This window comes from Bacteroidales bacterium (genome assembly GCA_031275285.1).
GTDB lineage: Bacteria > Bacteroidota > Bacteroidia > Bacteroidales > UBA4181 > JAIRLS01.
The window spans coordinates 57,672-102,495 of sequence record JAISOY010000082.1; the positions used below are offsets into that span (position 1 = coordinate 57,672).

The 44,824-nt window shown below is 40.3% G+C and carries 32 protein-coding genes (1 of these 32 running past the window's edge); 23 read left to right on the forward strand and 9 right to left on the reverse strand.

The window, feature by feature from the left end; translation table 11 throughout:
* Positions 1-964, forward strand: partial view of an AI-2E family transporter gene (locus LBQ60_08590; GenBank protein MDR2037967.1) — the 3' portion only. Its footprint begins 89 nt before the window's first position; 964 of the gene's 1,053 nt are visible here — the last part of the coding sequence; the start codon falls outside the window, past its left edge; it ends in the stop codon at positions 962-964.
* A 3-nt stretch (positions 965-967) separates the two neighbouring features.
* Here the strand turns inward: LBQ60_08590 and LBQ60_08595 are convergent, their stop codons facing one another.
* Positions 968-3,628 carry a tetratricopeptide repeat protein gene (locus tag LBQ60_08595; GenBank protein ID MDR2037968.1) on the reverse strand — a complete coding sequence of 887 codons (2,661 nt, stop codon included), beginning with the start codon at positions 3,626-3,628 and terminating at the stop codon, positions 968-970.
* Positions 3,629-3,777: 149 nt separating this feature from the next.
* Positions 3,778-5,163, reverse strand: a complete 1,386-nt coding sequence (gene glmM, locus LBQ60_08600) for a phosphoglucosamine mutase (protein ID MDR2037969.1) — start codon at positions 5,161-5,163, stop codon at positions 3,778-3,780.
* A 101-nt stretch (positions 5,164-5,264) separates the two neighbouring features.
* Between glmM and LBQ60_08605 the strand changes: the two genes are divergently transcribed.
* The 8 genes from LBQ60_08605 (at position 5,265) to LBQ60_08640 (ending at position 13,137) form a co-directional block, all read left to right on the forward strand.
* Positions 5,265-5,882, forward strand: coding sequence for an ATP-binding protein (locus LBQ60_08605; protein MDR2037970.1), 618 nt, complete (start codon positions 5,265-5,267; stop codon positions 5,880-5,882).
* A 25-nt stretch (positions 5,883-5,907) separates the two neighbouring features.
* Positions 5,908-6,618 carry a DNA alkylation repair protein gene (locus LBQ60_08610; GenBank protein MDR2037971.1) on the forward strand — a complete coding sequence of 237 codons (711 nt, stop codon included), beginning with the start codon at positions 5,908-5,910 and terminating at the stop codon, positions 6,616-6,618.
* A 379-nt stretch (positions 6,619-6,997) separates the two neighbouring features.
* The gene (locus LBQ60_08615) at positions 6,998-7,660 is read left to right on the forward strand and encodes a porin family protein (GenBank protein ID MDR2037972.1); all 663 of its coding nucleotides are present in this window, start codon (positions 6,998-7,000) and stop codon (positions 7,658-7,660) included.
* Positions 7,661-7,781: 121 nt separating this feature from the next.
* Positions 7,782-9,158 carry an alpha-L-fucosidase gene (locus LBQ60_08620; GenBank protein ID MDR2037973.1) on the forward strand — a complete coding sequence of 459 codons (1,377 nt, stop codon included), beginning with the start codon at positions 7,782-7,784 and terminating at the stop codon, positions 9,156-9,158.
* A complete protein-coding gene (locus LBQ60_08625) occupies positions 9,124-9,789 on the forward strand; it encodes an ATP-binding cassette domain-containing protein (protein MDR2037974.1) in 666 nt (221 codons plus the stop codon). Before LBQ60_08620 ends, LBQ60_08625 begins: the two co-directional genes overlap by 35 nt.
* A 9-nt stretch (positions 9,790-9,798) precedes the next feature.
* Positions 9,799-10,974, forward strand: coding sequence for an FtsX-like permease family protein (locus tag LBQ60_08630; protein ID MDR2037975.1), 1,176 nt, complete (start codon positions 9,799-9,801; stop codon positions 10,972-10,974).
* 11 nt (positions 10,975-10,985) lie between these two features.
* Positions 10,986-11,441 carry a hypothetical protein gene (locus tag LBQ60_08635; protein ID MDR2037976.1) on the forward strand — a complete coding sequence of 152 codons (456 nt, stop codon included), beginning with the start codon at positions 10,986-10,988 and terminating at the stop codon, positions 11,439-11,441.
* 133 nt (positions 11,442-11,574) lie between these two features.
* Positions 11,575-13,137: a DUF3843 family protein gene (locus LBQ60_08640; GenBank protein MDR2037977.1), complete on the forward strand. Its 1,563-nt coding sequence runs from the start codon at positions 11,575-11,577 to the stop codon at positions 13,135-13,137.
* Between the two features lie 7 nt (positions 13,138-13,144).
* Here LBQ60_08640 and LBQ60_08645 read toward each other — a convergent pair whose 3' ends face one another.
* Positions 13,145-14,368, reverse strand: coding sequence for an acyloxyacyl hydrolase (locus LBQ60_08645; GenBank protein ID MDR2037978.1), 1,224 nt, complete (start codon positions 14,366-14,368; stop codon positions 13,145-13,147).
* Between the two features lie 233 nt (positions 14,369-14,601).
* Between LBQ60_08645 and LBQ60_08650 the strand changes: the two genes are divergently transcribed.
* Positions 14,602-15,108: a sigma-70 family RNA polymerase sigma factor gene (locus LBQ60_08650; GenBank protein ID MDR2037979.1), complete on the forward strand. Its 507-nt coding sequence runs from the start codon at positions 14,602-14,604 to the stop codon at positions 15,106-15,108.
* A 5-nt stretch (positions 15,109-15,113) separates the two neighbouring features.
* Here the strand turns inward: LBQ60_08650 and LBQ60_08655 are convergent, their stop codons facing one another.
* The 6 genes from LBQ60_08655 to LBQ60_08680 form a co-directional block, all read right to left on the reverse strand.
* On the reverse strand, positions 15,114-15,740 hold the full coding sequence (locus LBQ60_08655; protein MDR2037980.1) for a cytidylate kinase-like family protein: 627 nt from the start codon (positions 15,738-15,740) through the stop codon (positions 15,114-15,116).
* Complete coding sequence (locus LBQ60_08660; protein MDR2037981.1) at positions 15,737-17,122, reverse strand: MATE family efflux transporter; 1,386 nt, start codon at positions 17,120-17,122, stop codon at positions 15,737-15,739. The genes LBQ60_08655 and LBQ60_08660 overlap by 4 nt, the downstream gene beginning before the upstream one ends.
* Before the next feature lie 632 nt (positions 17,123-17,754).
* Positions 17,755-19,776: a helix-hairpin-helix domain-containing protein gene (locus LBQ60_08665; protein MDR2037982.1), complete on the reverse strand. Its 2,022-nt coding sequence runs from the start codon at positions 19,774-19,776 to the stop codon at positions 17,755-17,757.
* 33 nt (positions 19,777-19,809) lie between these two features.
* Entirely contained in the window at positions 19,810-20,649 is an 840-nt protein-coding gene (locus LBQ60_08670; protein MDR2037983.1) for a hypothetical protein, read from the reverse strand.
* A gap of 202 nt (positions 20,650-20,851) precedes the next feature.
* The gene (locus LBQ60_08675) at positions 20,852-23,701 is read right to left on the reverse strand and encodes a fibronectin type III domain-containing protein (protein ID MDR2037984.1); all 2,850 of its coding nucleotides are present in this window, start codon (positions 23,699-23,701) and stop codon (positions 20,852-20,854) included.
* Between the two features lie 345 nt (positions 23,702-24,046).
* Positions 24,047-25,270 carry an ROK family protein gene (locus LBQ60_08680; protein MDR2037985.1) on the reverse strand — a complete coding sequence of 408 codons (1,224 nt, stop codon included), beginning with the start codon at positions 25,268-25,270 and terminating at the stop codon, positions 24,047-24,049.
* Between the two features lie 231 nt (positions 25,271-25,501).
* Between LBQ60_08680 and LBQ60_08685 the strand changes: the two genes are divergently transcribed.
* From LBQ60_08685 to LBQ60_08745, 13 genes are all read left to right on the forward strand, one after another.
* Positions 25,502-26,710 (forward strand): AGE family epimerase/isomerase, encoded by a 1,209-nt coding sequence (locus LBQ60_08685; protein MDR2037986.1) that lies wholly within the window; start codon positions 25,502-25,504, stop codon positions 26,708-26,710.
* Positions 26,711-26,734: 24 nt separating this feature from the next.
* Complete coding sequence (locus LBQ60_08690) at positions 26,735-29,821, forward strand: TonB-dependent receptor (protein ID MDR2037987.1); 3,087 nt, start codon at positions 26,735-26,737, stop codon at positions 29,819-29,821.
* A gap of 11 nt (positions 29,822-29,832) precedes the next feature.
* Positions 29,833-31,719: a RagB/SusD family nutrient uptake outer membrane protein gene (locus LBQ60_08695; GenBank protein MDR2037988.1), complete on the forward strand. Its 1,887-nt coding sequence runs from the start codon at positions 29,833-29,835 to the stop codon at positions 31,717-31,719.
* A 24-nt stretch (positions 31,720-31,743) separates the two neighbouring features.
* Entirely contained in the window at positions 31,744-33,120 is a 1,377-nt protein-coding gene (locus LBQ60_08700; protein ID MDR2037989.1) for a DUF1735 domain-containing protein, read from the forward strand.
* A gap of 104 nt (positions 33,121-33,224) precedes the next feature.
* Positions 33,225-35,138: a DUF5018 domain-containing protein gene (locus LBQ60_08705; GenBank protein ID MDR2037990.1), complete on the forward strand. Its 1,914-nt coding sequence runs from the start codon at positions 33,225-33,227 to the stop codon at positions 35,136-35,138.
* A 102-nt stretch (positions 35,139-35,240) separates the two neighbouring features.
* Positions 35,241-36,548: a family 10 glycosylhydrolase gene (locus LBQ60_08710; GenBank protein MDR2037991.1), complete on the forward strand. Its 1,308-nt coding sequence runs from the start codon at positions 35,241-35,243 to the stop codon at positions 36,546-36,548.
* 4 nt (positions 36,549-36,552) lie between these two features.
* On the forward strand, positions 36,553-37,881 hold the full coding sequence (locus tag LBQ60_08715; protein MDR2037992.1) for a phosphodiester glycosidase family protein: 1,329 nt from the start codon (positions 36,553-36,555) through the stop codon (positions 37,879-37,881).
* Positions 37,871-39,013 (forward strand): DUF4855 domain-containing protein, encoded by a 1,143-nt coding sequence (locus LBQ60_08720; protein ID MDR2037993.1) that lies wholly within the window; start codon positions 37,871-37,873, stop codon positions 39,011-39,013. The genes LBQ60_08715 and LBQ60_08720 overlap by 11 nt, the downstream gene beginning before the upstream one ends.
* A complete protein-coding gene (locus LBQ60_08725) occupies positions 39,010-40,503 on the forward strand; it encodes a calcineurin-like phosphoesterase family protein (GenBank protein ID MDR2037994.1) in 1,494 nt (497 codons plus the stop codon). Before LBQ60_08720 ends, LBQ60_08725 begins: the two co-directional genes overlap by 4 nt.
* Before the next feature lie 153 nt (positions 40,504-40,656).
* Entirely contained in the window at positions 40,657-41,442 is a 786-nt protein-coding gene (locus LBQ60_08730) for a hypothetical protein (protein MDR2037995.1), read from the forward strand.
* A gap of 45 nt (positions 41,443-41,487) precedes the next feature.
* Positions 41,488-42,996, forward strand: a complete 1,509-nt coding sequence (locus LBQ60_08735; protein MDR2037996.1) for an ADP-ribosylglycohydrolase family protein — start codon at positions 41,488-41,490, stop codon at positions 42,994-42,996.
* Positions 42,997-43,035: 39 nt separating this feature from the next.
* On the forward strand, positions 43,036-44,112 hold the full coding sequence (locus LBQ60_08740; GenBank protein MDR2037997.1) for a DUF4434 domain-containing protein: 1,077 nt from the start codon (positions 43,036-43,038) through the stop codon (positions 44,110-44,112).
* A gap of 8 nt (positions 44,113-44,120) precedes the next feature.
* The coding region (locus LBQ60_08745; protein MDR2037998.1) for an FAD-dependent oxidoreductase at positions 44,121-44,824 on the forward strand (704 nt) is incomplete at its 3' end.

A 44,824-nucleotide genomic window follows, 5' to 3' on the forward strand; every position in this document is an offset into this window, starting at 1 on the left:
GGAGTTACGTTTTTTTCTGGGGGGTGCTTTGGGGGCACTTACGTTTTACGTGATACTGCGTAATCCGTTTTTATTCCTGGTCGAGAAGCGTAAATGGAATAAAAGTATCGCCTCATTAGCGCTTATTTTATTACTGGTGATTTTTTTAATGCTGTTCGGTGCCGGAGCCATTGATATGGTCATGTCCAGAATTTCAGAATTTGATAATAAGCGGGTGATGGATGGCATTAATGTGATCAATGATAAGATCAAGCAGGCAACCGGATTTGATATTTATTCCAGCAAATTCTTTGAGCAAACAAAAGATACATTATTGCGCATTACCTCGGAAGTATTGAATTCAGCGTATGGTTTTGCAGCAAATATGGTGATGATGATATTCATTTTGTATTTCATGTTGGTGAACAATACAAAAATGGAAACCAATGCAGTCAAGATTATTCCGTTCCGGGGAAAAGCGTTGTCTCAGGTACTTCAGGAAGTAAAAGGCATGATAATTTCCAATGCAGTAGGGATCCCGTCCATTATGATCATACAAGGAATGATTGCGACATTAGGGTACTGGATTTTTGGTATTAAGGATCCATGGTTTTGGGGTGTGATTACTGGATTCTTCAGCATCATACCAATCGTCGGAACAGTTGCCGTATGGGGACTACTGTGTATCTATTTACTGGGTTCCGGACAAATATGGCAAGGTATCGGGCTTTTGCTTTATTGTGCCGTTCTTGTATCATCTATGGATAATATCGTCCGCATTGTGTTGGGTAAATATATGGTCAATACGCATCCCCTGATCACGATCCTGGGAGTAATTATGGGAATAAGCCTGTTCGGGTTTTGGGGTATTATCTTCGGACCTATATTGATAGATCTGTTTTTACTTCTGTTTAAAATATACCGTACAGAATATATGCATGAAAACGAACGGCCTTCTGATTCCTCAAAAGCGGTTGTTTCCTGATGTTCATCGATCCTCCTGAGTATCCAGATGCTTTTTTACAGTAAAGAAAAAAGTACTTCCTTCACCGAGTTTGGACTCTACCCATATACGTCCTCCCATTTGTCCGATCAGTCCTTTTGAGATAGATAGTCCCAGGCCGGTACCTCCATATTTAGGTTTAAGTTCAATTTCTGTTCCCTGCCGGAAATATTCAAAGATAACTTCTTGTTGATCTTCCGGAATACCAATGCCGGTATCTTCCACAAAAAATAATAATTCGGAAGGATCATCCGTCTCTTTGTAACCAAACCGGATATAGCCTTTTTCAGTGTATTTAATAGCGTTTTCTACAAGATTATATAAAACTTGCCGTATTCGTGTACGATCATTTTTGACGGTATCATCTTTCAGGAAATGGCGATCATCGAGATGAAAGAAGAGGGCCGTATTCTCTCCCAGCTGGAGTATGAACAGGTTTTCGATCTCTTTCATCAGTTCATTTAGTTCAAATTCGGCAGGAAAGATTTTGATTTGCTGGATTTCCAGTTTGGAGATATCGATGATGTTTTCAACCAGTTGTAATAATTGGGAAACACTATTGTGGATGGTTGAAATATATATTTTACGTTTATCCGGGGAAAGCCTTTCATTTTCGACAAAACCAATGAATCCCATGATCGCATTCATGGGTGTACGGATCTCGTGAGACATATTTGCCAAAAATACTGATTTTAAACGATCGGCCTCTTCGGCTTTTTCTTTGGCTATATTTAAGGATTGTTCCACTTCTTTTTGTTTGGTAATATCAATCACTAATCCATCCCAGACAACATTCTTTTTGTCATCGATATGCGGAAATTCATGATTGTATAACCATATTGACTTACCATTTTGTGTAAGATGGAATTCATGCCTGAAGGGTTGTAACTTGATGGCATATTCCCGTTCTTTTTTCTTGATAGCTTCGGATCCTCCTTCATCTAAGTACGAAAACAGGTCACGATGACCATTCATAAGAAGTTCAGGAGAAATGCCGAATAATTTTTCTACATTACTACTGATATAAGACAGGTGCTCTTTTCCATCCTCACTGATGATCTTTCTGTATATGAATCCTCCGGAGAGATTATTGCTCATGCTGTACAGCTGCATGTCCTTTTCGGCCTGTTCAGCTGTTTTCTTCTGGACCATATCTTCAAGATAATCCTTGTACATGTTCAACTCATTGTTGGACAGGCGTAACTGTTCCTGTATCTGTAACATTTCTTCATGGCTTTCCTGTAGTAATGAATTTTTTTTCTTGATTTGCCGATAGTTGGCAATTAATTTGGTCAACAAAATAGCCATCAATGCCAAAGCTATCAGGGAAAGGACAATGATTTTACGACGACGGATAATACTTTGATTCTGCTGCTCAGCCTGCATTTGCCATTCCAACTCCTTTTGTTCCTGAATTTCTTTTAGCTCATATTGTATCTGTAATATGTCTAAACGTCTTTTACTTTCGACGGAGACCAATGAATCATGTAGGTGAACCGATAATCGTTTTACTTTGAATGCTTTTTCAGGATTTCCTTTTTTCAGGTATATATCGCTTAATTTGTTTAATATCTGGACCTCTACAGATGCGGTGCCGGTTTCACGGTTGTATTTCTGGGCTGTCAGGAAAGATCGTTCTGCTTTATCCAGTTGTCCTGATTCCAGGGCATCTGTTCCTACCCACATATATATATGGGCTATGGTAGAAGGAAGTTCAGAGGATAAAGCTTTTTGCAGGGCCTTGTTTTGGTAATAAACAGTACTGTCCTTCTTTCCGGATCTCTTGTATATATCGCTGATTCCCTGATACGTATAAGCCAAGGCGAAATTATTGGGGTTGATCTGCTCATATAATGAACTAGCTTCAGATAATAGCTCCAACGTTTTTTGGGGATCTGTTTTTGCAGTAATATTAAAAGCATAATCGCGGAGAACGGTTGCTTCCATTTGGTAATTATCTATCCGTTGGAAGTATTCTATAGCCGTCTCATAAAGTTGTATGCTGGTAGCCGTATCATTCAGGGCCAGATAAGGGGCAGCCAGGTTATAACTGATAGATGCTGCAGACAAAGTATCTCCGATGCTCCAGGCTATATCCAATGCATCTTTCCCGTATTCAATCGAGAGCTCATTTTCTGAAATGTCCTTATAGATCTGAGACATCAATCTTTTGATGTCCAACATCCATTCCTGGTCATCTACCTGAAACAATGATGAGGCAATGTTCAGGTATTCCAATGCTTGTATATATTTTTCCTGGGCCCGGTAGGTATAACCGATATTATACATGGCTGCAGCTTTTTCATAGGCAGAGCCAAGCTGTGACGCTTTTTCATAAGATTCCTCAAAATAATGAATGGCTTCATCATGTCTTCCGGCATAGTAATAAATAGCTCCCATGGTCCGGGTTATTTCAATTTCCCCTTTCAGGAAATCAATGTTCTGGGAAAGAACCAATCCGCTGTCTGCATAATAATATGCCGTATCATAATATTGTTGTTCTCCCTGGTAAACATTCACATATGCAGAAGTCGAGATTTCACGGGCAATTTTATTGTAAAGCATGATACGTCCCGTATCAGTTTTTTCTTTATGCAACATCACCCGCAGACTATCTATTTTTGATGTCTGAGCGATAGAAGTCATAACTAAGCAGAAGCACGCAATAAAAATGCACCAGGATCTATTCATGCATGATAGCTATTCGTATTTAACAAGCCCTGTAACCAAATTAAATACAGTATTGGAAATATCTTGATATGAAACATACTCATCTGTCACGATAATCATGGCTTTTAAATTTCCGCTATTTCCTTCATGATTTTTTGAGCCAGTACATCTGCCCGTTCCTTAGTTTTACTTTCTGTATAGATACGGATGATCGGTTCAGTATTCGACTTGCGCAAATGTACCCATTCATCTGCAAAATCAATCTTCACTCCGTCAATGTCGTTTATCTGTTCATTGGCGTAATGTTTTTTTATTTGTGCCAGTATGGCATCTACGTCTACAGATGGGTTTAACTCAATTTTATTTTTCGACATGTAATATTCGGGATATTGGGCCCGTAATTCGGAAGTTTTTTTATTGGATTTGGCCAATTGTGTCAGGAATAAAGCAATTCCTACCAGGGCATCCCGACCGTAATGCAGTGCAGGATAAATGATTCCTCCGTTTCCTTCACCTCCAATGATCGCCTGGTTAGCTTTCATGGCAGTGACTACATTTACTTCCCCGACAGCAGCAGCCACATATTTTCCACCCTGTGCCAAAGTCACGTCCCTTAAAGCTCTTGATGAAGAGAGATTAGATGACGTGTTCCCTCCTCCCGGTGTATTCTGAAGCACATAATCGGCTACAGATACCAGCGTATACTCTTCTCCGAACATGCTTCCGTCTTCGTTGATAATAGCCAGCCTGTCTACGTCAGGATCCACGACAAAACCTATATCTGCACCTTGTTCTTTGGTGATTTTGGATATTTCTGTAAGGTGTTCGGGTAAAGGCTCCGGATTGTGTGGGAACTGGCCATTGGGCTCACAATATAACTCAACAATATCATTCACACCAAGAGCCTTTAATAATTGTGGAATGATGATGCCTCCCACTGAATTGACACAATCGATAGATACTTTAAAATTTTTAGCCTTTATCTCTTTCTTATCTACTAAAGGCAAAGCAAGGACCTGATCAATGTGGTATTGCGTATAGTCCTTACGAGTTACTTTTCCCAGGTCGTCTACCTGTGCGAAAGAAAAATCTTCTTTATCTGCAATAGCCAGCACCGCTTTTCCATCAGCATCGCTTAGGAATTCGCCTTTATCATTCAGTAATTTCAAAGCATTCCATTGTTTCGGATTATGGCTGGCTGTTAAAATCAATCCACCTTGAGCTTTTTCAGCAGTTACTGCCATTTCAACCGTAGGCGTTGTGGCCAGGTCGATATCCACTACATCGGCACCCATTCCGACTAAAGTTCCGATAACGATTTGTTTGACCATCGGACCGGATATGCGGGCATCACGGCCCAGCACTATTTTTATTTTTCCTGTATTTGCCTGCTTTTTTGCCCAGACAGTATACGCCGCTGTAAATTTTACTACATCCAACGGTGTTAGACCATCACCCGGTTGTCCACCGATAGTTCCCCTGATACCGGAAATTGATTTGATCAGTGTCATGTTGATTGTTTATTCTAAGATTAATTTACAAAAATAACATAAATTTGTCATTTATTCTTTTTCTTTTGACGGCTGTGGCACATTACATTCAAACACTGATTGTGCAAGGAGAACATCAACACCTTGATTTTAAGTTCGAGATCAATGATGCCCGGAAAATAGCCAGGTCATTTGTTGCATTTGCCAATTCAGAGGGCGGGAAGCTACTTATTGGAGTGAAAGATAATGGAAGTGTTGCCGGTGTCCGTACCGAAGAAGAACATTACATGATTGAAGCGGCGGCTTCCTATTATTGTCTTCCACCGGTTCCTTACAGTGTCCGGAAATGGGAACTGGAGGGGAAAACCGTGCTGGAAGTGGATATTCCTGAAGGCAAAGACAAACCCTATCTGGTCAAGTTGAAAGAGGAGACACCTAAAGCCTATGTCCGTATTGCTGATGAAAACATCAGGGCATCCCATATACAGGTCATGGCATGGAAAAAACAAAAATATCCTTCAGGTCTTTTAATCGACGATGCAGAAAACCAAAGCAGGTTGCTGCATTATATGGAGACCCTTCAGCCTGTTTCCCTTAATATGGTTTGTAAAACATTAATGTTGACCCGGAAAAAAGCTGAACATCTTTTGGCGGATATGGTATACCTGAATGTATTGGATATCTTATATCAGGATGATAAAGTTTTGTTCCGGATCAAAAATAAACCGGATGTTTTTTGAACAGTTTAAAAATATATAAAGGCTCATGATGGATCAGATAGTAAAAGATGTTCGTAAATCATTGAAAGAAAGTGCCGATGATAAGACGCTTTCTACCGGTCAGCGTTTTTTCAAAGAACAGATCCAATTCTATGGGGTAAGGATACCGTTGGTAAACCAGATCAGCAAACAGTTTTTCGATACGATAAAGCAACGTGAAAAAAGTGAGATTTTTGCCTTATGTGAAGAATTGTGGAAGTCCGGATACAGTGAAGAGTCATATGTTGCCTGTAACTGGTCATATTATATCCATGAACGGTATACCCCGGAAGATTTCAGTGTTTTTGACAGGTGGGTTGATCTATATGTCAGTAATTGGGCTTCCTGCGATACATTATGTAATCATTCCGTAGGGACATTTGTTGAAATGTATCCGGAATATGTAAACAGGTTGAAGGAGTGGGCAAAATCAGATAACCGTTGGCTCCGGAGGGCAGCGGCCGTCACCCTGATCATTCCTGCACGGAAGGGACAGTTCTTAAATGATATCTTCGACATTGCAAATATCCTGCTTGAGGACGGCGATGATCTCGTCCAAAAAGGATACGGATGGATGCTTAAAGCAGCCAGTGAGGCCCACCGGAAAGAGGTTTTTGATTTTGTGGTATCAAAAAAGGCAGTAATGCCCCGTACCGCATTGCGCTATGCCATAGAAAAAATGCCTGTGGATCTGAGGGCTTTGGCCATGAAAAAATAACTTTGGACCTGGTTGAGAAAACCCGGAAAGATTGCTGGCAAAATCACTGTTGATGTTTTTCATCAATGTGGATCAAAATACTCATTATTGGTCAAATCTTTTAATCCTGGGAAAATCGTACCGATCGTCCGGAAGTCCGGTGAATGTGCATTGTTGATACAACATATTGCGTTGATTTATCCAATGAAAGATCAAGCTTGTCAAAAAAATATAGTTGTAAAATGTGCTTTGAAATAAAAAGATATATCTTTGCGTCGGTTAAATAATTGTTATGACAAAGATGTTATGTTTTAAATCAATTCCTGCATTTTTGTTGAATAATAAGTAATTAAATCTAATACCTTTTGGGAATTGAAGGTTAAATCTTAAATTGTTAAACATGAAAAAAATCTTTATCACGTTTGCTGTATTGTTAACAGTGGTATTTGTGAGTAATGCTCAGCTATTTGTGGGAGGATCATTGGGATTGTCAACTACCGGAGGAAAAGAAAAGACAGGATCAAACTCGGTAGATAAAGAATCAACTTTTGGTTTTGAGATCTCTCCTAAAGTAGGTTATTATTTGAGTGATAAATTTGCTATTGGTGGAGAAGTTACCCTTGGCTTCGAATCTGAAAAAACACCTGATGCCAATGGTGGCGATGATCAAAAAGATAACTTTTTCAGTTGGGGCATAGCGCCTTTTGCCCGTTATAGTGTGGCTGAATTCGGTAAATTCAGCGTGTTGCTGGAAGGAGGAGTAGGTATTTTCGGAGGTACAAGTAAGACCAAACTAGGATCACAGTCATTTGACGGACCTTCATTATTCGGCTTTGGCGTTAATGTGACCCCATTATTGTCATACAGCCTGTCTGATAGGTTCAATCTGGAAATGGGGCTTAACTTTTTGAATTTTGGCTTCAACACATGGACAATAAAAACAGATGGAAATCCTGACGATACCAAAGACAGAACCACTAATTTCGGATTTGGAGTAGATACAGATAATGTATTTCAGGCAGACCTCGGAGCCGTTACTATCGGCTTTATTTACAAGTTCTAAATTTATGAGACCTATATAATATGCCAAGCCCGGGAATTTCTCCCGGGTTTTTTATTACCTTTAACTGCTTTTCAATTACTAAAAATAATTACATTTGTACACCAACCAAATAATTCCGGTGATGCAAAAATCAATTTGTGTATTTTTTAGTTTGATATTGTCTTTTGGAGGGATGTTCGCCCAGCAAAAGTATACTGACTCATGGGAATCCATTGACAATAGACCTGTTCCGAAATGGTTTACCGATGCTAAATTCGGTATTTTTATCCATTGGGGGCTGTACAGTGTTCCAGCATGGGGACCTTTACCCAAAGATGGAACCAAAGGCGTGTATGAATCTTACTCGGAACATTATCTATCCCGTCTGGAAAGTAAACATCCCCTGTTCACCCGTTTCCATGAAACGACTTACGGAAAGCAGAAAACATATCAGGATTTTGTGACTGATTTTAAGTGTGAAATGTTCGATCCTGATGAATGGGCGAAATTATTTCAGGATGCCGGAGCCAGGTATGTGGTGCTTACCTCCAAGCATCATGACGGTTTTGCCTTGTGGCCAAGTCTATATTCATGGAACTGGAATGCATCGGATGTAGGACCTCACCGTGATCTATTGGGAGATTTAACCGCCGCCGTAAAAAAAACGGGTTTGCATATGGGATATTATTATTCGCTTTTGGAATGGTTAAATCCTTTGTACAAAGATATCGACAAATATGTGACAGATCATATGATCCCTCAGATGAAGGAGCTGGTGACCCGCTATGAACCTGATATTTTCTGGCCTGACGGAGAATGGGATTATCCTTCTGATCGTCTTAAAAGCACACAATTCCTGGCTTGGCTGTACAATGAATCACCTGTAAGGGAGACCGTGGTCGTTAATGACCGGTGGGGAAAAGAAACGCGGAGTAAACACGGCGGATTTTATACTACGGAATATGACCTGATACACAGTGGAAATGTAAAAGGAACAAGAATTCACCATCCGTGGGAAGAATGCCGTGGGATCGGCCATTCTTTCGGGTATAACAGGAATGAGAGTCTGGATGATTACAGTACTTCCGCGGAGCTGGTCCACCTGTTGGTAGAAAAAGTAGCCCTGGGAGGAAACCTGCTGTTGAATATAGGTCCTACTGCTGATGGCCGTATTCCTGTAATTATGCAGCAACGTCTTACCGATATAGGACAATGGTTAAAAATAAACGGCGAGGCGATTTATGAGACGACGGCATGGGATGATGCGGTGAATCAGGCGGGTATTTTTTATACCACGAAAGGAAAAGATTTGTATGTAATATGTACCCAATATCCTGTACAGCCGGTTGTGGTTAAGAATGTCGGGAAAAAACCTTCATCTGTGGGTATGCTGGGAAGCGGTACAAAGGTAAAATATAGTCATGCAGGAAAAGATGTAACCATTACTCCTCCGGTGTTGACTCCTGCTACCATACCTTGTGACCATGCCTGGGTGTTTAAATTATCCGGATGTTTGTAACCAGATGCTTTCAACCAGTCATATTGAATTTGCGTATGACGCAACCAACCGGTTTCGTTTTCCCGATATAAATTGCCGTAAGGGGGAGCAATGCCTGATTATGGGACCATCGGGTTGTGGAAAAACCACATTGTTGCATCTGATGGCCGGATTGCTGCATCCCGATAACGGACAGGTATGTATTAATGATGTCGATATAACCCAAACAACACCCACTCAAACAGACCGGATCAGAGGAAAAGAGATTGGGATTATTTTTCAGAAAGCACATTTTATCCAATCGCTTTCAGTTATGGAAAATGTCCTTATTGTAAGATACCTGAACAGGATGAAAGAGGATGTTGAGGAGGTGATCCAGTTGCTGGATCAATTGAATATTGCACATAAAGCAAGGTCGAGACCGAACGAATTAAGTCAGGGGGAGTTACAGCGGTTGTCTATTGCCAGGGCTTTGATCAACAGGCCTTCTGTGATCCTGGCTGATGAACCGACATCCAGCCTTGACGATGGTCATTGTGAGGAGGTCATTGCTTTGCTCCGGGATCAAACTGAAGCAACACAGGTAGCGCTCATTATTGTCACTCATGATGTCCGGCTCTCTTCCGTATTTAAAAATGTGATCAGGCTATAATATTTCGGGATGAATATATTTCGTATTGGTTTTAAGAATGCCAAGGACAAACCGTTGTCAACCATATTGAGTATGGTCCTGTTTGCAACAGGGGTATTCATTATTTCTTTCCTATTGTTGATGAAAGACCAGTTGGAATCGCATCTTGAACGAAATGTGGCAGGTATTAACCTGGTCGTGGGCGCAAAAGGCAGTCCGATACAATTGATCCTTTCCAGTATTTATCATATCGACTATCCTACGGGTAATATTTCATATACCGAATCTGAACGCCTCGGGAAGCATCCGTTGATTGCCCGGACGATTTCCCTGGCTTTGGGAGATAATTATAAAGGCTATCGGATCGTAGGGACTACGAAGGATTATGCTGACCTGTACCATGGGGAATTACATGAAGGAAATTTCTGGAAGGAAGATTTTGAAGTGACGATCGGCGCTAAAACCGCGGAAGTTACCGGATTAAAGGTCGGGGATCATTTTGCCGGTGTACATGGGTTTATTGAAACCGATCATGTTCACGATCATGTACAATACAAGGTAGCTGGTATTTTTGATAAAACAGAAACTGTACTTGATCAACTGATACTGACCAATATCAGTAGCGTGTGGCGTGTACATGGAGACGAAGATATGGATGAAGATCAGAGAGAAATCACCTCCATGTTGGTGTTCTATCGTAATGCAATGGGGGCAATATCACTACCGAGATATATATACCAGAATACCAATATGCAGGCAGCATCGCCTGCAGTGGAACTCAACCGGCTTTATTCCTTATTGGGGGCAGGGGCACAGACTGTCAGTCTGATTGCATATTTGATCATCCTGATATCCGGATTGAGTATTTTTGTTTCTTTACTGAATGTAATGAAGGAACGAAAATATGAACTGGCTCTGATCCGCGTAATGGGGGGCGGCAAGATGCAGATTTTCGCATTGGTTGTTACAGAAGGCTTAATAATTGCGTTTTCCGGTTGTATTATTGGTTTGTTTTTAAGTAAACTTACAGCATGGGGAATATCCTTATATACCGAAGATGTCTTTCATTACGGATTGAATGTATTGGGTGGAATAAAAAATGATTTGTTCATATTGGCCGGTTCTTTTATTGTCGGATTTCTGGCATCTGTTTTGCCGGCTATAAAAGCATTGAAGACAAATATTTCAAAGACATTATCAGAATAATCGGATTTAGCATGAGGCGCATTTTTATTACAGTGTTATTCTCAAATATTATTTGTTGCATAGCTGTTGCACAACAGGAAGTTAATTGGAAAATACTGGCTGATGTCCAATGGGTATCAACTTATTTCCCTGAATATGACGCTTATTTTGATATGCCCAAATTTGGTAAAAAGGTCAAAGATTTATCCGGAAAACAGATCTCCATTAAAGGTTTTTATGTCCCTGTGGATGCTTCTGGATCTATGTTTGCCTTATCCGCCTATCCTTCACAGATGTGTTTTTTCTGTAATGGAGCAGGAATGGAGTCTGTTATGGAAATTATTCCTAAGAAGGGGTCTACGGAATTGAAGAAGGTGGTGACGGATAAGTATATTGAGCTTAAAGGAAAGTTGAAGCTCAATGAAAAGGAGGCCGACCACCTGATGTATATCCTGGAAGAGGCGGAACTGGTGCGGATCATTAAATAATGATCATGCTTTCCTGCAGGACTTACCCATTTTTTTTATAAATTGCCCCTCTGTTAAGTAAGAAATTCCTGGTATCTGTCCAGGTGTCCGTTTATGTTTATATATTTTTTAATGCACACCTTTAGCTAATTGTATGAAGAACTTTTTCTCTCGCGTTTCCCGTATTACCCTCGAAGATTGGTTGACATATCATCCATATGATAAGGAAGTCCCTTCCGATCAATATTATATTCGATTGTGTAATGACATTCAGCAAGAGATCATACATAATGATGTAGGGAATTATTTTATAGAAAGCGATTATCAACAGTTGTCCTATATGTTGACCTGTTATTTTGAGGATATCAATAGTCAGGCAGGGGTATGGCTTTCTTTTATTGAAGAAAATAAAACACTGTACGGGAAATACCTTCCTTTTTATGATACCGTTTCTAATTATACCTGCGGAGAAGTCAACAAAGCAGATATACAATTCCTTATCTGGCATTTTGTTTCGAATCTTCCGGGAAATGAGCATCTGACAGATCCATATTCCATAGACCATGAATCCATGGCAGATCTGGTTTATGATATTTTGCTCCGGGAAACAGCAAAGGTTCCAAACGATCAGTTAAAAGATCTGTTGATATTGCCGGAAAAAGCGGATGTGCCATCCATGAAAAGACTGATGGAATATTTCTTTTTTGGGTCTTATCTCAACCATTATTATATGGCGACTTTAAAGGAAGAGGCTTTTTTGGAATTGAAAAATCAAAAAGGGATCAATAAGAGAAATATTTCATATTATGCGCAAAATAAACAGGATGATCTCCTATTCAATTACGTGAGTCCTCTTTTGGCGCAACATGCCGGCGTAATACTGGCAAACAGGCTTGACGGGTCGCATTCCCGGTATTCGTTATTGAAATCCGTTTCAGAGAGGAAGGAAGGCTTTTTTCGTTATAAGAATACCACAGCTGCTACCATGCGTTTTGAACATATCGCTTCGGGTATCACCATTGGGGTTACATTAAAAAGTATGCAGCATACCGGTCATTCTTTTGTCCCGGATGTCACAGTTATACGTATGGGCGTGGTACAATGGGGAGAAGAGTGGTGGATGACGGGGAATTATATAGTAGAGGATCATCCGGGGAAAATTAAGATAACCGAGGGCGAAAAATATTTATTCGCACCCCTTGCCTCGCAAATCCAGATCATCCGGAAACAGGACAAATGTTTTCTGGAAATCAACAGTAATAAACCATTGGCCTTTTTCAACCGGAAGAAGGATGTCTTTTCCCTGATAGATCAGGTATGGGACTTATATCATGAAACTTACGGATCAGAAGAGTTGGATAGGAAATTGTTTGATATCCACGGAATTACTTTTGGGATAGATGATGATCTGGAGAATATAACCGTATTCTTTAATCCGGATACCGGAATGGAATTTTATCCCGATATAGCCTCATGTATTGCAGATAAAGAAAATCCTTTTTTTGAAAATGTTGAGGCAGATATAGAAGAATTCTTATTCAATAATAATTACAGTTCAAATTTTGTAGCTTACCTGATTGAAAACCAATTGATAGAAATTGAACCTATCCTGAGTGAAGGAGGGTTTCAGTATGTCTGGAACAATTGTGATTTTCTGCTTCGTTATTATAAAAGAGAATTTTATAAAGGTAAGCCGAAGCTATATGAAGAATGGTAGTGGCTGATTAATTCCCATTTCTGGGAAGTCTTTTTAACGGTCTATCTTTTATCAGTGAATACCCGACGGTCCATTCTGTATAGTCAGCTTTTGCCATATGGGCTTTGACAGATACACCCACAAACAAACGGGAGGTCAATTGGAATTTGACTCCTATACGTTCGTAAATCCATGGTTTTTTGGGGTCATCGCCGACACGTTGATTCAGATAAAACCCCAGATTGGTGACCAGCCAGACGCGTTTGTACCCGACTTCATGTGCCAGAAATGCGCCTAATGCAAAATTATCGGATCGTTTTGTTGTCACGGTTTCCCCATTTTCATGAGCACGGTATCCAATAACATATCGTCCCCAATCGAAATAAAAAAGATCAAGTCCGGCTCCGAATTTTCTTCGATGATTTATTTTTATCAATGTTGCAGAAGACACATTGGCGCAGTACCACCTGTGGCCCTGTCGCGGTTTATCGGGATCAAAATCCGTATCCAGCATCCGCACACCGCTTGCGATGAACAGGTACCATTCTAAAGTTGGCTCGTGGGAAGGAACAGGGAACCGGGAATATTTTTTATCACGGTTCTTGTATAGCCCAAACTGATAGGAGACTGTTGATGAAACCAGGTTGATGCCTTTGTTGGGTTTTTGATATGATCCGTTTGAAAAATGTTGAAGGCTAAATCCCAGGCCTAAGGAGGAATGTCCGGGTAATGAGAAAACCGATTCAAAGCCAAAGTTAATGTATGCGTTGTTTTTACTACCGACCAGTATATTATAGGGGTTGACCTGCGGGTCGTACGAGTTGAAATTATAAGATATTCCTGCACTGATGTCGTATTTTACCTGGAACCATTTACCACGGTATATGGGGGCTCCGAAAAAAGCGTACAGGGCGGCGGGTCTTCCAAAGCCGCTTTGTTCATCATTTCCCAGAACGATTCCATTCATATTGCCCATATAGTAGCCAATCCCATAATATGGGTAACGGTATGACCGGTCAAAGATGTTTTTTTGAAAATCGTCGGTTTGCCAACCTATACGCAAATCCAATCCCACATAATAATTAGCAACGATATCGGTCTTATGGGTCTTTAAAAGACTTCCCTGTTGGGCATGTACACTGAAAAAAACCTTTCGGGGCGCTACTGATGCAGTATCCTGTATACCAAATGTAACATGATGCTGCAATACAAGCAGGAGCAGGGAAACCCCTAAATAACGTATATAATTCACACTCTGATTAATCAAGCTGCAAATATAGAAAAACAAATGGGCATTACATAATATGGATATAGCATAACAAATGTAGAAAATATCCATTGTAGTCAACCACAAAAAAATCCCGAAAAAGTTGTTTTTTTTTATTTTTTTTATTATTATTGTGATGGTTTTGTACGATATTTGAGCAGGATTAGTAGTATGAAGAGTTGTACACAGTAATATGTTAAAATACTAATCAGACGACAATGACATCATCAGAATTCAGCAACCAACTGATTGGTCTTGAAAAAAAGTTAAATCATTTTGCTCTGCGTTTAACGGATGATAAAGATGATGCAAAAGATTTATTGCAGGATACTTACCTGAAGGCATTGGCGTATAAGGAACAGTTTGAGGATGAGACAAACCTGAAGGCGTGGGCGTATACCATCATGAAGAATACATTTATCAACAACTATAGAAAAAGCACACGGCAGAATACCACTTTTGATAATACGAAAGATTTGTTTTTCCTGAGTCAGAATAAGGATACGTTCAATACAGAACCTGATGCAGCCTATGAGGAAAAAGAGATCAATAAGGTGATTGAAGCGTTGGATGATGAATTTAAAGTTCCTTTCAGGATGTATACCCAGGGGTATAAGTACAAAGAAATAGCTGAAATACTCGGGATAAAAATAGGAACTGTAAAAAGCAGGATATTCTTTACCCGGAAAAAATTATCACAAACACTGAAAGACTATACCAGATAAGTCTATCAGGATCCTATACGTTTTTTTATTATTGTTTTTATCAGGTCTACCGTTTCATCAATGCCTAAAATAGAAACATCGATGGAATAATGATATGAGGAAGCCATTCCCCACTCTTTGTCAGTATAGTATTTATAGTAAGAGGCGCGGGATTTATCTGTTTTTTTCATCATTTCCCTTGCTTCTTCCATAGTTACATTTTGTGTTTCGGCAATGGTTTTGATCCGGTTTTCGGGTTTGTTATGGATAAAAAAACTGAGAAGATCCGGATGATCCCTTAAGACATAATCAGCACAACGGCCAACCAGGACACAGGATCCACCTTTATTTACAATATTCCGGATCGCATCACTCTGATAAAGAAATAGCCTTTCATTGGAAAGGATATCGGGATAAGGGGTATAGATACCCAGGTTAGGAAAACCCATGGAAAAAACATAGGCAAGACTATCTGAAGCTTTTTCATCCGCCCTTTCAAATATTTCATTGGCTAATCCGCTTTCTTTAGCAGCTTCGGCGAGCAATTCCTTATCATAATAAGCCATATCCATATCTTTGGATAACTTTTGACCTATGGCTCTTCCTCCGCTTCCGAATTGCCTCCCGATGGTAATAATCACTCTCTTTTTCATGTCGCTGATGATTTAGATAATGTTTGATTGGTTGAAGAAAGTTGTTTGAATGATTTGACTGTCCTGAAAAACATGATTGCTGTTAAGATCGTGGCAACAGAATCGGATATAGGCATACTCATCCAGACTCCCGTTGTTTTAAAAAACGTGGGAAGTATGAGCAGGCACGGTACCAAAAACAGTAATTGCCTTGTCAAGGATAAAAATATTGCAATTTTGGACTTGCCAATGGATAAGAAAAAGTTGGTTGCTACCATTTGAAATCCGACTATAGGGAAAGCAGCAAAAATAATGTGTAATCCGTAGGCAGATACGCTGATTAATTCAGTATCGGTAGTGAACCACCGGATGATAAATTCAGGGAACAACTGGCAAACCAGGGTGCCGAATGTGGCAATTCCTGTAGCCCACCAGATAGTTAATTTGGTTACGTTGGCTACCCGGTCAAAATGCCGTGCACCGTAATTATATCCTGCAATAGGCTGCATTCCCTGGTTTAGACCCATGATGATCATTACAAAGAGGAAAATGATCCGGTTAACCACTCCGTAAGCGCTGATTGCCATATCACCGCCATGCCTGGTCAAAGCCCGGTTGATCAAAATGACGATCAGGCAGGAACAGACATTCATCAGGAACGGGGACATCCCGATCGCTATAATCCCTTTCACGATTTCGGATTTCAGCCGGAATATACCTTTCCGGAAATGAATAATTCCTTTAGGATTAGAGAAGTGGATCATTTGTACGGCAAGCGAAATGACCTGTGCGATCACAGTTGCCCAGGCCGCTCCTTTAATGCCCCAGTCGAACCCGAAAATAAAAATAGGATCCAGGATACAATTGATCACTACCGAAAGAAGCGTAATATACATGGCCATTTTCGGATAACCGGAGGACCGGAGGATCGAGTTTAACCCCAGGTACATATGGGTAATGACATTTCCCAATAGAATGATATACATGTAATCCCGGGCATAGGCTATTGTATTTTCACTGGCTCCGAAAAAATATAAGATCGGATCCAGGAAAGGGAAACAGGCTATTGAAAAAGCAATACCAAGAATGACGTTAAGTACCAAAACGTTCCCTAGTATCTGATTGGCGTTTTCGTAATTTTTTTGTCCTAATTTTACAGAAACCAGGGTAGAAGCTCCTACGCCTACTAATGAGCCGAAGGCAGCTGCAAGGTTCATCAAAGGGTAAGTCAATGCTAATCCGGCCAAAGCCAACGTTCCCACTCCATGGCCGATAAAAATGCTGTCAACCATATTATATAAAGAGGAAGCGGTCATGGCAATAATTGCCGGAAGGGCATACTGCATCAGCAGTTTGCTGATCCGTTCTGTGCCTAATATTAACGGAGAGTTCTGATTCGCCATAGGGTGTTGTTGTTCTTTAATTTGGATCGAACAATCAACGCAAAGGTACATGATAAAATCGGAAAGATCAATTTTCCTGTTTTCTATAAGAGGATATACATTAAGTAATATCAATAAATTACTAAATAATTGTTCAAAATTATGTCATAACATATATGGAATCATTTTTTACCCTTCTTTTTCTTGATAAAAAGAAGCAACTGAGCGAAGCGGTCTCACGAACACCATATAAATTATCTTTGGTGAGTAAAAATCAAGACTTGCTTCCTCAGCGACCAGCCACTGCACGCTACGGAACGCCGGAAGGACTACCTGCGGTGAGATCGCTCCGCTAATTTCGCCTGACGGCTCAGACAGCTTCCGGCTTGCCCCTTCATTTAGCAGGACTGGTGCCCGCTTCCGGAAGGTCAGGCCTTCCAGGTGTAACACCACTGTATGAGTAGGGGAACAGAAAATATGATAATGTGAACTAAATATGAACATCTACTCATCATATTTAATAACCGTAGTTAATTTGATCAATGCCACTTAAGAAAATAATGGATAGCACTGAGTGCTTGAAGTTGAATTGATCATAAAAATGATTGTAATTACCATTCATCCGATCGGTTTTTCCTGATGATCCCAATCATTTAAAACTTACAGACTGCCTGTAATTTTAATTCTGAATACCTGTTGCCCTGTATCATGTTTAATCCACTACCGATTGTTTTTTTGTCCGTATATTGGGTAATTGCATATTTAATCCTGAAATCGATATGCTCACCGAATGAATATTTCACTAACATATATAAGCGGGTACCCTGATCATAGAAAGCCGGAATACTAAACGCATGCAACATGTCGTTCTCATAGGAATAGATCCGGGCATTGTAATCCCCGGAATCGAAGATTGCGTAACGGGCTGTAATTTGTAACGGAAAGTTGTTGAAAAGTTTGACTTGAATGTCTTGTGCCAGAAAATATCCGTTACTGAGCGTATTGTCTTTTCGGTAATTTTTTATTTCCCAATGATTCCCAATTCTTATGTGTTCGTTTAATTGATGTGAAAACATCATTTTTACGGACATAGTCCTTACTGAAATAGTTCTGTTGACCGTCGATTCCTGCTGATTTTCTTCTTTTTCTTTGTATTTTGCCTGGATATATATCCTGGTATCCCTAACAGGTGTATAGTCTGCCTGCAATAATATATCCCTGCCGTATGAAGGTGAATATGCCCGGTATTGTAACCAGGGGAAACGGAATATATCAACATAAGAAGAAAAGCGCCACCGGCCTCCGGGATTCCAGTTCCACCCCATAAAAAAGCCTTCCTCATTATTATTGCGTGTATTTTCTCCCGGTGCGTTGCCATATAAGGCATGAAAGTCTTTTGCATAATAACGGTACAATATATTTGCTGTGAGGTGTTCACTAACGAGCATTTGCGCTCCGTAAAGGAGTCCGTAGGCACCGTTCGGGCATAATGCCTGTTCTCCATAGACAATAATATCTCCCAGATGAACCCGGAAATCAATGCTATAGTTGCTGCCCGACCTTCCTTTAAATGCAAAATAATTATAGATGTAAGAATTCGGTATGAGGGGAACCTCAAAACGATAGTGGGTCGCGGTTGCACCAATATGCCAATCGGGACGGGTGAGTGAAATGTTCGCCCCGGTTACCTGTTCTTTGATCGCATCCTTTTGTGCAATTTCATTTGGGGTCCGGTGATAACCCGTATTTACATGAGTAGATACGGAAAGTATTTTTCCATCTTCACTCTCTTCTGAAACAGTTGCATCAATGGCTTTTCTTGAGTAAAAAATAGTCAGGTGAAAAGGGCGAAGCCGGAAAGTACTTCCGATACCCCTGAAGAAGCGGTTTTCACCAGCCGATCCGTATCGTCTCAGTCTTTCGTTATACCGCATGGTATTCAGGGTCATAGCGCTTTTCCCATAGTTCAATCCCGACCATAATACCAGTCCCTGACCGAAATCGGTACGGAAATCACCCAGGGTCAATGATTTCAATAATCCGTTTGTATTGACCTGAAGATGTCCGGAATAGAAATCAAATCCATACGGATTATTTTTTCTGAAAAAGCTTTCTCCGGGATCTTTTTCTGCAGTGAACCCGAAATGAACCTTGTCGGCATATTTGAAAACGTATTTGAGATATATTTTAGCCGGGCTACCAGAATATTTATTCTCAATAGAATCCGGGCGTGTGTATCCTTCCTGTTTTTGTAATACGGTTTGCATGCCTGTAATCAACTTATGCCTTCCATAGCGTATCACTCGTTCCGGTTTGATCTTTGTTATCTCCTGCCTCTTTTCCAGTGATATGAACGGTTGTAGGGATTGAGCCAGTTCGGGTGTAAATCCGTACAGATAGGCAATTTCATAATATGAAAGGATAGCACCCGCCTTTTTCACATGATCCAGCAGACTTTTGACCTGGAAATCCGTTAACCAGAATAACCTTGCCAACTCTTCATGATCCGCCTGGTTGATGTATACGGGATTATTGCTCAATTCTTCCAGTAATTCAGGCAATTGATCCAAATCCTGTTCTTCGTCCCGGTCGGCTATATCCGTAAGAATTGTCCGGAACAGCTCATGATCGACTTGTGCCTCTGTTTTTAAAGTGAGGAATGTAACTACGATCATTATGTAAATCTTCTTTATCCCATAAGTTTGATTTTATAGATTTACCGATATGGATACATGGGGACTATACCCCAGTACCTGGTGGTGTGTGAATGCCATGTCTAAAGAAAGCAGTTTCCACTTATATCCTATTCCGAATGCATATTGATACATGGGCCCTGAGGATATTCCGCAACGCAGGAACAACGACTTGATGGGAATGACTTCCAGTCCGGCTTTGAAAATAGCTTTCATTCGCGTGTCTTTCTCAGTTTCAATACTGATGATGGCTTTTTCATGGATAGAATATTCCAGGCCAAGGCGCATGATAGTGGGTATGTATTCTGTCGGATTTGCTTTTTGTCTGCTTCTTGAAATATTAAAGATATGTGCTCCTATGGTCAGGTTATCCATCGGTTTGCACAACAGTCCTATTTCAGCGCTTAACATGTTGAAATTGCCATAATCATAAGAAAAATGGGTATGGAAATAATCCATCTGAACACCCAGGGCGAACTTTTCACCCAGTTTCCTGGCAATGGCTAATCCGATCTTTGTTTCATTGTATTTAGCATATCCGAAATACCGGTAGTTCAACCCAATAATAGTCGCTTTGACAGGCATGGCCAAACTTCCAGCCTGTACGGAAAGGCTCTTCACATTCAACCTGTTCTCGTAATACATGGCAGCAGCAAAGTTTTCCAGCCAGGCTAATCCGGCCTGGTTATTTGCCGAAGACCAGATATCAGTATGGGTCACCGATGCATGGGCCATACCTGCAGATCGGGCTCCTGAAGGAAAATTATCATTTCCTCCCAGACAATAAATAACATGATTGCATGATACAACAAGAAACAGTAATCTCCCCACCCATATATTTTTCCCGCATCCCATAAGCAATAAGTTTGTGGCACAACCAGAGCCGACAAAACTATGTTGTATATCACTTCAAATATACAAAGTTTTTCAATAAATGTATTATAGGAATAAAATTATATTTTTTGTTCAAATAATATAAGCCATGAATCGAGCTATGTAGTATAAGTTCGATTCATGGCTTAATATTTTATTCCACGAAGAGAGGATGACTTTATTTCTAGCGTTCTATTATAATTCTTTCAACGCTTGGTTTTTCTCCCGTCCCATCATATATATGGATAAAATATATTCCTGATGGAAGATCACTGACACTAAATTTTACTCGTTCCCCTTTGGAACTTTTCCTCCTAAGCATGTTACCCAGATTATCATAAAGCCTGATATCGAAGATTGCTGTTTTGGAAGATAAACTGCCTATACCAGATACCATTTGCCTTTCTTCATTAATCAAAGCGTATTTTTCAGTATCTAGTTCAATATTTAAAATATTTGATGCCGGATTAGGATATGACATACTGTAAATTCCTCCTCCACCGTCAATAATTTCCAGGGTCCATGAAGCTGTAGAAGTTGAACCGCAGGCATTGTAGGCGTAACACCGTACGGTTTTGATACCCACGGTAGTAAACGTTATATGTATAGAGTGTTGATTGTTAGCGCCCTGTGTCGTTCCATCATGGGTCCATACGTAGGTACTTTCTAAGTTGATAGGACTGGTGCTAAATGTTAGACCTCCCCCCGTTCTGTCTTTTTTGGGACCACTTACGGTAAAATTATCCGGAGGACCGATGTTTATGTATTTCCTTTTTACCGGAAATGATTCATCTCCGATGATAAGCCTGGCATCAATATATCCGTCTCCATTGCCGGTGGCTCTGAAGGACTTCGATGTGCCTGCCGAATTATCAGTAGGTGCTAAATTGCTGCTACATGACCATCTTATTTGACTTACATTCAGACTGCTTGGCAAATTGCTGATGGTGAAATTCCCTGTCGAACAAACGAGATCAGGACCTTCTATTTTAATATTATCCGGTATCCCACTCGTAAAAGTACAAACATCACTGGGCAATGACTCTCCGTAACTATTTACTGCCGTGATATACATGGAATAGGATTTTGCCATCTGTAATTCGTAAGTCCCGCTATTTCTATTAAAAGTAGTACCGGAAAATTCTCCGTTCACATATAATTTATAGGTTAATGCTTCCGTCGATAATGGGACATCCCATTTCAGGTTACAACTTGTAGTGGATATGTTGCCAACGACGAAATTAGTAAGCCTGGTCGGTTTGCCCGGAATAGTATATTTTATACCAAGCTTTACATTCTTCAGTTCCATGCCGTCTGTATTTTCAGAGTTGTGTTTAAGCACAATTAAAAATTTATCGATAGTGACTCGTACAACATTATCCGTAACATCTATTTTATTTTTTTCGGTGAATTGACTATACTCAACCGTATCGATTGTTCGATAATTCATTGGTTGCTGGTCAGTTTCATACCATGCTAACGCGCCGTCATTTATAGCAAAACCAGCCATAGTAAAGTGGCGGAAAATAATTTTTCCTTTGGTTTGTCCTTGTTTCCCTATATCGGTACGATTGACATCAAAAATAAGTTCAGCCTTGTCTATTCTGGCATTTGCAGGAATATCCGACAAATCAAAAGTTAAGCATCCACGTCCCTTAAAATTAGATGCAGTATCTCTGCCTATTAAAAGTGGCGCATGTGGGATCATCATATAAGAATTGTTGCGGTAATTTGATATCAGGTTATAAGGGTATTCGTATGGGACTGTTTTTGTCATTTCATGTGTTTGGGTTGTGGGAACAGCTTGTAAAGTCCGGACAGTAATAGATTCACTCGGCTCCGAATTTCCTGCCGAATTATACGCAACCACTTTAATGCTGTAAGATGTCTCTGGTTGACAACCTGTTATTGTAGCCGACGTATTACTGTAACTTGTACCCTGTAATACATTATTGATATATAATTTATAGCCGCCAACATTTCCCCATACAGTATTCCACGTGACTTTAAACGAATTTTCCGTTATATCACCCGATCTAAGATTGGTCGGAGCGGATGGAACTAAAAACATTAAGATGCCGGCTTTCCAACCGTAAGCCCCTATATCATTACGCTCCGTTCCCTGACACGGAGGAAATAATACATCATTCCATTCTTCATCCGGATCACCGGCATCAATATCGGGTGATCCAGATGACAAACGATAATCTCCGGAAGAAGGGTTAACAAAGAGAGGATCATTGTTGACAATATTGTTTGTAGTAAGAGAACTGAAACCATCATTAAACATGAGCGTAGTCCCTCCTCTTACATTGCAATAAGAAACCGAAACTGAAGACATTTCATTTATGGAAAACTCATATTGACAACCTGGATTTCGAATGATATTATTCTTTGATGTTACTATGTGATCCCAAGAATAGATGCATGAATTTCCGGAATTATTTACTATAGTATTATTGTATAAAAAGGTTTTTAAACTTCCTCCACATCCTCCTAGGTATATAATCCGATATGCATTATTTCCATAAATTAAAGTATTCTGTATTGTACCTTCAGAACAATACATTTGTATAACAGACTCGTATTCAGATGTATGATTATTTGTGATGATGAGGTTGGAAAGTATTAATTCGCTACTAGCATTCGAATAAATAGCACCATTAGTTCCCCCTGTAATAGTGAAACCATATATTTCAGAATAACTTGCATAATAAAATTTGATTGTTTTCTCTAGACCACTACCATTAATCGTTACATTTTGAGGATTTGTCGGATTTCCAACCAACTTTATTATTTTCTGGCTGATATTCAGTTGTTCATTGTAAGCACCATCGGATACTTTTATGCTATGACCTGAACTAGCTCTGTTGATAGCAGATTGTATCGTCCGGAACGGCGCTGATTGTGTTCCCGGATTATTATCATTTCCATCAACGGATACATACCAATTATATGAATTGGACATAACATTCTTCGTTGTTGCAAATACTGTCAGTGTTAAACACATAAATAAGTACAATACTTTTTTCATGGCAATACAAGTTTAGGTTAATAATAAAGTTATTTCTTCTCTATTCCTTTAGCAATCATCCCAGTAGTAAAACGAGCATGATAGTTGTTGAACTATAAAATACTTTGTTTCATGCATAGAATTTCTACATCCATCCTTTGGCAAAAATAATTAAAAACCATTATGGATTTTTAAATCATAATAAATAAAAACCCAATCCGGCCTTTTGAGAAAGTGATAAAAACCTTATTCTATAATTGAAGAGTCAATAACTTCTGTGCCTTCATATGTAAAAACGTAATATATAAAGTGATCTAAATCAAAAGATGTAATCAATTTAGATGTAATTGTATGGTTTTTCTGTATTCAGGATTTATTGAAAAATTTTTCCCTTACTATGTGGCAGGCGCCGATGATTCCCGCACTTGTTCCCAGTTTGGATTTCTTTATTTTCACATCCTGGTTCACCAGATTCAGCGAATGCCGCCTCATGGCTGTTTGCATGGGTAGTTCCATGTAATCACTGACCTTGGATAAGGTTCCACCTATGACGATCAATTCAGGATTGAATATATTGATCAACATGGCCATGCTTTGGCCCAGTTTCCATGCGATTTCTTCCAGTATCTCGATCACCAGCATATCTTCATGTTCTGTTACGGCACGAAGAATATCATCCATGGTTATTTTATCGATCTCTTTAACAGAGGTCAGGAAGGAAGTGGCCCCCGATTGCAGCCTTTCTTTTACCTTCCTTTCAATAGCAGATCCGGAAACTTCTGTCTCCAGGCATCCCTTTTTGCCGCAATGACAGAGTATTTCATTATCGAACATGGGAATATGGCCTAATTCACCTGAGTAACCCGATTTGCCATAATAAAGTTTTCCGTCGCAAATGATACCCATTCCCAATCCCCAACTGATATTGATAAATAGAATATCCTTCTCGTTTTGCACGACGCCTCCGTTGCACTCCCCGAATGCCATAGCTCTTGAATCATTCTCTATGTAAGTCCGGATCTTGATCTGGGATTCGATAATAGCTGTTAATGGCTGTTCGTCAAAATAAAAGTAACTGTAACTGAATCCGTCAAAAGAATTGACCCGGCCTGTGAGATTGATACATGCCCCGACAATTTTATTCCGGTGAATACCTGAACTTTCAATAAAAGTATTGATAATTCCGCATAAACGGGCTAAGGATTCTTTGTTGTTCTCCAACTGATACCTGATGGACTCGGATGATTTGATGGACTTATTATCTGCGCTTTGCAGGCCTATGGAGATGGATTTCCGTTTTACTTCCACGCCTAGATAATAGAAAGCCCTGGGATTGATGCCATAGATACTCGGCCTTCTTCCCCCGGTGGTATCTATCTTTCCAAGATCCTGAATGATGTTTTCTTCCATCAGTTCCCCGATCAGTTTGGTTACTGTGGGTATACTATAACCGGTTTCTTTACTCAGGTGAGGAATGGTGTTATCACCACAGAAAGTTAGATTTCTGACCAATTCCTTTTTTAAATTGATGGTCTTTAACGCAGATAAAGAAATATCTTCAGAAACATTATAGAGAAAAGATATGGCCATAGGTAATTTATTTATTAATAAAACAAAAGTAAGCAATATAATTTAAAATGACCACAATATATTATAGATAAAAAAAATGAAATCTATTTTCCATCATTAATTTAAGTTAAATATTTTAAATAAATGAAATATTAATAAAATATTTTATGAATATTTGTGTTATAATTAAAAAGTTTGCTTTATATTTGCATGGTTAGTGTGATAATTTTCTTATCTGTAAGCTATAAAAGTATGAGTGATCTGTATTCTTATGTACATCTTTATAGGGGGGAGTTGTTGGATCGGGTAATTCCTTTTTGGATGTCTCAATCACCTGATGAAAAATTCGGAGGTTATTTCACATGCCTTGACCGTAAGGGCGAGGTGTTCGATACCGATAAATTTATGTGGTTACAAGGACGGCAGGTATGGTTCTTTTCTATGATTTATAACGAAATAGAAAAGAAACAGGAATGGCTGGATATGGCTCTTCTGGGCGCACGGTTCATGCAAAAATATGGAATGGACGAATCAGGGAACTGGTATTTTTCATTGACCAGGGATGGGAAACCGTTGATACAACCCTATAATATTTTTTCGGATTGTTTTGCGGCCATGGGTTTCGGCGAATTATACAAGGCTACAGGAAACGACGAGTACAAAAAAATAGCCCTGTCTACTTTTCAATCCATAAAAAAACGTTCCGGGAATCCTAAAGGCATCTATAATAAAACCTATCCGGGAACACGTCCTTTAAAGGGTTTTTCTTTACCGATGATCCTCTGTAATTTATCCCTGATCCTTGAAGATGTCGTAGGAACTTCTGAAGTAAACGATATGGTGCATCCGTTAATCGATGAAATACTGAATACTTTCTACCAGAAAGATTCCGGGCTGATCCTGGAAAATGTGGCGCCGGACGGCACTTTTGTCGATTGCTTCGAGGGCAGATGCATTAATCCGGGACATATCAATGAATCTACCTGGTTCATGATGGATATAGCAGAAAGATACCATAATCAGGAATTGGCCGGAAAATCAGTGGAAATTTTACTTCGTTCCATTGAGTACGGATGGGATAAGCAATATGGCGGAATTTTTTATTTTAAAGACATCAAAAATCATCCTCCGCAACAACTGGAATGGGATCAGAAACTCTGGTGGGTACATATCGAGACTTTGATAGCCACATTGAAAGGATACAGGCTTACCGGGAATGAGCAATGTCTCTCCTGGTTTCTGAAACTGCATGAGTATACCTGGGAGCATTTCCGGGATAACGATTATCCGGAATGGTACGGTTACCTGAATCGCCAGGGGGCACCGCTTCTGACCCTGAAAGGCGGTAAATGGAAAGGCTGCTTCCATGTTCCGAGGGGACTTTATCAGATATGGAAGACCTTAGAGTCAATTGAGAAGCAAGGGAGTGAAAAACATAAAGAAATGTCGCATATAAGTTGATTGTAATTTAAACTCATGTTAAGGATGAAAAAATTGCCGTGCATTTTAAATTTGAACTTTTCCGGATGGTTGGTCTTTGTTGTTTTGTTTTTATCGCAACAATCTTTTAATGTATTGAAAGCTCAATCTGTTCAACAACAAATAAGAGTTACCGGGAAAGTACATGACAACAATGGGGAGCCTTTACCGGGAGCCAGTATTGTAATTGAAGGAACAACCAGAGGTGTAACAACCGACCTTGACGGTTCATATTTTATTGATGCCCGTCCTCTGGATAAACTTGTATTTTCTTTTGTGGGCTTTGAGCCCCAGTCTATTGCCGTAGGAGATCAGACTTCTATAAATGTCATGCTGCAGGAAAAGCGTGACCAGTTGGAAGAAGTGACAATTGTCGGATATGGTAGCCAAAGAAAGGAAAGTGTAATTGGTGCCATTACTTCGGTTTCGGTCAATGAACTAAGAATGCCAGTTGGTAAAGTGAGTACCAGCCTTGCCGGACAAATGGCCGGAGTGGTGGCGGTTCAACGGTCGGGAGAGCCTGGCGCGGGTGCTGACTTTTGGATTCGTGGGGTAAGCACCTTCGGTACCAACAACAAACCTCTTATTCTGGTAGATGGAATAGAACGTGATCTGGATTTGGTAGATACCGAAGATATTGAAACTTTTTCCATTCTGAAGGATGCCACAGCCACGGCAGTATATGGAGTTAGAGGTGCCAACGGGGTGGTTTTAATTACTACCCGTCGCGGGAAAGAAGGAAAACCTGTTGTAACAGCCCGGGCAGAATTCGGGATATTATCACCCACAAAAATGCCCAAAATGGCAAATGCTGAACAATACATGGACCTTTATAATGATGTATATCGTGAGATAAACGGAGTAGACTTTTACACTCCGGAACTTCGGGCAAAATATTTGAGTGGAGAAGACCCTGATCTGTATCCGAATGTAGATTGGTTAGGTGTTATATATAAAGATGTAGCAACCAGTCAGCGTGTTAACGTGAATGTAACGGGTGGAAGTACAAATATAAGGTATTATGTAGCTGGTTCATATTATAATGAAAACGGTATTTATGATGCTGATAAGGGTGATTATAATCCTTCTATGAGATGGAGTAAATATAATTTCCGTTCAAATGTAGATATTGATTTAAGTAAAAGTACTGTTCTGAATCTGAATTTATCTACTCAGTTTGATATAAAGAACAGGCCTAATTCAAAATCAGGAGGTGTGGATCAGTTGTGGATATATTCTTACCTGACTATTCCCATTGCTATTCCACCGATATATTCGGATGGAACAATTGCAAGACCAATGTCTGCCGGGACCAATCCATACAATACTTTAAATAAAACCGGATATGTACAGGAATTTAACAATAATGCCCAAACACTTGTAGGATTAACCCAGGATTTTTCAGACCTGATCACACCCGGGTTAAAGGCGAATGTTAAATTTTCATGGGACGTAGTCAATTATTCATTAGTGAGTAGGGTACTTAGCCCATCTACATATTATGCAACGGGCAGGGATGCTGATGGTAATCTGATTTTTCACAAGAATAATGATGGCAGTGATTATTTGACTTTCTCAAGAAGCAATACAGGCAGCCGGACTATGTATGTGGAAGCATCCATTACATACGACAGGGTCTTTGCTGAAAAACACAGGGTAGGGGGATTATTCTTATTTAATTTAAGGGAAAATGTCAATAATGTACCATCGGATTATACGACTTCCATTCCCTATCGTAATCTGGGTATTGCAGGTCGGGCCACTTATTCGTATATGGATAAATATTTTATCGAAGGAAACTTCGGGTACAATGGTTCGGAGAATTTTGCACCCGGTCATCAATTTGGTTTCTTCCCATCGATTGCGGTAGGTTATCTGATTAGTAACGAACAGTTTTTTGAACCAATCAGGTCGACGATTAACTTGTTGAAATTGAAAGGATCACATGGTAAAATCGGAAATGATAAAATCGGAGGAGGAAAAAGATTCGCATTTAACTCGGATATGAACGGCTCTGCTGCCGGATGGCAATTCGGACAATCGGGACAAACCAGTTTGACCGGGATTGCAACGGGGTATCCGGGTAATCCGGACGTGGAATGGGAACAATCCATCAAAACAAATATAGGTATTGAAATAGGCTTATATAATCAATTTAAATTACAGGCAGATTATTTTTATGAAAAGAGAGAAAATATCTTTCTTTTACAGGAAAGTGTGCCTTCAGTAGTAGGAGCAAATGTAAATCCATATCTGAACCTTGGAAGGATGAAAAATCAGGGAGTTGATCTGGCGTTGGAATACAACAAACAGTTCAACGAATTTTTTATCTCGGTAAGGGCAAATTTCACTTATAACCGGAACAGGAAACTATATGATGACAAACCTACTCCTTTGATGAAATATCAGGAGCTGGCCGGAAGACCTCTTTATCAGCAATTCGGCTTAGTTGCCCTGGGATATTTCGAATCGGAAGAAGACATTGCCAACAGCCCCGTACAAGGGTTTGGGACTGTCCGCCCAGGAGATGTTAAATTCAGGGATATTAACGGGGATGGAATGGTAAATGCATTAGACCAGATTGCTATCGGATATACCCATGTCCCTGAATTTAATTACGGGTTTGGTGCAAGTGCCATGTGGAAAGGATTCGACCTATCTTTATTTTTCCAAGGTGTAGGAAATGTTACCGGATTCCTGGACGGTTCACCTATCAACGGATTCGAACAAAATGCCGTGATGGGAGGTGTGTTTGCTGATATCGCCGATAAAAGATGGCGGGAACAAAATCCGGATCCTAATGCTGAATATCCGCGTATGGCTCTATCTACAAATCAGAACAACAAGCAATTGGGGACACATAAACAGCGGAATATGAGTTTTATGCGATTAAAGAATGCAGAACTTGGATATACCCTGCCCAAGCAAATCTCAAGCAAGATCAAATTATCCACAGTGAGATTTTACCTGCAGGGAGTGAATTTGTTGACATTTGCTAAATTCGATCTATGGGATCCTGAAATCAATAATTCTCAAGGTTCTGTGTATCCCAACATGCGAATCGTAAATTTGGGCGTTAATCTTAATTTTTAAAAGATAATAAAATGAAACGTTTTCATATAATCACTTTACTTATACTTTGTGTTGTTTCTTTTTCCTGTGAAAAATACTTGGAACCGGAACTGGAAAAGCAACTGACCATAGAAGAAACGTTCAGTAAAAGGACAACTACCGAACGCTATCTGGCACATGTTTATTCTTTTCTTCCGAAAGATTACCATGCAGTGTCAACATGGGGATTTGACCGTGTAACCAGTGCTGTTTCACGATCAGATGAATCTTATTTTTCATGGGTATCGGGTTTGACGTACCTGAACTATAATGATGGTTCCTGGAATCCCACCACTTCGGCATTTCACACCTGGAGCTGGTATTACCAGGGAATTAATCAGTCTACGGTATTCATGAATAATGTATATGATTGTCCTGAATTGGAATTGAGTGATAAAGAGATAATGTATGCAGAAGCTCGTTTTCTGAGGGCTTTTTATTATTTTCTCCTGATACAACAATATGGACCTGTATATATCTGGAAAGATATGGATCCCGATATCAAACTGAAAGGGGAAAACGTAGACAGGCATTCGCTGGATGCGTGTATTGAGTATGTTGTGAATGAGTTCAATGAAGCAGAGGCTTTGTTACGTAAAAATGAAAGATTTGAAATCGCGGAAGAAAAATGGTATGGTAGGGTTACGGTTGGAGCAGTAGCAGCAGCAAAATCAAGATTCCTGTTATATATGGCCCGTCCTCTTTTTAATGGATGTAAATGGTATGTGGGAATGAAAAATTATTATGGAGATTATCTGTTTCCCCAGACTGAAGATCTTTCTAAATGGGATAAAGCAGCCGATGCTGCCTGGGAAGTGATCAAACTGGCCGAGGAAAGAAGCCTTTATCGTTTGTGTCAGAATACAACAGAAGGCAATACATTGAAAAAAGCAATAAAATCTTACCAAAGCATCTATTTCGATAAATGGAATAAAGAGTTGATTTTTGCTTTTTGGCAAGGAAGCGGTTTTGACTGGAATGTGCGTAGTGCTCCTCCAATAGTTCTGAAAGAAGGGTATGGGGGTTATGCTCCTTCGTTAAAACTGGTGGATACCTATCCGATGGCCTTATCAGGCAGATTCCCTATTACAGGGTACAGAGAGGATGGTTCCCCAGTTATTGACACACAGTCAGGTTATGTAGAAGATGGGTTTACCAATTCGTTTGTCCATCCTGCAGATGATGTTACATCTCCTGATTCGCTTCCGGTTCATAACAGTTGCATAGGCAGGGATGCACGTTTCTATGCTTCTATCTTTTTTAATGGCATGGCATGGATATATAACGCAAAAAGTAGTCCTAAATGGGTGACTTTCCACAGCAAAGGAACATCTCCCTATGGAAATACTTCCGGTGACTTTGTGAAAGTAGGATATCTGTTCCGGCGGATGAGTAATCCTGAAAACAATACCGAATCGGGAAGCTGGGGTAATTTCAGCTGGCCTTTTTTCCGGTTGGCGGAATTCTATCTCAATTATGCCGAGGCCTGTAATGAAAAAACAAATAGAAATGAAACAGAAGGGCTTAGATATTGGAACCTGGTAAGGGAACGTGCAGGATTGAATAAAATTGAAGTAGCTTACCCGGAAATCAAAGGGAACAAAGAATTGTTCCGGCAATTATTGCAGAAAGAACGGATGATAGAGCTGGCCTTTGAAAACCATCGTTATTATGATATCCGCACATGGATGATCGCATCGGAAGAAAGTAACGGGAAACGTTATGGGAGGGATCTTACGGCCACTAATTACAAGGATTCGTGGAAACGTACGGACGCCATCTGTACACCTATTGTATGCTTGCCGAAACATCACCTCTTCCCGATTCATCAGGATCAGTTGAGCGAGATGGTGAATATGACACAAAATTATGGATGGTAATAATCACTTAAAATGAAAATAGAAATGAGGCATATATTATTGATTCCCATAACTCTGGTTTTTTTCTTCATATCATGTGAAGACCATCGGCTGGACGATATGGCAAAAGATAAGGTCTATCTGTTAAACTATGACCTGCAGGATGTAACTGTCTATAATTTCGGTGAATACCATAGTGATGTGGTTGCCTGCAAAGGAGGATACGGGGAACAGGGAGCGAATATTTCTTTTGCATTGGATAACGAGATACTGATCAGGTATAACAATACCAACAAAACGCAATACAAATTATTGCCTTCCGACTGTTATGAAATTCCTACAATGGAATTTAAAATGAACCCGGATGATATCAGGTCTGTGATGAAAATCAAATATTTTACAGAAAAGATCAAAGCTTTACCGGAAAGGGACAATTATGTGATTCCCATACAAATGAATGTTTCGGAAGGAATTGAAGTGGATCAGGATAAATTAACCATACTGGTTCGTCCGGTATTCCGTGAACCGTATATCTTCGTCCAAAATTCGGCTTCCGTACAGGAAATCCCGATTAAAGCTTCCGGAGATACCACTACCCATTCATTAATGGTAAGCCTGAATTTCCCCAATTTATCCGATCCGTATGCCTGGGATATTACATATAAATTTTCGGTTGAGCAATCGCTTCTGGATACGTATAATCAGCAAAACGGAACCAATTATAAATTGTTACCGGCAGAAGCGTATTCCCTGAATGAGAGCGAATGGAACATTCCTAAAAAGAAAAATATGAAAACGATCCCGGTTCATTTTTATAAAAAGAAACTGGTAGATGCAAGCAACGCATATCTGTTTGATGACTATTTCCTACCTCTTAAACTTTCCCAGGTTTCCCACTGGGGAATTGATCCGGACCAAAACATCCAACTGATACATATTCCTTTTTATCCTGCAGCTTTTGATGCGACTAACTGGATTGTACTCGATTGGAATTCGGATATTACTATGGATGCGGAATATGAATCTTTGGGAATGGTTCCATATAAAATGCTGACCGGTGAAGGTTGGCGATCGAAATGGGCGCCACCGGCTCAGTTTCCATACTATTTTATTTTTGATATGAGAACATCAAAAACAGTTACGGGAATCCGTTTTACTTTTCCGGATGAAAGCTGGAGAGGACGCTTAAAGAAAGGATATTTTGAAGTGAGTAGCGACAATGAAAACTGGACAAGAATATTGGATTGGACCAGACCCAGTAACACGCCAAGAGTAAATGAATATGATGTTGATCCTGCCGATAGGCTTGAAGGGCGATACCTTAAGTTTGTCATTACGGAAGCCACTGAATATTTTAATGGTGATGCTAACCAGGGAGCACAATTGGATATTCAAAGATTAGAAATCATTGGATTTGAGTAAATTGTACAATAATTCTAAAATCAATTTATAGTAATAATTTTTATAAATAAACAATCAATATCGTATAAATTTGTATTTATTCATGTTAAATTAATTTTCTACCTATGAAAACATTAAAATTATGTAAAACGGGGTTAATCTGCTTATTAACAGCAGTTATGTTTTCTTTCGTATCCTGTAAGGATGACGATGATGAAACACCTAAAAGCAGTGAGAAAGAAATTTCCAATTTTGTATTGACTGCTGGTGGGGAAACATTTCTGGGCGTTGTCCAGGAAGATAAAAAAACCATCAATTTTTTAGTGGGACTTGATTTCGATCAGGAATATTTGAAAACCGCTACACCAACCTTTGAAGTATCCAAAGGTGCGTTAGCTGATCCGGCATCCGGAAAATCCCAGGATTTTACCAAAGATGTCGTATATAAAGTCACGGCAGAGGACGGTTCAATAAAAGAATGGACCGTGAAAAAGGTCGTTGGTACTTCTTCTGAAAATAGTTTTACCGATTTTGCACTTAAAGTAGGCGAGGTTACATTACAAGGTGAGATAGATGCGGTAAATTCTACTGTCTGGTTTACTCCTACACAGGATATCTGGGATTTATTGCCGACTGCAGTACCTACTTTTACTTTGTCTTTAGGCGCTACAGCGAATCCTGCATCAGGCGTAGCACAGGATTTTTCAGGTGAAGTAACCTATACAGTAACGGCGCATGATGGTACCGCTAAGGAATGGACTGTTAAAAGGACCAACAGGTCCGGGAACGAAATTAGCTATTTCGAGTTCAAGATCGGTGAAGGGGACGACCAGGTAACGGTAACAGGAGAGATACAGGAAGACGGGGAAACCGTTATATTCAGCCTTCCGTTAATGGGAACAGATTTTACTCCTTCTATGTTAAATGTAGCGCCCACTATTCTGGAGATATCTCCCGGAGCGACAGTATCCCCGGCTCATGATGCCGCACAGAATTTTGCACAGGATGTAACCTATACGGTAACAGCAGAAAACGGCGATCAAAAGACCTGGACCATTAAATCGGAGGGTTATTATGTAAAACAAAAATGGCTTTCAGCCGGAGCTGCTATTAATTTAACCGTTAATGAAACATCTGTTGCTTCAATTGGCGATTATTTAGCACTGGGTAGAACCCAAATGTTACTTGATAAAGAAACAGGAAATGTAGCGTCTGCACAATTGAATGTTGAGGGATTCGCAACTCTCAACAGTAACAATCCTCCTTTCTTTGTTGCGAATGATGATGCCGGAAATTTAGTCGGATGTAGCTTTACATCGTGGTCTTCCAGTAAAATTTATTTCTTTAAATGGACATCTGCCACAACGGCGCCGACTCAGATCCTTGAATTTGATGCAACAGGGCTGGCTTTCGGACGTAAGTTTTCCGTAATCGGCGATGTCAATGGAAACGGTTGTATTATTGCTGCAGAAATAACCCAATACGCCAACGGGGTTCACTATCTTTGGAAGATAACCGGAGGTGTGGTTAATCCAACGCCCAGTATAATAACTACTCATGCTGAATCAAATAACTTGGCTTATCAGACCTTAACACCAATAAATTTGACGGATAACGCTCCGTATTATTTAGGAACTACCAATACCAATATTGGAGCAGCCAATGAGAAGTATGTAAATATTCAATACAATAATGGAACCGATTTTACCGAGATACGGGGTCCTTATACTCAGAATGATGGTCCATGGGCTGCCAGAGGATGGGGAAATATGGGGTTTTATTATCAAAAGTTATTCTCTCTTAATAATAAGAATTTTATGGCTGTACTTCACGGACAATGGGCAAATTATCTTATGACAATTGTTGAAAGAAATGCTGACGGAACACATTCGTTCCCAATAAAAGCACAATTCCCTCGTACTGTTGAAAATACGAATAATACGGGAAGTTTGACGGTTGAGTCTAGTGGAGATAATATATTTATTTATGCAATAGGAACCCGTGAAGCGGTTGTTTGCTATCAAATGAGTAAGTTGTAATAATTTATTTTAATAAAATCATCCCTCCTGAATAATACGGGAGGGATGATTTAACTTTTGGTCAATTTTTTATAAAAAGGGATATTTAGATTTATGGTTAATATGTTTAAAAAAATCACATCTGTTTCTCTATTCGTATGCTCACTTTTTTGCATTATCACTTGTTCCGGGAATAATGACAATTCCGAAAAAGACAAGGAGCCGGAACAGGCAACCGAAGAGATAACGGAAAAAGAAAAAATGTTGTGGTTCGATGCAGAAGCCAACTTTGAACTTTTTTCAAAAAAAGAAAACATTACATATTACCTAGATAAAACAAAATCCGCAGGGTTTAATAAAATTGTGGTCGATGTCCGCCCTATTCATGGGGATGTATTGTACCAAAGCGATTTTATGCCTGTATTGAAAGAAGTTAAAGGCATTCGCGTAGAACGCGATTGGGATTACCTGCAGTTTTTTATCGATGAAGCCCGTAGACGGGACCTTAAAGTAACCGTTTCCGCAACCATCTTTACAGGTGGATCTCCTATAAGGCAGGAAGGGATGGTGTACAGGGATAATAGCTGGAATGGCAAAACCAGTATTGAATATACAAAAGATAAAGGATTCATGGACATCAGGCGCGACCGTTCGAAAGTATCCGCATTCCTGAATCCGGTATTACCCGAAGTCCGGGAGTTTTGCCTGAAGTTTATTAAAGAAATTGTTACCAAATATGATTTCGACGCTTTTGCACTGGACTATTGCCGTTTTCCGGATGAGGAAAATGATTTTTCCGAAGCATCCCGTCTGGCCTTTGAGCAATATATAGGGGCTAAAGTGGAGAAATTTCCGGATGATATATTCAAATGGCACACGGAGGGATATATGGTTCCGGGTAAATGGTACCAGCAATGGTGGGAATTCCGGGCCATGATCATTCATGATTTTATCAAACAGGTCAGGACGGAGATCAATATCATCAAGCCTGATGTCAGGCTGGAATATTGGGCGGCTTCCTGGTACGGCGCCCTATACACCAAAGGACAAAACTGGGCAAGCAAAAAATACGATACCCATAAAGACTATCCCGCATGGGCTTCGGAGGGCTATAAAAATGCCGGATTTGCCGATCTGCTGGATGTTTTCCTATGCGGAACATACCTGACCAATATTTTTGGAAAAAATGATCCTGAATCCATAGAATACGGATTAGAAAGGGCCAACAAGATCGTAAAAGGAGATTGTAAAGTATACGGTACATTATATGCCGCCACTCAGAATACCGCCAAAACTATTGAAGATGCGGTTCATTTATGTTTGTCTGAAACGGAAGGTCTGATGGTCTTTGATATTGTCCAGGTCATTCAGTATGATTTGTGGGAGGGCATTAAAACCGGGATATCCCGCGCAGAAAATGAAAAAAAATAGCCATATGCGAAAAAAATTGTTCTTAAAAATAGGTGGATTGTTTTTCTTTTTTTTCCTGATTCTTTCCTGTTCTTCAGATAAGGAATCCAACGAAGAAGAACAGAATGGGGAACCACCCTTGGAAGAGATTCCGGAAGAACCAACACCTGAAATCCCTGGAGAGGAAGATCCCGTACTGGGGTTAACCATCGATATCGGAGATAATGCCTATCAGGTAGACAGTACTTACCTGGAAAAGATACGGCCGGGCTTATGGTACATGTATGCACAGCTGAAAAATACTGAAAAGCCATTGATCATTCATTCCTTAAGAATGTTTGGTAAAAGTGATGAACTGGCGGTGGAAACATGGATCGCCAGGGATAGCCTGAGGGCCATGGAAAGGCCGTCGGCAATGATCAAAAGAAAAACAAACCAGGGTAAGAAGATCTCTGCCGCCGTCAATGGTGACTTTTATGATATGTCAACAGGAATACCCCTGGGCGGAGAGATGACCATGGGCATACTGACCAAATCTCCCGATCCGGAAATGCCGGTCCTGGCATTTGACAGGAACAATAAACCCTATATGGATTTTATGTCCTTGAACGCTAAGGTAACGGATAATGCCCGCAGATCATACCCTATTAAAGGAGTAAATGTAGTACGCAGTACTGATTATATGGTTTTATATAATAGTTATTTTGGAAAGTATACCCGTACGAATGAATGGGGAGAAGAGATACTGCTTTCACCTGTAGAAGGGAACTGGGAAGAACTGGATAACTATGAAAATGTCAGATGTGTGGTGGAAAGATCCGTACATGCGGGAGAAGGAGGGTCCATGGCCATTCCTAAAGGAAAAATTGTTCTTTCGGGGCATGGCACGGCAGGTAATTTCCTCAGAAATATATCGGTTGACGATGAAATAACGGTTTCAGTCGGATTGGCTTTTCAGTCTGACCAGACTCTTCAGCCGGAAATCAGCAATATGATCGGTTCATACAATATCATACTTAAAAATAATGAGGTATTGCCCATGGCTTCCGATTATCTCCTGACCTCGCGTCATCCCCGTACTTCTGCCGGTTTTTCGTCGGACAGTACTTATATTTTCCTAACCATAGTTGAAGGAAGAAGACCCTCCCTGTCTGTGGGTGTTACTACAAAAGAACTGGCTGAGATCATGAAATACCTGGGAGCAGCCAATGCTGTAAATCTGGATGGCGGCGGTTCTTCCTGTATGATTGCAGATGATAAAGTAAAGAATTTCCTTACTGACGGTAGCGAACGTGCTGTTGCCAACGGCTTATTGATTCAGGAATATTCAAGTAAATTAAAAGATGGTAAATAAAATATCGTTAAATCTGGTCATAGCAATTATCGGGCTGTTATTTACAGGCTGTATCTGTAAAAACGAACCCAAGTATGTCGATTTTTATTGGGAAAAAGAAAGAAAAGATCTTTTATCCATAACAGATATGGTATTGATCTACGGAGGCGGTAAGCACCGGGATGTATCCTGGAATAAAGACCATTTTGTCCCATATGTAAGTTATAAAAATCGGTCTAATAGAGAGTCGTGGCTTTTTGACGGGTTTTTGTTCCTGGAAATTGCTAATGGAGATCCGGCTAACCGGAGGATTTTTGCTACCGGCTATTATGGCCAGCCTGCCGGAAAGCAGGAATGGAAAGAACTGGCGGATTATTATTTTACCAGGAACAACGGGATTTACGGACTGGATAGTTGTATCGCTGACGCTTCGGGCAGGTTAGGTACACCACCTGCTAAAAGGAAAGTGATCATAGGCATTCCCGAACCGATTGTTGCCGGTCCTGCTTCTCATTATACCGAATTACCCGAAGACTATTGGGGGGATGTAGATGGAAAAGTATTGAATTTCACTAATAATGACGACAGAATCGCTGCCTGCATTTGGTTCATTGATTATATCAGGAAATGTTTCAACGAAGGCAGGTTTAAAAACGTGGAACTTGCCGGATTTTACTGGATTGCAGAAGAATCATTACACACTAAAACCATCCTTTCCGGAATAGCGTCTTATCTGAATGAAAAGAAATATAGTTTTAACTGGATTCCTTACTGGAAAACCAATCCGGATTATTACGACTGGAAGTCGTTAAAATTCAATTATGCTTACCTGCAACCCAATTATTTCTTTAACGACCAGATTCCCTATTCCCGATTAACAGAGGCGTGTAATGTTGTCAAACAATATGATCTGGATCTCGAACTGGAATTTGATATGCGGGTGTTTGAGGAAAAAGGTGATAAGGGATACCGGCTGTATGACTATATGAAAGCTTTCAGGGAAAATGGGGTATTATCTTCGAAAAGGATTGCCTATTATCAGGATTGTGACGCTTTATACCATTTGTATCATGCATCGAATGAAAAAGACAAGATATTATTCCATGACTTTTGTTCTTTTGTAGCAGAACATCAAGCCAGATATACCCAATGAAGCAACAGGCATCACATCCTTCAACGGCTTCCGGTCAAAGCTTTCTTTTGTCCGTAATATTGGCCCTGCAACTGGGATTTATCGTTTTTCCTTCACTGGGACAGGTAAACCTGCAGAATATATATTTTCAGGGGAAGGTATCCTGCGAAGGGAAAGGGGTTGCGGATGTGCGGGTTACAGACGGGATCAATATTACCTACACTGATGCGAAGGGAAATTACTCGTTGCGGAGCAATGCGACTGTTGAATTTGTCTATATCTCTGTTCCTTCAGGATATAAAATCCCTTTAAAGGATGGCATACCTTATTTTTATACAGCTGTTAATGAGAAAATCAGGGAAAAACAGAAAATTGACTTTACTTTGGAGAAGAATGAAATGGACGATCACCGGCACGCTATGTTCGTATGGGCCGATCCGCAGGTATATTATGAGGAAGAGATGCCCCTGTTGCAGAAAACAGCGACAGATGCACGGGAACTGGCCGGGGAATTATTTCCCGATATCCCTTCATATGGAATGGTCTGCGGGGATATTGTGGGCGATCATCCGGAATTTTACGGACGGATCAGGAAGATGCTGGCAGAAACCGGTATCCCTTTCTTTTATACGGCCGGGAACCATGATATGACCCTGGATGTTCGCTCTAATGATCATTCAAAAGCAACTTACCGGGAAACATTCGGCCCGGATTACTATTCTTTTGATCGTGGGAAAATACATTATGTGGTATTGAGTGATGTCTTTTATGTAGGAAGAAGTTATTTTTATATAGGCTATCTTCCCGAGCAACAGCTTAACTGGCTGCAACAGGACCTGTCGACTGTAAAACCGGGATCTACCGTTGTTGTGATGCTCCATATCCCTACCTGGTCGCTGGATGTACAGGAAGGAAAAACGGAAAATATGTTGCATGTGCTACAAAACCGGCGACACCTGCATGAAATGCTACAGCCTTTTCAGGCACATATCTTTTCGGGACATATGCACTATAATGAAAATTTTATGATTTCCGATAACCTGTATGAACACATACATGCCGCCGTATGCGGCGTTTTCTGGCAGGGACCTGAATGCAGCGACGGAACACCCGGAGGTTATGCGGTATACCAGGCAGATGGCGATCATATATCCTGGTTCTATAAGTCGGTTGGTAAAAGTAAGGATTTCCAGTTCAGGGCCTATCCGGTAGGAGCCAGTACCGAAAAACCGGATGTCATAACAGCCAATGTATGGAACTATGATCCGCAATGGAAGGTATATTGGTATGAAGATGGAACAAAGAAAGGAGAAATGACCCGATTCACGGGCCACGATCCTTATACTTCCGATTATATCCGGAAAAATAAAGAACATTTTCGTCATAAATGGATATCGACGAGACCTACCCGGCATATGTTTTATGCATATCCGGAAAAAACCGGTGCAAAGATAAAAGTGGAAGTGGTGGATCGTTTTGGAAATGTATATTCACAAGATATTGACCGATAAAATAATCTATATCCTGCCTAAGCCTATGGGTATTTGCATTATATTTTTGAGACATTAGATATTTATAAAAATAATTGAATTATCAATTAATTAAATAACATGAAAAAGTTTCTCATTCTTATCATTATATGTTTGATTATAACTTCTATATTCATGTATCCTAAATATCAATTATATAGATTTGTGAAAAAATGGGACACGACAACAGATTTTACATCTTTGTCTTATAGTATTGTTTCTGATTTCACCAATTATTTTAGTGCTTTCTATGAATATCCTACTTCACCACATGATAGCATATTTCTTGCAGGATTAAATGAGCGATTTGGTTTTGTTCCGGAAATATATGGTCATGATATCTTTATGATCAATGATACTATGGTGATTGGCAATAATGTTGAAAATGTCATTAAAATATATTTAAAAGGACCAAATTATAAAAAAAAATATGTGGGTCAGAATATTAATTTTGTTGATTATAAGGAGGGATTGATACATCCTGTTAAAGAGTCTTTTTTTCGTTTTATGTTTTGTAAAGGAGATATTTTCTTGGGTATACTTCCTGTAATTAATCCATGTAATAACATATATTATCGTTCCAGACTCGCATATAAGAAAAAGATAGATCTGGATTATTCTGATGTATTGGATTCCTTTGAAAAAACTCTAAATCCGTTATTTTTTGAAAAGTATGATGTATATCCGTACCAAATTCAAGTCAAATATCAAAATATTGGTTTTATTTGCTGTGAAGGAAAAATATCTTCTGATACCCTTATGTTGACCCAGAAATGTGAACCGTTTAACGGGGAATATAATGTGTCTTCTATGTTAAATCTTTTAAATAAACCGTTATATAATTGGGCTAAAGAAATGGGACTTCAAGAGTTCTATTTCTCAATAGAAGTGATTCCGGATTTTTTTGAAAAAAAAGAATGATTATTTTGTATCAATATTTTTTTTGTCTGTAACATAAATTTATTCATGAAAATTATTTCATCCATCATCTTTGCATTTCTTATTGCCGCTTGTTCCCATCCGGTAAAAGTTTCCTTATCGAATACGGAATTACTGGATAAGATCAAGGGGGGATGGGCCGGGCAGACCATCGGCTGTACTTACGGCGGACCTACGGAATTTCATTACAAGGGGAGGATCATTCCCGATTCGGTGGATATTCCCTGGCCGGACGGTTATATTAAATGGTATTTCGGGCATTTCCCCGGACTGTACGACGATGTATATATGGATCTGACTTTTGTGGATGTGTTCGACCGATACGGGATAGATGCCCCGGCCGATTCATTCGCAATGGCATTTGCAAAAGCCGGATATACCTTATGGCATGCCAACCAGGCAGCGCGGTACAATATCCTGAACGGAATGATGCCGCCTGAGTCCGGACACTGGCTGAACAATCCGCATGCCGACTGTATCGATTTCCAGATCGAGGCCGATTTTGCAGGGTTAATGTCTCCGGGAATGCCCAATGCGTCATCGGAGATATGTGATAAGATCGGTCATATCATGAATTATGGCGACGGCTGGTATGGCGGTGTTTATGTAGCAGCCATGTACAGCCTGGCATTCATATATGATGATGTGGAGAAAATAGTGCTGGAAGCATTAAAGACCATTCCTGAACAAAGCACATTCTATCAATGTATCCATGATGTGATCAACTGGTATTACCAATATCCCGGCGACTGGAAAAAGACCTGGGCCGACCTGGAAAATAAATGGAACCATGAAGTGGGTTGTCCGGATGGCGTTTTTGATCCTTTCAACATCGATGCCAAAATGAATGCCGCTTACATTGTGATCGGACTGTTATACGGGAAAGGTGATTTTTCAGCAACACTGGATATCTCCACCCGTTGCGGGCAGGACAGCGATTGTAATCCGGCATCTGCAGGCGGGATACTGGGTACTATGTTAGGTTACAGCAATATCCCGGAGAAATGGATGAAAAACCTGTATGAAGTAGAGGACATCGATTTTGCCTATACCAACATATCCCTGAACAGGACTTACCGGATGAGTTTTGACCAGGCCTTGCAGGTCATTGAACGGAATGGGGGAAAGATCCATGATGACCGTGTGGATATACGGATCCAACCACCCATGCCGGTACGTCTGGAACAAAGCTTTGAACATTGTTACCCCAAAGAACGACTGGCAGGTAAGCCCCTGGAAAAGGAACAGGATACCACCATCGAGTTTGACGGAACCGGCGTAGTATTGAGGGGATCGTTCAATACCACTGAATCCAGGCCCGCTGATGATTATACGGCAATACTGGAAGTGTATGTGGACGGGGATCTTTCCGGACAAATGAAATTTCCATATAATTATACGACCCGTAAAACGGAGCTTTTCTGGAAATACCAGTTACCTAATGGGAAACATTCCATCCGGATCAAATGGTTGAATCCTGAAGAAAATACCCATATCAATATCTGGGATGCATTGGTTTATTCCGACAAAATATAATTCTCCATTCTCAATTTTTAATTCTCCATTTTTCATTTTATGCGTAGAGACTTTATCAAGAAAATAGCCGCGATGGGCGCCGTAGCGGCAGCAGCACCGGTGATCGGCTGCAGCGGAACAACATCGGGAACATCACCGGTCGTGACGTCACCGGATCAGTTAATTGTCCCGAGGGCGCAGGGATTGAAAATCACGGGAACTTTCCTGGACGAGATAACTCATGATATTCCCCATCAGAACTGGGGTGAAAAAGAATGGGATGCTGATTTTGGATATATGAAAGCGATCGGTATCGATACGGTGATCATGATCCGTTGCGGATACCGGAAGTTCATCACTTATCCGTCCGAATACCTGATGAAGAAACATGCCTGTTATATGCCGTCTATGGATCTGTTGGATATGTTTTTGCGTCTATCGACGAAGCATGGGATGAAATTTTATTTTGGTTTATATGACTCCGGAAAATATTGGGATACAGGAGACCTTAGCTGGGAAATAGAAGACAATAAATTTGTGATCGAGGAAGTCTGGAAAAAATACGGACACCACAAAAGTTTTGGGGGATGGTATGTAAGTACCGAGATCAGCCGCCAGACGAAAGGAGCCATCAATGCTTTTCGTAGTATGGGACAACAGTGCAAGGATGTATCCGGGGGATTACCTACCCTGATCTCTCCGTGGATAGATGGGAAAAAAGCCGTGATGGCAGCCTCCGGTCAATTGACCAAAACCGATGCCGTATCGGTACAGGAGCATGAACGGGAATGGGGCGAGATCTTCGATGGAGTGAAAGGAGCCATCGATACCTGTGCATTTCAGGACGGTCATATCGATTATGATGAATTGGATACCTTCTTCGAAATCAATAAGAAGCTGGGCGATAAATACGGAATGCAATGCTGGACCAATGCCGAATCGTTTGACCGGGATATGCCGATCAAATTCCTTCCCATTAAATTCGATAAACTGAGAATGAAGCTCGAGGCTGCTGCCCGTGCCAGATATGATAAAGCGATCACCTTTGAATTTCCGCATTTTATGAGTCCTCAGTCGGCTTATCTACAGGCAGGACATTTATATAACCGGTATAAGGATTATTTCAACATCACCTGATCAAAGATATGGACAGGCGTAATTTTATAGGATTGAGTATTGCAGGAGGAATGCTGGCGTCTTTTCCTGCGCTGGCGTCTGCTTCTTCCGGACCGAAAGTACGTAAAGGGAAGAAGGAGATGGCTGCCGACCTTGTGGTTGCGGGAGGTGGCATGGGCGGATGCGCTGCAGCATTGGCCGCATTAAGGAACGGGTTGAGTGTGATCATGACCGAAGAGACCGACTGGATAGGAGGACAGGTCACCCAGCAGGGCGTACCCCCGGATGAACACCCTTGGATAGAAACACATGGGGCAACGGCCCTCTACCGTGATTTCCGGAACAGGATACGTGATTATTACCTACGCAATTATCCGTTGACAGAGGAAGCGCGTAAGGTTAAATACTTAAATCCGGGTAACGGCGCTGTTTCCCGTTTATGCCATGAACCCCAGGTAGCGCTGGCGGTTTTGTATGAAATGCTTTATCCTTTTATCAGTACCGGAAAATTATCGGTGCTGTTGGATACCAGGATCAGGGGTGCGGATGTTGCAGGAAACAGGGTCAGGTCATTGAAAGCTGTTCATCTCCGGACGAAGGAAGAAATAGGATTGACTGCACCGTATTTTGTGGATGCTACTGAATTAGGCGACCTGCTTCCGTTGACAGGAACAAAATACCGGACAGGTGCAGAGTCCAGGTCAGAAACCCGTGAATTGCATGCTCCGGAAAA

What these genes read in the sequence shown, in the direction of transcription:
- LBQ60_08595 (MDR2037968.1), bottom strand. Translation starts at nt 3,628, where the DNA reads ATGACTTCTATCGCTCAGACATCAAAAATAGATAGTCTGCGGGTGATG.
- glmM (MDR2037969.1), bottom strand. Translation starts at nt 5,163, where the DNA reads ATGACACTGATCAAATCAATTTCCGGTATCAGGGGAACTATCGGTGGA.
- LBQ60_08610 (MDR2037971.1), top strand. Translation starts at nt 5,908, where the DNA reads ATGATGGATCAGATAGTAAAAGATGTTCGTAAATCATTGAAAGAAAGT.
- LBQ60_08615 (MDR2037972.1), top strand. Translation starts at nt 6,998, where the DNA reads ATGAAAAAAATCTTTATCACGTTTGCTGTATTGTTAACAGTGGTATTT.
- LBQ60_08620 (MDR2037973.1), top strand. Translation starts at nt 7,782, where the DNA reads ATGCAAAAATCAATTTGTGTATTTTTTAGTTTGATATTGTCTTTTGGA.
- LBQ60_08625 (MDR2037974.1), top strand. Translation starts at nt 9,124, where the DNA reads ATGCCTGGGTGTTTAAATTATCCGGATGTTTGTAACCAGATGCTTTCA.
- LBQ60_08630 (MDR2037975.1), top strand. Translation starts at nt 9,799, where the DNA reads ATGAATATATTTCGTATTGGTTTTAAGAATGCCAAGGACAAACCGTTG.
- LBQ60_08635 (MDR2037976.1), top strand. Translation starts at nt 10,986, where the DNA reads ATGAGGCGCATTTTTATTACAGTGTTATTCTCAAATATTATTTGTTGC.
- LBQ60_08640 (MDR2037977.1), top strand. Translation starts at nt 11,575, where the DNA reads ATGAAGAACTTTTTCTCTCGCGTTTCCCGTATTACCCTCGAAGATTGG.
- LBQ60_08650 (MDR2037979.1), top strand. Translation starts at nt 14,602, where the DNA reads ATGACATCATCAGAATTCAGCAACCAACTGATTGGTCTTGAAAAAAAG.
- LBQ60_08655 (MDR2037980.1), bottom strand. Translation starts at nt 15,740, where the DNA reads ATGAAAAAGAGAGTGATTATTACCATCGGGAGGCAATTCGGAAGCGGA.
- LBQ60_08660 (MDR2037981.1), bottom strand. Translation starts at nt 17,122, where the DNA reads ATGGCGAATCAGAACTCTCCGTTAATATTAGGCACAGAACGGATCAGC.
- LBQ60_08665 (MDR2037982.1), bottom strand. Translation starts at nt 19,776, where the DNA reads ATGATCGTAGTTACATTCCTCACTTTAAAAACAGAGGCACAAGTCGAT.
- LBQ60_08670 (MDR2037983.1), bottom strand. Translation starts at nt 20,649, where the DNA reads ATGGGATGCGGGAAAAATATATGGGTGGGGAGATTACTGTTTCTTGTT.
- LBQ60_08675 (MDR2037984.1), bottom strand. Translation starts at nt 23,701, where the DNA reads ATGAAAAAAGTATTGTACTTATTTATGTGTTTAACACTGACAGTATTT.
- LBQ60_08680 (MDR2037985.1), bottom strand. Translation starts at nt 25,270, where the DNA reads ATGGCCATATCTTTTCTCTATAATGTTTCTGAAGATATTTCTTTATCT.
- LBQ60_08685 (MDR2037986.1), top strand. Translation starts at nt 25,502, where the DNA reads ATGAGTGATCTGTATTCTTATGTACATCTTTATAGGGGGGAGTTGTTG.
- LBQ60_08690 (MDR2037987.1), top strand. Translation starts at nt 26,735, where the DNA reads ATGAAAAAATTGCCGTGCATTTTAAATTTGAACTTTTCCGGATGGTTG.
- LBQ60_08695 (MDR2037988.1), top strand. Translation starts at nt 29,833, where the DNA reads ATGAAACGTTTTCATATAATCACTTTACTTATACTTTGTGTTGTTTCT.
- LBQ60_08700 (MDR2037989.1), top strand. Translation starts at nt 31,744, where the DNA reads ATGAGGCATATATTATTGATTCCCATAACTCTGGTTTTTTTCTTCATA.
- LBQ60_08705 (MDR2037990.1), top strand. Translation starts at nt 33,225, where the DNA reads ATGAAAACATTAAAATTATGTAAAACGGGGTTAATCTGCTTATTAACA.
- LBQ60_08710 (MDR2037991.1), top strand. Translation starts at nt 35,241, where the DNA reads ATGTTTAAAAAAATCACATCTGTTTCTCTATTCGTATGCTCACTTTTT.
- LBQ60_08715 (MDR2037992.1), top strand. Translation starts at nt 36,553, where the DNA reads ATGCGAAAAAAATTGTTCTTAAAAATAGGTGGATTGTTTTTCTTTTTT.
- LBQ60_08720 (MDR2037993.1), top strand. Translation starts at nt 37,871, where the DNA reads ATGGTAAATAAAATATCGTTAAATCTGGTCATAGCAATTATCGGGCTG.
- LBQ60_08725 (MDR2037994.1), top strand. Translation starts at nt 39,010, where the DNA reads ATGAAGCAACAGGCATCACATCCTTCAACGGCTTCCGGTCAAAGCTTT.
- LBQ60_08730 (MDR2037995.1), top strand. Translation starts at nt 40,657, where the DNA reads ATGTATCCTAAATATCAATTATATAGATTTGTGAAAAAATGGGACACG.
- LBQ60_08735 (MDR2037996.1), top strand. Translation starts at nt 41,488, where the DNA reads ATGAAAATTATTTCATCCATCATCTTTGCATTTCTTATTGCCGCTTGT.
- LBQ60_08740 (MDR2037997.1), top strand. Translation starts at nt 43,036, where the DNA reads ATGCGTAGAGACTTTATCAAGAAAATAGCCGCGATGGGCGCCGTAGCG.